At 38.4% G+C, this 57671-nt stretch carries 59 protein-coding genes and 1 pseudogene (1 of these 60 running past the window's edge); 16 read left to right on the top strand and 44 right to left on the bottom strand.

The features are described 5' to 3' along the window. From LC455_RS24985 to LC455_RS24945, 9 genes are all read right to left on the bottom strand, one after another. A protein-coding gene (locus LC455_RS24985) for an alpha/beta fold hydrolase (RefSeq protein ID WP_223595066.1) crosses the window boundary here: on the bottom strand, positions 1-907 show its 5' portion. Its footprint begins 173 nt before the window's first position; only the first 907 of its 1080 coding nucleotides appear in the window; its start codon is at positions 905-907; its stop codon lies off the left edge, out of view. A gap of 23 nt (positions 908-930) precedes the next feature. After that, positions 931-1509 carry a polyhydroxyalkanoate biosynthesis repressor PhaR gene (locus tag LC455_RS24980; protein WP_223595065.1) on the bottom strand — a complete coding sequence of 193 codons (579 nt, stop codon included), beginning with the start codon at positions 1507-1509 and terminating at the stop codon, positions 931-933. Between the two features lie 18 nt (positions 1510-1527). Continuing rightward, complete coding sequence (locus LC455_RS24975) at positions 1528-2211, bottom strand: hypothetical protein (RefSeq protein WP_223595064.1); 684 nt, start codon at positions 2209-2211, stop codon at positions 1528-1530. Between the two features lie 245 nt (positions 2212-2456). Continuing rightward, positions 2457-4088: a long-chain-fatty-acid--CoA ligase gene (locus tag LC455_RS24970; RefSeq protein WP_223595063.1), complete on the bottom strand. Its 1632-nt coding sequence runs from the start codon at positions 4086-4088 to the stop codon at positions 2457-2459. Positions 4089-4255: 167 nt separating this feature from the next. Continuing rightward, entirely contained in the window at positions 4256-6859 is a 2604-nt protein-coding gene (gene adhE / locus LC455_RS24965; RefSeq protein ID WP_223595062.1) for a bifunctional acetaldehyde-CoA/alcohol dehydrogenase, read from the bottom strand. Positions 6860-7068: 209 nt separating this feature from the next. Then, positions 7069-9831, bottom strand: a complete 2763-nt coding sequence (gene ppc, locus LC455_RS24960; protein WP_223595061.1) for a phosphoenolpyruvate carboxylase — start codon at positions 9829-9831, stop codon at positions 7069-7071. A gap of 169 nt (positions 9832-10000) precedes the next feature. Further along, complete coding sequence (locus tag LC455_RS24955; protein ID WP_223595060.1) at positions 10001-11074, bottom strand: cadherin-like beta sandwich domain-containing protein; 1074 nt, start codon at positions 11072-11074, stop codon at positions 10001-10003. A gap of 131 nt (positions 11075-11205) precedes the next feature. Then, positions 11206-11655 carry a CoxG family protein gene (locus LC455_RS24950; protein WP_223595059.1) on the bottom strand — a complete coding sequence of 150 codons (450 nt, stop codon included), beginning with the start codon at positions 11653-11655 and terminating at the stop codon, positions 11206-11208. 72 nt (positions 11656-11727) lie between these two features. Next, positions 11728-12906, bottom strand: a complete 1179-nt coding sequence (locus LC455_RS24945) for an LL-diaminopimelate aminotransferase (RefSeq protein ID WP_223595057.1) — start codon at positions 12904-12906, stop codon at positions 11728-11730. Positions 12907-13111: 205 nt separating this feature from the next. Here LC455_RS24945 and LC455_RS24940 point away from each other — a divergent pair, with 205 nt between their 5' ends. Continuing rightward, the gene (locus LC455_RS24940; RefSeq protein WP_223595055.1) at positions 13112-13750 is read left to right on the top strand and encodes a YczE/YyaS/YitT family protein; all 639 of its coding nucleotides are present in this window, start codon (positions 13112-13114) and stop codon (positions 13748-13750) included. A gap of 46 nt (positions 13751-13796) precedes the next feature. Here the strand turns inward: LC455_RS24940 and LC455_RS24935 are convergent, their stop codons facing one another. The 4 genes from LC455_RS24935 to pabB are packed head-to-tail and all read right to left on the bottom strand — an operon-like array spanning position 13797 to position 17437. Beyond that, complete coding sequence (locus tag LC455_RS24935) at positions 13797-14582, bottom strand: nucleotidyltransferase domain-containing protein (RefSeq protein ID WP_223595053.1); 786 nt, start codon at positions 14580-14582, stop codon at positions 13797-13799. A 1-nt stretch (position 14583) separates the two neighbouring features. Next, positions 14584-15450 carry an aminodeoxychorismate lyase gene (gene pabC / locus LC455_RS24930; protein WP_223595052.1) on the bottom strand — a complete coding sequence of 289 codons (867 nt, stop codon included), beginning with the start codon at positions 15448-15450 and terminating at the stop codon, positions 14584-14586. 1 nt (position 15451) lies between these two features. Then, positions 15452-16039 (bottom strand): aminodeoxychorismate/anthranilate synthase component II, encoded by a 588-nt coding sequence (gene pabA / locus LC455_RS24925; protein ID WP_223595051.1) that lies wholly within the window; start codon positions 16037-16039, stop codon positions 15452-15454. A gap of 6 nt (positions 16040-16045) precedes the next feature. After that, complete coding sequence (gene pabB / locus LC455_RS24920) at positions 16046-17437, bottom strand: aminodeoxychorismate synthase, component I (protein ID WP_223595050.1); 1392 nt, start codon at positions 17435-17437, stop codon at positions 16046-16048. Between the two features lie 200 nt (positions 17438-17637). On the opposite strand from pabB, the gene LC455_RS24915 reads away from it, so the two are divergent. The 5 genes from LC455_RS24915 to LC455_RS24895 all read left to right on the top strand — a co-directional run bounded on the left by LC455_RS24915 (position 17638) and on the right by LC455_RS24895 (position 22244). Next, positions 17638-18342 (top strand): response regulator transcription factor, encoded by a 705-nt coding sequence (locus tag LC455_RS24915; protein WP_223595049.1) that lies wholly within the window; start codon positions 17638-17640, stop codon positions 18340-18342. Continuing rightward, on the top strand, positions 18339-19697 hold the full coding sequence (locus LC455_RS24910) for a sensor histidine kinase (protein ID WP_223595048.1): 1359 nt from the start codon (positions 18339-18341) through the stop codon (positions 19695-19697). Before LC455_RS24915 ends, LC455_RS24910 begins: the two co-directional genes overlap by 4 nt. A gap of 77 nt (positions 19698-19774) precedes the next feature. Beyond that, positions 19775-20578, top strand: coding sequence for a PepSY domain-containing protein (locus tag LC455_RS24905; protein WP_223595047.1), 804 nt, complete (start codon positions 19775-19777; stop codon positions 20576-20578). 117 nt (positions 20579-20695) lie between these two features. Further along, positions 20696-21208, top strand: a complete 513-nt coding sequence (locus LC455_RS24900) for a hypothetical protein (RefSeq protein ID WP_223595045.1) — start codon at positions 20696-20698, stop codon at positions 21206-21208. A gap of 151 nt (positions 21209-21359) precedes the next feature. Next, positions 21360-22244 carry a selenium metabolism-associated LysR family transcriptional regulator gene (locus LC455_RS24895; protein WP_223595042.1) on the top strand — a complete coding sequence of 295 codons (885 nt, stop codon included), beginning with the start codon at positions 21360-21362 and terminating at the stop codon, positions 22242-22244. An 83-nt stretch (positions 22245-22327) separates the two neighbouring features. On the opposite strand, the gene LC455_RS24890 is transcribed toward LC455_RS24895, so the two are convergent. After that, positions 22328-22522 (bottom strand): IDEAL domain-containing protein, encoded by a 195-nt coding sequence (locus LC455_RS24890; RefSeq protein WP_223595040.1) that lies wholly within the window; start codon positions 22520-22522, stop codon positions 22328-22330. A gap of 187 nt (positions 22523-22709) precedes the next feature. Here LC455_RS24890 and LC455_RS24885 point away from each other — a divergent pair, with 187 nt between their 5' ends. Next, positions 22710-23549 carry an alpha/beta fold hydrolase gene (locus tag LC455_RS24885; protein WP_223595038.1) on the top strand — a complete coding sequence of 280 codons (840 nt, stop codon included), beginning with the start codon at positions 22710-22712 and terminating at the stop codon, positions 23547-23549. Positions 23550-23609: 60 nt separating this feature from the next. Here LC455_RS24885 and LC455_RS24880 read toward each other — a convergent pair whose 3' ends face one another. The 3 genes from LC455_RS24880 to LC455_RS24870 form a co-directional block, all read right to left on the bottom strand. Continuing rightward, the gene (locus LC455_RS24880; RefSeq protein ID WP_223595037.1) at positions 23610-24209 is read right to left on the bottom strand and encodes a response regulator transcription factor; all 600 of its coding nucleotides are present in this window, start codon (positions 24207-24209) and stop codon (positions 23610-23612) included. Further along, entirely contained in the window at positions 24206-25345 is a 1140-nt protein-coding gene (locus LC455_RS24875; protein ID WP_223595036.1) for a sensor histidine kinase, read from the bottom strand. The genes LC455_RS24880 and LC455_RS24875 overlap by 4 nt, the downstream gene beginning before the upstream one ends. A 119-nt stretch (positions 25346-25464) precedes the next feature. Next, a complete protein-coding gene (locus LC455_RS24870) occupies positions 25465-26010 on the bottom strand; it encodes a hypothetical protein (protein WP_223595035.1) in 546 nt (181 codons plus the stop codon). Positions 26011-26219: 209 nt separating this feature from the next. Between LC455_RS24870 and LC455_RS24865 the strand changes: the two genes are divergently transcribed. Further along, positions 26220-26999: an alpha/beta fold hydrolase gene (locus LC455_RS24865; RefSeq protein WP_223595034.1), complete on the top strand. Its 780-nt coding sequence runs from the start codon at positions 26220-26222 to the stop codon at positions 26997-26999. 85 nt (positions 27000-27084) lie between these two features. Here LC455_RS24865 and LC455_RS24860 read toward each other — a convergent pair whose 3' ends face one another. The 6 genes from LC455_RS24860 to LC455_RS24835 all read right to left on the bottom strand — a co-directional run bounded on the left by LC455_RS24860 (position 27085) and on the right by LC455_RS24835 (position 32406). Then, positions 27085-28152 (bottom strand): alpha/beta fold hydrolase, encoded by a 1068-nt coding sequence (locus LC455_RS24860; RefSeq protein WP_223595033.1) that lies wholly within the window; start codon positions 28150-28152, stop codon positions 27085-27087. Between the two features lie 21 nt (positions 28153-28173). Beyond that, a complete protein-coding gene (locus LC455_RS24855; protein WP_223595032.1) occupies positions 28174-28743 on the bottom strand; it encodes a polyhydroxyalkanoate biosynthesis repressor PhaR in 570 nt (189 codons plus the stop codon). A 19-nt stretch (positions 28744-28762) separates the two neighbouring features. After that, on the bottom strand, positions 28763-29389 hold the full coding sequence (locus LC455_RS24850; protein ID WP_223595031.1) for a hypothetical protein: 627 nt from the start codon (positions 29387-29389) through the stop codon (positions 28763-28765). Further along, a complete protein-coding gene (locus LC455_RS24845; protein ID WP_223595029.1) occupies positions 29373-29852 on the bottom strand; it encodes a hypothetical protein in 480 nt (159 codons plus the stop codon). Before LC455_RS24845 ends, LC455_RS24850 begins: the two co-directional genes overlap by 17 nt. 119 nt (positions 29853-29971) lie before the next feature. Further along, positions 29972-30751 carry an SDR family oxidoreductase gene (locus LC455_RS24840; protein ID WP_223595027.1) on the bottom strand — a complete coding sequence of 260 codons (780 nt, stop codon included), beginning with the start codon at positions 30749-30751 and terminating at the stop codon, positions 29972-29974. A 20-nt stretch (positions 30752-30771) separates the two neighbouring features. After that, positions 30772-32406 carry a long-chain-fatty-acid--CoA ligase gene (locus tag LC455_RS24835; RefSeq protein ID WP_223595025.1) on the bottom strand — a complete coding sequence of 545 codons (1635 nt, stop codon included), beginning with the start codon at positions 32404-32406 and terminating at the stop codon, positions 30772-30774. A 504-nt stretch (positions 32407-32910) separates the two neighbouring features. Between LC455_RS24835 and LC455_RS24830 the strand changes: the two genes are divergently transcribed. Then, positions 32911-33717, top strand: a complete 807-nt coding sequence (locus LC455_RS24830; RefSeq protein WP_223595023.1) for an alpha/beta fold hydrolase — start codon at positions 32911-32913, stop codon at positions 33715-33717. Positions 33718-33788: 71 nt separating this feature from the next. Here LC455_RS24830 and trpB read toward each other — a convergent pair whose 3' ends face one another. From trpB to LC455_RS24800, 6 genes are all read right to left on the bottom strand, one after another. Next, complete coding sequence (trpB, locus tag LC455_RS24825) at positions 33789-34955, bottom strand: tryptophan synthase subunit beta (protein ID WP_223595021.1); 1167 nt, start codon at positions 34953-34955, stop codon at positions 33789-33791. 134 nt (positions 34956-35089) lie between these two features. After that, positions 35090-35452 carry a cytochrome c551 gene (gene cccB, locus LC455_RS24820; RefSeq protein WP_223595020.1) on the bottom strand — a complete coding sequence of 121 codons (363 nt, stop codon included), beginning with the start codon at positions 35450-35452 and terminating at the stop codon, positions 35090-35092. Positions 35453-36017: 565 nt separating this feature from the next. Then, positions 36018-40142 (bottom strand): NACHT domain-containing protein, encoded by a 4125-nt coding sequence (locus LC455_RS24815; RefSeq protein ID WP_223595019.1) that lies wholly within the window; start codon positions 40140-40142, stop codon positions 36018-36020. Positions 40143-40861: 719 nt separating this feature from the next. Further along, positions 40862-41422, bottom strand: a complete 561-nt coding sequence (locus LC455_RS24810; RefSeq protein ID WP_223595018.1) for a hypothetical protein — start codon at positions 41420-41422, stop codon at positions 40862-40864. A 2-nt stretch (positions 41423-41424) separates the two neighbouring features. Next, positions 41425-41826 carry a hypothetical protein gene (locus tag LC455_RS24805; RefSeq protein ID WP_223595017.1) on the bottom strand — a complete coding sequence of 134 codons (402 nt, stop codon included), beginning with the start codon at positions 41824-41826 and terminating at the stop codon, positions 41425-41427. A gap of 89 nt (positions 41827-41915) precedes the next feature. After that, positions 41916-42152, bottom strand: coding sequence for a hypothetical protein (locus LC455_RS24800; RefSeq protein WP_223595016.1), 237 nt, complete (start codon positions 42150-42152; stop codon positions 41916-41918). Between the two features lie 143 nt (positions 42153-42295). Between LC455_RS24800 and LC455_RS24795 the strand changes: the two genes are divergently transcribed. After that, positions 42296-42496 carry a helix-turn-helix transcriptional regulator gene (locus LC455_RS24795; RefSeq protein WP_223595015.1) on the top strand — a complete coding sequence of 67 codons (201 nt, stop codon included), beginning with the start codon at positions 42296-42298 and terminating at the stop codon, positions 42494-42496. Positions 42497-42940: 444 nt separating this feature from the next. On the opposite strand, the gene LC455_RS24790 is transcribed toward LC455_RS24795, so the two are convergent. Both LC455_RS24790 and LC455_RS24785 read right to left on the bottom strand, forming a co-directional pair. After that, on the bottom strand, positions 42941-43279 hold the full coding sequence (locus tag LC455_RS24790; protein ID WP_223595014.1) for a YolD-like family protein: 339 nt from the start codon (positions 43277-43279) through the stop codon (positions 42941-42943). A 468-nt stretch (positions 43280-43747) separates the two neighbouring features. Further along, positions 43748-44050 carry a hypothetical protein gene (locus tag LC455_RS24785; protein WP_223595012.1) on the bottom strand — a complete coding sequence of 101 codons (303 nt, stop codon included), beginning with the start codon at positions 44048-44050 and terminating at the stop codon, positions 43748-43750. Between the two features lie 184 nt (positions 44051-44234). Between LC455_RS24785 and LC455_RS24780 the strand changes: the two genes are divergently transcribed. Next, positions 44235-44819 carry an ATP-dependent DNA ligase gene (locus LC455_RS24780; protein ID WP_223595010.1) on the top strand — a complete coding sequence of 195 codons (585 nt, stop codon included), beginning with the start codon at positions 44235-44237 and terminating at the stop codon, positions 44817-44819. Beyond that, the gene (locus LC455_RS24775) at positions 44792-45061 is read left to right on the top strand and encodes a hypothetical protein (protein ID WP_223595217.1); all 270 of its coding nucleotides are present in this window, start codon (positions 44792-44794) and stop codon (positions 45059-45061) included. The genes LC455_RS24780 and LC455_RS24775 overlap by 28 nt, the downstream gene beginning before the upstream one ends. Before the next feature lie 72 nt (positions 45062-45133). Here LC455_RS24775 and LC455_RS24770 read toward each other — a convergent pair whose 3' ends face one another. After that, positions 45134-45235: a YjcZ family sporulation protein gene (locus LC455_RS24770; protein ID WP_223595008.1), complete on the bottom strand. Its 102-nt coding sequence runs from the start codon at positions 45233-45235 to the stop codon at positions 45134-45136. 110 nt (positions 45236-45345) lie between these two features. On the opposite strand from LC455_RS24770, the pseudogene LC455_RS24765 reads away from it, so the two are divergent. After that, positions 45346-45502 (top strand): annotated as a pseudogene (locus LC455_RS24765) (DUF1657 domain-containing protein). A gap of 5 nt (positions 45503-45507) precedes the next feature. On the opposite strand, the gene LC455_RS31975 reads toward LC455_RS24765, so the two are convergent. The 4 genes from LC455_RS31975 to LC455_RS24750 form a co-directional block, all read right to left on the bottom strand. Further along, positions 45508-45672 carry a hypothetical protein gene (locus LC455_RS31975; RefSeq protein WP_369075769.1) on the bottom strand — a complete coding sequence of 55 codons (165 nt, stop codon included), beginning with the start codon at positions 45670-45672 and terminating at the stop codon, positions 45508-45510. 14 nt (positions 45673-45686) lie between these two features. Next, positions 45687-45938: a hypothetical protein gene (locus LC455_RS24760; RefSeq protein WP_223595006.1), complete on the bottom strand. Its 252-nt coding sequence runs from the start codon at positions 45936-45938 to the stop codon at positions 45687-45689. An 807-nt stretch (positions 45939-46745) separates the two neighbouring features. Further along, entirely contained in the window at positions 46746-47672 is a 927-nt protein-coding gene (locus LC455_RS24755) for an LGFP repeat-containing protein (protein WP_223595004.1), read from the bottom strand. Between the two features lie 240 nt (positions 47673-47912). Beyond that, positions 47913-49208: an LGFP repeat-containing protein gene (locus LC455_RS24750; RefSeq protein ID WP_223595003.1), complete on the bottom strand. Its 1296-nt coding sequence runs from the start codon at positions 49206-49208 to the stop codon at positions 47913-47915. Between the two features lie 292 nt (positions 49209-49500). Here LC455_RS24750 and LC455_RS24745 point away from each other — a divergent pair, with 292 nt between their 5' ends. Next, positions 49501-49818, top strand: coding sequence for a hypothetical protein (locus LC455_RS24745; protein ID WP_223595001.1), 318 nt, complete (start codon positions 49501-49503; stop codon positions 49816-49818). 414 nt (positions 49819-50232) lie between these two features. Then, a complete protein-coding gene (locus LC455_RS31970; RefSeq protein ID WP_369075768.1) occupies positions 50233-50472 on the top strand; it encodes a PASTA domain-containing protein in 240 nt (79 codons plus the stop codon). A 91-nt stretch (positions 50473-50563) separates the two neighbouring features. On the opposite strand, the gene LC455_RS24735 is transcribed toward LC455_RS31970, so the two are convergent. The 8 genes from LC455_RS24735 to LC455_RS24700 form a co-directional block, all read right to left on the bottom strand. Beyond that, on the bottom strand, positions 50564-51121 hold the full coding sequence (locus tag LC455_RS24735; RefSeq protein WP_223594999.1) for a recombinase family protein: 558 nt from the start codon (positions 51119-51121) through the stop codon (positions 50564-50566). 272 nt (positions 51122-51393) lie between these two features. Then, positions 51394-51624: a hypothetical protein gene (locus LC455_RS24730; RefSeq protein ID WP_223594997.1), complete on the bottom strand. Its 231-nt coding sequence runs from the start codon at positions 51622-51624 to the stop codon at positions 51394-51396. Between the two features lie 244 nt (positions 51625-51868). Then, on the bottom strand, positions 51869-52507 hold the full coding sequence (locus LC455_RS24725) for a hypothetical protein (RefSeq protein WP_223594995.1): 639 nt from the start codon (positions 52505-52507) through the stop codon (positions 51869-51871). 129 nt (positions 52508-52636) lie between these two features. After that, positions 52637-53524, bottom strand: coding sequence for a bacteriophage abortive infection AbiH family protein (locus LC455_RS24720; protein ID WP_223594994.1), 888 nt, complete (start codon positions 53522-53524; stop codon positions 52637-52639). 229 nt (positions 53525-53753) lie between these two features. Continuing rightward, the gene (locus tag LC455_RS24715) at positions 53754-54233 is read right to left on the bottom strand and encodes a hypothetical protein (protein ID WP_223594993.1); all 480 of its coding nucleotides are present in this window, start codon (positions 54231-54233) and stop codon (positions 53754-53756) included. Positions 54234-54586: 353 nt separating this feature from the next. Continuing rightward, positions 54587-54787 (bottom strand): cold-shock protein, encoded by a 201-nt coding sequence (locus LC455_RS24710; RefSeq protein WP_028401851.1) that lies wholly within the window; start codon positions 54785-54787, stop codon positions 54587-54589. Between the two features lie 504 nt (positions 54788-55291). After that, on the bottom strand, positions 55292-55591 hold the full coding sequence (locus LC455_RS24705) for a putative quinol monooxygenase (RefSeq protein ID WP_223594992.1): 300 nt from the start codon (positions 55589-55591) through the stop codon (positions 55292-55294). Between the two features lie 131 nt (positions 55592-55722). Next, positions 55723-56733 carry an NADP-dependent oxidoreductase gene (locus LC455_RS24700; RefSeq protein ID WP_223594991.1) on the bottom strand — a complete coding sequence of 337 codons (1011 nt, stop codon included), beginning with the start codon at positions 56731-56733 and terminating at the stop codon, positions 55723-55725. Positions 56734-56851: 118 nt separating this feature from the next. Here LC455_RS24700 and LC455_RS24695 point away from each other — a divergent pair, with 118 nt between their 5' ends. Then, positions 56852-57415, top strand: coding sequence for a TetR/AcrR family transcriptional regulator (locus tag LC455_RS24695; RefSeq protein ID WP_223594990.1), 564 nt, complete (start codon positions 56852-56854; stop codon positions 57413-57415). Positions 57416-57671 lie beyond the last annotated feature (256 nt).

Genomic DNA, 57671 nt, shown 5'->3' with positions numbered 1-57671 from the left:
GTGTATCGCGTGAACAAGAAAAGATGAAAAGCGGGCACCTAATATTCTTTAAATCTACTTTCCTGCTGCCAATCACCAATTCTCCCTTTAAGAGTTTATTATCCTTATAGAGGTCATTGAACAACTGCTTGAATGCTGCACCTGCAAACGAAGCAGTATCCTTTGTCCATTTATCCATTCTGCGCCATTTTTCAACATATTTGTCATCATGTGCCCGGCTGATCAGGTTCATTTTAGGACTTCCATAACTTGGTGATAACATCCTAAACATTAAATACAGAAATTCAGATGGAATTGTCTCATGGGCGTCAGCAAAGCGGTCAAAACTTAGCTCTCCTTTTTGCAGCCCCTCGAGCCATTTATCAGGAACGATACCAACACTGAAATCAATTGGAACGGCAGCAAGTGATAAATTCTTAATTGGCAATTTTGTTATTGAAGCCAGGATGGCTGCTATTGTTCCGCCTAGGCAGTATCCGGCCAGTGATATTTCCTTTGCACCTGAGTGTCTTAAAGCTCTTTTAAGCGAGTTTTCCAAATAATCAATGATATAATTGTCGAGAGTAATGTCGAAATCTTCAAGGCCGGGAGCACCCCAATCCAACAGGTAGACATCATAGCCGCGAGCTGTAAGACCGCCGACAACGCTGCTACCTTCACCAACGTCTAAAATGTACACCTTATTCAACAGAGAGTAAATTAAAAATACTGGAACTGCATGCTTTTTTTCCTTTGCGGGATGATACCATAAAGTTGTTTTATTTTTTTTCCAAACACATTGACGTGGTGTGGGTATTATCTCTGGTTTGGGTTTGGTCATAATTTTATAAAGTTGGTTCCAACGTTTCGTTTCTTTTTCCAAGTTTAAGAGTGGAATAAAGTTGGTTCCCAGTGCTTTTGTGCTCATTATTTTCATTGCTCCTTTCAATATTATTTAGTTATTTTAGCACCCGTAAGTACTAGATCTTTCTCCTGCTTTTTTTCCGATTCTTTTTTCACCTTTTCCCTATCTTTTTCAATAATACCTAAATCCATTTTGATTCTCTTTAACAGCTCTATTTCCTTCCGCAATTCTTGGAGGTCATCTTTAATTTTTTGATTTTCTGCCAGCTCGTGAGCCATCTTTTGGAATTCAGTCTTCATTTGCATGACGATATTTACTACTTCTTCAAACATTCCTAAATTTTGTTTAGTTTTGGAGCTAACACTGTCTTGTAAATTCCAAATTTGTTCTTCTAATATATCAATTTTTTCTTCCGTTTGAATCGAAAGCTTTGCGGCATTAGCGATATCTTTCTTTGTCGGGATATTCATTAAAGCCGCAATAAGCTCTTGGTTTTTTCTAATTAGTTCTAGGTAAAAGGAATAGGTGTTGAGGCCGAAACTTGCTGTGCGAACAAATTCTTTATTGTCTGTCAGCTTATATAATAGGTCATTTACTTGTTTGTCCCACATTTCACTCAACTTCTTGAATCCAAATAATGGATCAAAGATTTTTTCACTTGACATGCCGCAGCACTCCTTGAATTATGATTTTGTAAGTTCCTCTGGTTTTTCCATGTATTTATTCAGCGGGAACATCAGAGCTTTAATTTGTCTAGCAAAAAAATTGACAAACCCTTTTTGATTTTCATAGAGCAGATTTCCAGCTTGTTTCACAGTTTTGATATATTGCATTCTTCCTTTTTTCCTTAAAACCATATATTGTTCAATCATTTCTAGATATTTCTCAATCGCCTGGAAATTCCCGATAGTTTGACACGGCGTGCTTAAAAGCGAAACTGCTTTTTTTTGAATTTCATCAATTTGTGCATTAATATCCTCATATGACTGAATCGGAAAGAAATGCTGCAGGGCGGTAGTTGACATCAAAAATTCACCCCGTGCAGTCTTTTCCCATTCAGCAAATTCCCTTGTAAATTGTTCGGCTACTGCTTTTAAATTCCCTTGATTCCGTTTGAAACTTTCATATAATTGAATAATCTCTTTTAAGAAGGCTTCATCACGATTTTCAACACGCTTTACCCATTCATCTAATTCACGGAATGCATGTCTCCAAATCAAGTCCAAACTAGAAAGTGATATTGCATTATCAATATCTGCCGTTTCAAAGGCTGGTTCTTTTACCGTTTCTATTGTCTCGTTAACTTTTTTCTTTCTCGTTTTAGTCTCTTTTAATGATTCTTTTTCGTTATCCTTTTTAGAAGCCATCTTTCTCACACCCTTTTAAGATTTTCTTGATTTTGGCTCTGTTTAAATTTGTTGTTGATTTGCGCTCCAGGCGCTTCGCCTTCCGCTCCAATCAACGGTGATAAAAATGCTTTTAACACAACCTAGATTTTAAATTTGTTTGAAATCTTGGTGAATTTCTATGGGGTCTATTATATTGAAGTCTGTTTAAATGGGAACTGCACCCATTCATCTTGAGGTATATTGGATTTATGTACCTAATTAAACTATACTTGAGCTTTTTCTTCCTCTTTGCGGAGCATTCTTCTTAACAACTTACCTACAGAGGATTTAGGCAGATCATCGAGTATTTCAATTTCTTTAGGTACCTTATAAGGAGCAAGGTTTAATTTCGCATATTCAATTATTTTATCCGGTGTTATAGAAGCATCTGGTTTTAATTTTATAAACGCCTTGACGGTTTCTCCTCTGTAAGTATCCGAAATGCCCACAACAATGGCCTCCTCGACCGCTTCATGCTGATATAGCACTTCCTCAATTTCACGTGGATATACGTTATAACCGCTAGCAATAATAATATCTTTTTTACGGTCTAGGATATAGAAATATCCATCTTCATCCATTTTGGCAATATCACCTGTAAATAGCCATCCATCTTTCAAGACCATTTCGGTATCACTTGGACGTTTCCAATATCCTTTCATTACTTGCGGACCGCGGAGAATAAGTTCACCAACTTCTCCAATAGGGACATTAACAAAACCAGATTCCGTTTCCTTTACAATTCTCGCTTCTGTGCCTGGCAACGGTATCCCGACACTCCCTAATTTTCTCGGAAGGAACGGAGGCGTGGAAATGGCCGATGGCGAGGTTTCAGAAAGTCCGTAGCCATCTACTAATCTTGCACCTACTCTTTTTTCAAACATTTTTACTTGCTCGATCGGCAGAGGGGCACCGCCGCTTCCTAAATAATAAATATCGCCAATATTACTTTCCTCTAAATTGGGATGACTATTTAGTGCAAATATCATCGTTGGTACCGCTGTCAGCTGGAATGGCTTTTCTCGTTTAATGAGCTCTAATAACTCGTTTACGTCAAATCGAGGTAAAATCAATTGGTTGCAGCCAATTCTTATGGCAGAGAGAGCATTGCAAGATAAACCATATACATGAAACATTGGAAGGACACTGATGATTTTAAAGTTTTCTGGTTTTTCATCAACAGCATTATACGTAAAATCACATACCTGAATAATATTAGCTAATAAATTATGGTGAGTAAGCATAACCCCCTTAGATACACCGGTTGTACCACCAGTGTATTGTAAAATGGCCACATCCTCTTTTATGTCGATTGGAATCTCGGGAATGACATTATCATGGGTTAAAAAGTCTTCAAAATAACAATCACCGTCAGCTAACTGAATTCTATTACCGCCAAACCCTACAACAATTATTTTTTTCAATGAGGTTTTTGGCTGAACCTGCTTAACCCTAGGATAAAGTGCCTCAAACACAACCATATATTCAGCTTCAGAATCTTTTAAAACATATTCGATTTCTCTTTCTACATACATCGGATTAACTTGAACAGAGATGCCTCCTAATCGGAAACTCGCAAAAAGGGTAAATATGTAGTGAGGACAGTTCGGGAGCATAATCGAAATTCGATCTCCCTTTTTAAATCCTACCCGATAAAACGAGGCAGCCAACCACTCAGAAATCATTCTTGATTCTTTATAGCTCCAGGACCTTCCCAAGAAAGTTAATGCAGGTTTTTCGTTATAAATGTTTGATGCCTGCTTCAGTAGGTCAAATAACGAATCATACTCAATTGAAACAAGTTCATTGATTCTAGGATCATAAAATTTTAACCAAGGTTTTTTCTGATAATCCACACTTTTTCCCTCCCAATTCTTCTTCGATATAAATATGGAAGAAGCTGTAATCAACTAAATTATAAGAGAATTTGAATAGATTTTGATAATTGATACTGTGATGTTCACAAAATATTCGGTTATTAATCAGTCCCAGAGAACTGGGACTGATTAATTATTTCTGAATTTTATAATCCTTTAAAAGCTAAACGATAAATTCTCACAAGTTCACTAACAAGCGGTAATTTAGGATTTGGAATTGTATCTTGGTCATGGAAGGCATGTTCAGCAAGTTCATTTACTTTGCTTTCAAACTCTGTTTTATCAACGCCTGCCGCTTTGATGCTAGGTGGCATATCTAATTCTTCGGCCAGCTTAATAATGGCTGCTATTAAACTTTCCACCCCTTCTTCTGTAGTGCTGGCAGGAAGGCCAAGCATTTTAGCCAATTCCGCATAGCGTTTGTCTGCAATGAAATGCTCATATTTCGGGAATGTCATAAATTTTTTTGGCTTCATGGCGTTAAAACGAATGACATGCGGCAGCATTATAGCGTTGGCACGACCGTGCGGAATATTAAATTCAGCACCAAGCACATGGGCGAGACTATGATTAATTCCAAGGAAGGAATTAGCAAAGGCCATTCCCGCAATCGTTGAGGCATTATGTATCTTTTCACGGGCAAGCTCATCACTGCCATCCCTGTATGCCCTTGGTAAATATTCAAAAACCAATTGAATCGCTTTTAAAGCCAATCCATCAGTATAATCATTCGCTAACACCGAAACATATGCTTCAATTGCATGTGTCAAAACATCCATTCCGGTATCTGCTGTTACATGGCTTGGGACTGTCATGACAAATTGTGGATCTACAATCGCAACATCTGGTGTCATCTGCATATCAGCGAGCGGGTATTTCCTATTTTTTTTCTTATCTGTGATGACTGAGAAGGCAGTAACTTCTGATCCTGTTCCAGAAGTGGTCGGTATCGCAATAAATTTTGCCTTTTCACGGAGTAGGGGGAATTTAACCACACGCTTGCTTGGATCAAAAAATTTTTGGGTTAAGCTGTGAAAGTCAGTTTCTGGGTGTTCGTAAAACAGCCACATTGCTTTTGCTGCATCCATTACGGAACCGCCCCCAAGGGCAATGATACAATCCGGCCCAAACTTTCTCATCCGGTCTGCCCCGCTCATGACCGTTTCAACACTTGGCTCCGGTTCAATGTCATAAAAGGTTTCGAATTGGATTTTATTAGGATTCTTTTTTAAATAATACAGAACTTTATCTACATAGCCATTTTTTAGAGGGCTGCCGCTCGTCACAATAAATGCCTTTGAAATGGCTGGAATGGATGCAAGAGTTTGAATGGAGTTTTTTTCAAAGAAAATCTGTGATGGCACTTTAAACCACTGCGTCATGGTTCTTCTTTTTGCTACTTTTTTAATGTTAATTAAATTAGCTGCTCCTACGTTTTGTGACACAGAGTTCCCTCCATAAGTCCCGCATCCAATTGTTAAGGACGGTAAAGATGTATTATAGATATCACCAATCGCCCCATGGGTTGAAGGTGTATTAACAATAATTCGTCCTGCTTTCATTCGAAGGGCAAAAGCATCGATAGCATCCTGATCCGATGTATGAATTGCCGCTGAATGACCAAGGCCCCCATATTCGAGTGTTTCTTCGGCAATTCGTAATCCTTCTGCAAAGCTATTAACCTTGTAACAGGCCAAAATTGGGCTTAATTTTTCACAGGATAATGGATAGTTCGGCCCTACTCCTTCAATTTCAGCCATTAATATTTTAGTATTTACTGGAATATTTACACCTGCCATTTTTGCAATCATGGCTGCGGGCAACCCGACAATCATTGGATTAAGCGATGCTGTCTTTGGATCAATCGCAATCCGCTCAACCATTAAACGTTCTTCTTCATTTAAGAAATAACACTGGTTTTCAATTAACTCCTGCCTAACTTCATCATAAATCTCTTGGTCGATAATAAGTGCTTGCTCAGAGGCACAAATCATGCCATTATCAAATGTTTTGGATAAAATAAGGTCGTTGACCGCCCGCTTAATATTGGCTGTTTTTTCTATGTAACAAGGCACATTCCCAGCGCCGACGCCAAGAGCCGGTTTTCCTGAACTATAGGCTGCCGTTACTAAGTTAGGTCCTCCCGTTGCAAGGATGAGAGATATCTTTGGATGCTTCATTAAGGCTTGAAAGGCTTCATGAGATGGAACTTCAATCCACTGGATGCTATTTTCAGGAGCACCTGCATGTATCGCTGCTTCCTTTAGCAATTCTGCAGTTCTGACACAGCATTTCTGAGCATATTTAGGAAAAGCAAAGATGATTGGATTCCTTGTTTTAAGTGAAATTAACGATTTAAAAATAACGGTCGAAGTTGGATTTGTAATCGGGATGACACCTGCGATTACACCGACTGGCTCGGCCATCTCAACCATTCCTTCATTCTCATTTTCACTTATCACACCTACGGTTTTCATGTCCCTAATGTTGTTATAGATGCATTCCGTCGCAAACATATTTTTAAAGACTTTATCTTCATAAACACCTCTTTTTGTTTCTTCTACTGCAAGCTTCGCTAGCTCCTTATGGTGCTCAAGTGCGGTCAATGACATTTCTTTTACGATTTTATCCACCATTTCTTGATTGTAACAGCGGAATTCACTCAGAGATTTTGCTCCATTATTTCCTAAGACGTCAATCATAAGAGCGACATCATGATTTTCTTGTACAACTCTTTCCTTCACTGACATTTAGCATCCCTCCAGATTATCTATTATTCTGGCTAAAATATATCATGGTCTCTGCTGCAAATTTTGTTGAATTTTGCGCAAAAATGAATGAATAACCATTCATTTTTTCATAATTCATAAATTGTTCACAATCATCATCGAACGATACTATCTATAAAAGGTAAAATAAAAAAACACAAACCCATGTTCTTGAGTTTGTGTTTACTTTATCAACCTGTATTACGCAATCCAGCAGATATTCCACTTATGGTAAGTAATACTTCAGTTAAAAGTTCATCATTCGGCTCTTCCTGTTTACGTAATTCCTTGATTAACTCTACCTGTAAAAAATTCAAGGGATCAACATATGGGTTTCTTCTAAATACTGAATCTTTAATGTTAGGTGTGTGATCCAACAATTCTTTATCGCCCGTAATTTTCAATAAAATTTCCTTAGTTTTTACATATTCTTCTAATATATTTGTGAAAATCCTATCAGCAATCTCTTTATCTTCAACAAGTGTTAAATACTCCTTGGCAGTCGTTATATCTGCCTTCATTAATGCCATTTGCAGATTATCCACGGTAGATTGAAAGAATGGCCACTTTAAATACATTTGCTTTAGAAGCTCCATATTTTGCTTACTTCTAGAAGCAAAGCTTTCTAAACCTGTTCCTGCAGCATACCATGCCGGCAGGAGCTGGCGGCTTTGAGTCCAGGCAAAAACCCATGGTATTGCCCGTAAATCTTCAAATCGTCCGCGATTTTTTCGACTCATCGGTCTTGAGCCAATATTTAAATCACCTAATTCTCTTAATGGCGTAGCCTCGTTAAAGTAAGTCAGGAAGTCAGAGTCACCAAAAACGAGTTCTTGGTATTTGCCCAAAGCAGTGCTTGAAATTTCTTCTATTGCTTCTTCCCATATTAGTTCCCTCAGGTTCCCTTGTTCCGCTTCATTCGAAACATGTGTTGCTGCCCGCAGCAAAGTTGAAGTTGCCTGCTCTAAACTACGGTAAGCGATATCCTCAAGTAAATAACGGGCAGATAACACCTCTCCTTGCTCCGTAATTTTAACCCCATCCCCGATGGTTTCAGCTGGCTGTGATAAAATGCTTTTATTTAAGGGACCACCGCCACGTCCTAAAGAACCTCCGCGTCCATGGAAAAATTTAAGACCAATTTGATACCTTTTTGCCATTTCATGAATTTCGATTTGCGCTTTATATAGCTTCCAATTCGCAGTTAAGGTACCTCCATCTTTGCTGCCATCTGAATAGCCCAGCATAATTTCCTGTTGGTTCCCTAGGATTTGCAAATGATTACGGTAAACAGGCATTTCAAAGAGTGTCTCCATTATTTTAGGCCCGGAGGTTAAATCATCAATGGTTTCTAAAAGTGGAGCAACATTTAAGTGACTTTCCAATGCCCCATCTGAATGAAGCCTGTAGATGCCTGCTTCTTTTGCCAATACCAGAACCTCTAACAAATCGCTAGGTGATTTTGTCATACTGACAAGGTATACAGATATAGATCGTTTACCGAATTCTTCATGTGCATTCTTAATCATTTGGAATACTTTAATCATTTCTTGCGTTTCTTTAGAATAATCCTCATTTAATAAAAGAAGTGGACGTGGGTCGATCAGAATACTTTGAAGAATTTTCAACTTTTCTTCTTCTGCAAGTTCAGCGTAATTTTCACTGATCCGGACTTTTTTCAAAATCTCTGTAATCGCTGCTTCGTGTTCACCGCTGTGATTTCGGATATCAAGTGTAGCTAAATGGAATCCAAACAACTGGACTTGACGAATCAGCTTCTGAATTGTTTTTAATTCATGAGCAGCTGGATGATGATGTTTAAGACTATTTTGAATCAAGTATAAATCTGTTAATAATTCATCGGCAGTTTTATAACCGATACCTGATTTACCAACTTGCTTTATACGCTCAATAATGATCGCAAAAGCACGACGGTATACTTCCGTTTTTACAGGCCACTTTTTATCATCGGATAAATAATAGTCCTCTTTTTCCTCGAGATAGTTTATGAGTTCGCTGCTTACTTCCACTCTTGTAGTAGAATGGCTGTATCGCTTCATTAAATCCACTAAAACAGCTTTATATTTTTTTAGGACAAGCCTTCTTTGCCTTAGCAATGTTTCCCATGTTATATCATGGGTCACATTCGGATTTCCATCACGGTCGCCGCCAATCCATGAGCCGAAGCGAAGGAAATTTGGAACTTGCCAGTCGGTTTGTGGAAAATTTGTTTCTAAGCTTGCTTCCAATTCACGATGAATTTCAGGGAGCACATCAAAAAGAGTTTGATCAAAATAATACAATCCATTTCGAACTTCATCCATAACTGTCGGTTTATAATGCCGTAATTCATCTGTCTGCCATAGAATTGTCACTTCATTAAATAAACTCTCTTCGAGCTTATTTTTTTCTTTTTTTGTAAGCAGTGGATGGTCAAGATTTTTTAAGATATCCGCGATCCTTTGTTGAATTTCAAGAATCGACCGCTTTGTTGCCTCTGTCGGATGGGCGGTGATAACAAGTTCAAGGGACAATGTATGTAAAACATTTTGAATTGTCTCTTCTTCAATATCGTTTTCTTTAAGTGCCAAAATTGCACTTTCAATTGAATCAGGTTGAACATTATTATCATCTTGAAGTTGGTATTGTCTTCTTCTCCGAATTCGATGATTTTGTTCAGCAGCATTGATTAAATGGAAATACATTGAAAATGCACGGATGATTTGTTTCCGCATTGGAGTGCTAAGAGAAGATATTTCTTGTTTTAAGGCCGCATATTCGTCTTGGCTAAAGTCCGTACGAAGATTTTTGCACATTAGCCGTATTTTTTCGACTTTGTCAAATAAATCAGTTCCACCATGGCTAATAAGAATTTCACCAAGTATTTTCCCTAATAACTTAACATCGCGACGTAATGGAAGACTGCTGTCATTTAGTTTCAATTCAGTTGCCATACCTTTTCACCTTCCCTTTCTGTAATTCGGTAAAATTTTTATTTATTAATATAACATAACTTTAGTAGAATTGTTAAAAAAATGTTTTCTTTTTTTTCAAAAAATAGAGAAAAAATTTTTAATATAAAAAAAAACCGTAAAATACAGGTTTTTTTGCATTCGCGTTAGCTTATTTTTCTTTATCAAATACAAGGACATACGTTTTCCGATCATCATTGTCATAGGATACTACCACGGAAATAATTGTTTGATTATCATCCTCGAGCTGGATTGTTTTGTTTGTACCTCCTTCAATTTTAATGGAAGAACTACTGTAGGCAGCTGTTGAGTCAATTGTTATTGTTTTTACATCACTTGCAACCGTAATATGGTAGGTAAATTCATTGGACGAGAAAGTACTGTCCCAAGTACCTGTGGAAACAGATAAGGCTGACAGCTTGGCCTTTGTTGTTTTTTGAACGGATCCTGAACCGCTGCTGACTTGTTGCAAGGAAGGTAGAATAGAACTGCTTCTGTTATTTTGTGGTGAAGCGTTCATTTGTGAATTCGTCGCTGAGGCTTTCGATACATGAATGGTATAGGTTCTTTGATCCCCGTTTTCCGCAGTTACAACAATAGGAATATCCGTCTTCCCAACCGGAAGTTCTATTTGAATCCCCGCTTCATTCATTGCAGCTCCATTCACGCTAATGACAGATGTACTTTCGATCGCAGAAGCTGTGACAGTAATTGCTGAAACCACGTTTGTTACATCGATGTTATAATCGGCTATCATGGACGAAAAAGCTGGTGATAATTTTCCTGTTGAGAGTTTAATATCTTTTAGCAGATTGTTATCATTTTGTTCTCTTGTTACCGTTAGCGTATACGTTTTCGTTGTATGGACTCCGTCATTAACCGTAAATGTGAACGTATTTTCACCGGTTTGAAGGTTAAAAGCGACTTCATTGCCCTCTGCAAGTGCTTTACCATTGATGGAAATGGAGGAGGCTGGATCGGCACTTTCGGCATGGAGTGTAATCGTATTAACATCATTTGCAACAGTAGCAGTATATTCAAAGATCTCTGCAGAAAAATCTTTGTCCAGAGCTATCCCTTTTATCTCTAACATCGAAAGTGAATTTGCTTCGACTTGTGCAATACTTTCGGCTGATGCGGTTGGTATATACGAAACCGTCCCCAAACTAACCAATGAGACCGCCAACATGGCGTGAATACCTTTCTTTTGTATCATTTTAAGCATAGTTAATCCTCCTATCTGCTTTCCTATTGGAAATGAAATTTGGACTAACTGTAACACTTGATGCTTAAGTTTATCTTAATTTTTGAAAAAAAAATGCCGCAAACTGTTTTAGTCAGTTTGCAGCATATCGGTTATCTTTGTTTGAATTCCTCTAATTTTGAAGAAATGACTACAGCTGCTTCTTCATCTGAAATTTGGATTGCTTTTTTAAAAAGAGAATTTGCTAATGAACCCATTGGACCAGTGGCATTTATATCTAGAAAGCCTGTTAAACGAGTCTTATTCTTATTTAATGCCGTTGCTTCAAAATACCCTTCCCCAATGTACTTTTCGTTCTTACGCCTTAATTCAAAGCTTACTTTTCTTGGTTCATTCCACTCTTTTATGTCAATTAGCAAAGTCACCTTTTTTTTCACTATACCGAGGTCACTCTTAAACTCCCAGCTGATAAGCCGTTCATTTATATTTTCATGCAAGATATAACCTGGTACAAGTGGGGCCCAATTATTCGCATCTCTTATGAAATCCCAGATGACTTCGATAGGGATATCTATTTCTAAATGTTGGAGTTCGCTTGGCATTTGTATCCCTCTTTCGTTTTCAAAGTAAAAGACCTTCAATTGGTTGAAGGTCATTTTCTTAATATATATGTTTTATTTTACTGAGTATGTCAAAAGGAACTGGTTGATTCTTTCAGCGGCTTCAGATAGCCGTTCGTGCGGCTGGACCATGGCAATTCTGACATAACCCTCGCCTTGTGCTCCAAAAGCATCACCTGGAATGACCGCCACGCCTGCTTGGTCAATCAATTCAAATGCAAATTCCCGTGACTTCCATCCTGCTGGGATTTTTGCCCATACGAACATCGTGGCCGGAGACTTAGCCACCTGCCAACCGCTTTTTTCAAGACCCTCTACCAGAGCATCACGACGAATCTCATACTGTCCTGCTTGTTCTTTAAGAAATGAAAAATCAGAAGTTAGGGCCTTGACCGCGGCTTTTTGAATCGGATAAAAAATCCCATAATCAATATGTGATTTAAATGAAGCCAAAATATCAATTACTTGTTTATTTCCAACCACATAACCAATTCGACAGCCAGCCATGTTAAAGGTTTTAGATAATGAGTTAAATTCAATACCGACTTCTTTTGCCCCTGGAACTGCCATGAAACTAATTTTCGGGTTTTCATCAAAAATCAATTCTGAGTAAGCAAAGTCATGTACAATTAAAATATTATGAAGCTTGGCAAAGCGAACGATCTCTTCAAAGAAGCTTTTATCTGCAAGAGCGGTTACCGGATTCCCGGGATAACTAATAATCATCATTTTTGTTTTCTTCAATACTTCTAAAGGAATATCTTCAAGTTTGGGTAAAAAGCGATTCTCAGCCAATAATGGCATGGGATATATAACCCCTCCAGCGATGTTGACGCTTGCTTCATAGATTGGATAGCCAGGATCCGGTACCAATACATAATCACCAGGGTCTATAATTGCTGATGCTAAATGGGCCAGCCCATCCTGAGACCCCATTAATTGCAGCACTTCGCTTTCAGAATCAAGGTTAACTGAATAGCGTTCTTTGTAAAAATAAGTGACCGCTTCGTGAAATTCAGGAATGCCCTTTAAAGTATATCCATAGGTTCTCGGGTCTTGGGTGAATTCAACCAGCGTATCCATAACAAACTTTGGCGGTGCAAAATCTGGACTGCCAACACTTAAATCAATGACATCCTTCCCATTCTTAATCGCTTCCTGCTTTCGGTCCGCAATTTCTTGAAAAATACTTGATGACATTTTTTGCAGTTTTTCCGATGCAACAAATTTCATAGCACATTCCCCACAATCATTTCCTATTTGAATTTTTCGTAGAATAATAATTTTATTTATTTTAACATATTTCAGATTATAGCAATCTACTATTATGCAATCCACCATGCAAAATACCCATTGATTATTATTGGCTCCTATTTTAAGATATTAGGATAGGTTTGAATTTTCGGAAAAGTCAACTAGATCATGGGGGGAGCTTGAGTTGAAATTCATTCAATATGTTTTATTTTTCCTAGGATTAATTTTTTTTGGCTTAGGAAATGCAATTGCCGTAAAAGTAAAATATGTGGGACTGCACCCATGGGAAGTTCTTAATGTAGCACTTTATCAGCATTTCGGATTAACGATTGGCACTTGGGGAGTCATTTGTGGACTCTTTTTGATCATCGTTTCTTTGTTTGTTGATCGAAGATATATTAGTATAGGAACAATCTTAAATGCCTTATGCATTGGTCCAATCATGGACTTTTTCCTTTGGCTGGATATACTCCCAAAAGCAACAAATACTTGGGTTGATTATTTCATCCTCCTTTCCGGAATTGTCATTACCGGAATTGGCGGCGGAATGTATGTAGCGGCTGGGATTGGTGCCGGCCCGCGGGATGGCTTTATGCTCTCTATTTCTGATAAATCAAAGTTGTCGGTCAGCCAGGCACGAATCATTGTTGAAAGCCTTGTTTTAGTTTTCGGATTCCTTTTAGGAGGTCCGATATTTATCGCCACTTTTATTTATACCTTTATCCAGAGTCCTGTTTTTCAACGTTCATTAAAGTTTTTTAAAGGATTTGTAGCATCTATCCAAAAAAAGAGAAATCCCACTCAAAAAGGGATTGCCATATAACACAAACCCAATTCAAGCCCTCACCATAATAAGTGAGGGCTTTTGGTTAAAGCTTATAGGATGATGACCAAACCTCTTCGAGTATTTCTCTAAATAATTCATCGAGCAGTGGTGTGATGTCTTCCTTCGATACAGATAATGTTTTCGTATAAACCTCTATGCGTTTGATTTCTTTTTCAATAAATTCATTAATAGCCGTAACTTTTGGTTCAAGATTTAGCTCGTCACCTTTTATTTTTCGCACTAATAATGTATTGATTTCGTCTTTCAGCTGACCTTCTTCAAGAAGGTCTTTAACCAGTTCCTGAAATTTATTTGGGGGCACTGTATTATATTTTTCAATCCATTTACACGCTAAAATGGGCCTTAATACGTAAAAGTATTTTTTGATTTTGATGTGTTCACCTTGAAGATAATCCCGGTAATTTCCCTTTGCCATATTTAAATAATGATGAAGAGCGGATTGCGGTAAAAATACTTGGTTTTGAATAGCCCTCATTTTTTCCACTAATGAAAAAGCTTGATAGTAAACAATTCCAGAATGGAGCCATTCCATAAGCGGCGGGTTGGACTTTTTAAAAAGTCTTAAAGCTTTTCGAATTTCCCAGCCATTAATATCAAGAAGTTCATTAATTGGAAGCTCAATCACATCTCGCTTTTGGTCAATCGACAAATACCATTCTTTTTTATGGACATAAATAAACCTGACATCGTAGTCACTGTCCTTAGAAGGAAATCCCCATGCCCGACTCCCTGATTCAACCGCATAACAAATTTTCACATCATACTGATTTTCGATTCTATTAATTTCTTCAAGAATCTTCTCTCTCAAATTAATCTCTCCTTAAACCATTCCTTGTCCATAGACTTTGACAAAACTTGCGATAGTCCTGATGGAATCGTTGTACCCAATGGCCCTTCTTCCCAGGTAATTGGCGAGCTTCAAAAGAGGAAATTGGGACTATCTCTTGAATGGAATTGGTTACAAACATCTCGTCGGCATCAAGTGCTTGTTCTAAAGTATAAAGGCCTTCTTTTACACACAGGCCAATCCTCCCCGCTAGTTCTATTACAAATTGACGTGTTATGCCATTTAAAATACCAGTGCATAAGGCCGGGGTGTAGAGTTCCTTGTCTTTAATCCAAAAAATATTGGAGACAATCCCCTCAGCTAAATGTCCATCCGCAGTTAAAAAGATTCCTTCTTGCTCGAGGGATGGCCCAATTTCTCTTTTTGCCAGCAAATTATTCATAAAATGATGGGATTTAAGACGCGCTTCCCCCTCGGGTGTGTTACGTTTCAGCTTTAAAAGGGTGGCCTTTTTTTCGAATAATTCGCCAGCGAGTGGCAGCTCTTTTGGAAAAATAATAAGGTTCGGCTCCAAGAAAGGTTCTGTCTGCAGCCCAATATCCCCGGAACCTGCTGAAACATTTAAGCGGATATAAGCGTTTGTAAAATTATTTTTTTCTAGTAAGGCCTGCAGGATATTATTTGTTTCCTCTCGATAAAAGCGATAGTTAATATTAAGTATACTTAATCCATGATTAATCCGCTCTAAATGATCGTCTAAAAGAAATGGATGCCCCTCATAGACACGAAATGTTTCAAAGAGGCCCAGCCCATATAAGAAACCATGATCGAAGGGTGATATCATTGCAGCTTCTTTTTCAACCATTTGACCGTTTAAATAAATAAACATATTAATTAACCAATGAAACTTTTCGATAATGTTGAACGAAATTGCGCAATAACTCTTTTCCACAGGTAGTCATGATTGATTCCGGGTGAAACTGTACCCCTTCTATCGGAAGCTCTTTATGTCGAATAGCCATAATTTCCCCTTCCTTTGTCCATGCTGAGATCTCAAAGCATTCAGGCAATGTTTCTCTTTTAACGATTAAGGAGTGATATCTCGTAGCGGGGAAAGGATTGGGCAGCCCTTGAAAAATGGTTTTTCCGTCATGATACATTTCGGAGGTTTTACCATGCATGAGCCGTTCTGCTTGAACAACTTCCCCATTAAAGGCTTGAGCAATGGCTTGATGCCCAAGACAAACACCGAAAATAGGAGTACGTCCTGCAAATGTGTGAATTGCCTCCAAACTAATCCCGGCTTCATTTGGACTGCATGGCCCAGGTGAAACCATTAAAAATCCTGGCTTTAATTCAGCAATTTCATTAATCGTGGTTTGATCGTTTCGTTTCACGACTAATTCTTCTCCAAGCTCTCCCAGGTATTGAACTAAATTAAAGGTAAAAGAATCATAATTATCAATCATAAAAATCATTGCTGCTCACCCTTCTGCCATTTCTTTTGCTTTCCATAGCGCTGCTGCCTTCTTCAGTGATTCTTTATATTCATGCTTTGGATTGGAATCAATCACGATGCCTGCGCCAGCTTGAACATGTGCCATACCATCCTTTACAAGCATCGTTCGAATAATAATGTTTAATTCTAAATCGCCGCTAAAATCTATCCAGCCAAGAGAACCGGTATAAATACCCCTTCGAACAGGCTCAAGCTCTTCTATTATTTCCATTGTCCGCACTTTAGGTGCACCTGTTATCGTTCCGCCTGGAAATACAGCGTCAATGATATCAAAGCTTGTTTTATCATCCGCTAATTCTCCTCTTACATTTGACACGATGTGCATTACATGGGAGTATTTTTCAATCACCATAAATTCATTTACCTCGACAGTTCCGTATTTACATACTCTCCCAAGGTCATTGCGCTCAAGGTCGACAAGCATTACATGTTCTGCTCGTTCCTTGTCATTCTCGATTAATTCATTGGCAAGTTTGATATCCTCTTCATGGTCCTTCCCTCTCGAACGGGTACCGGCAATCGGCCGAGTGCTAACTTCAGTTCCACTCTTTTTCACTAAAAGTTCTGGCGATCCACTAACGAGCTGAAAGTCTGGTGTATGAAAATACCCCATATATGGTGATGGGTTTAAAGACCTTAATTGTTGGTAAACATCAATCGCATCTACTTGCAGCCGTTTGGATTGACGGACCGCGAGATTGACCTGGAAAACATCCCCTTGTGCGATATATTGCTGAATCTGTTTGACGGCTCCTTTAAATTCATCCTCCGTCATTGAAACCTCTAAATTATTGTTGTAAATCTCCCTGTCACCTGAACGCGGGGCCGCAGAAGGTTCCTGAAGCCAGTGCCTTTCCCAAACAGAAAGCTTCTCCTCGATATTCTGATCATTCTCAGCCAAAAACAATAACCATAAAGTATCATTCTCGTGATCAAATACAAACCATTCTTTTACGATAAAAAAGAAAATATCAGGTGTATCTAAATCATCCTTCGCTAATTCTGGAAGCTTTTCGATATAACGAGCGTAATCATAGCTTAAATATCCGATCGCCCCGCCTAAAAAACTTGGCAGACCCTCTATTTTATCGACGTGATACTTGTCCATCCATTCCTTTAATAAATAAAGGGGATTTCCTGCAATTGTTTCTGTACCATTTTCATTTATTATTTCTAGCTGATTATTTTTCCCTTTCATTATTGATTCAGGTTCAAAGGCTGCAATACTATAACGCCCTCCACGTCCGCTTTCTAATAAAACGTGATATTTACTGTTTTGAGCGAGCGTACGAAATTGGTGAAAAAACCTTGAATATGAATAAGGAATTTTTTTACTATAAACATGAAGCTGCGGCAAATCATTCACTCCTATCAAATTCTCTTTATTCATCATACTTTAACAAAATATAAACTTAAACATCCACTTAAGAATTATTTGGTGAATGTTTTTTTATTGTCCGAAATAAGAAGGATAAATTAGTGCTTCTGTGGAAAAAAAGGTTATAAAATGAATCATTAGAATTATACGAATTTTAGGACTTAGGGGGGAGCCTTTTCATGACCAAAGAATCAATATTGGTTGTTGAGGATGAAGAAAAGATCGCCAGGCTGCTTGAGCTTGAACTTGAGTATGAAGGATATAGCGTTACGAAAGTGACGGATGGTCTGGAGGCATTTGATACATATAGGACTGAAAAATGGGATTTAGTTCTATTAGATGTCATGCTACCCGGTTTAAGTGGAATTGAACTACTCCGCCGGATTCGAATTAATGATAAACAAACTCCTGTTTTGTTATTAACGGCAAAAGGGTCTGTAGAGGATAAAGTCTCAGGTCTTGATTACGGTGCAAATGACTATATAACTAAGCCTTTTCAAATTGAAGAAGTTCTTGCGCGAATTCGTGCTGCCCTAAGAGTCAAAATAGTTAAGGAAGTTGAACAAAATACAATAGACACCGATGTCTTAACTTTCGCTGATTTAAAAGTTAATCAAAAAACGCGTGAAGTATTACGTGGACAGGATACTATTGATTTAACACCTAGGGAGTTTGATTTGCTCGTTTATTTACTTATTAATAAACGTCAGGTATTAAACAGGGACCAAATTTTAGAAGCTGTATGGGGTTATGACTTTATGGGAGATACAAATGTTGTCGATGTGTATATTCGTTACGTAAGGAAGAAAATAGACCTTCCAAATATGCCAGCTTTAATTCATACTGTCCGCGGGGTTGGTTATGTATTGAAGGAAGTCAAATGAAGCTGAGTAGTAAAATCAATTTGTCAACGGCTGTCTTGTTTGCCTTCCTCTTAATTGTCATGAATTTTTCGGTGTATATTTCTTTTAGTAAATTACTTCTCGATAGTGAGATAGATACTGCTAATAGGGAATTAAAAAAAACAGCAGATGCCATCGGGCAGTCACTCGGCACTGTTCCCGATTTGGATTTGCTCCGCTCTTATGTTCCTATCGACGGAATGATCAGATTTGTACCCAAAGGTAACCAACGAATCATTTCAGTGACAAGTTCAACAGAAAATAAACTTAAAGAAAGAAATACGAAATTTTCCAAAACGGAAATCAGTCAATTCATTGAATTTCAAAATCAATCCTATATATTTGAATCGATGCCAATCATAATGTCTGACGGTAATGAAGGGAACCTTCAAATTATAAAAAGTATAAAAACAACCACAAATAATTTAAAAATACTTCGACTTGTTCTCATTTTGGTTACCTTCCTTGCATTGGTTCCAGTGATTGTCTCCAGCAGGATTTTAAGCAAGCTGATCACCAGGCCAGTGACCACGATGATTAAGACGATGACCGAAATTAGGCAGAGCGGCCGCTTTAAACGCCTAATACTCGAGGAAAAATCAAAGGATGAACTTTATCAAATGGGCAAGACCTTTAACCACATGATTGACTTGCTTGAAACCAATTATGAAAAACAAAAGATGTTTGTCTCAAATGCTTCCCATGAATTTAAAACCCCTTTAACAATTATTGAGAGCTATTCCAGCCTATTAAAGAGAAGAGGTTTGGCTGATCCCCAAATTTTTAACGAATCAATTGAAGCTATTCATTCAGAAGCTATTCGGATGAAAGACATGACCGATCAGCTATTATTACTCGCAAAACATCACGAACAATGGAACATTCAAAAGACAGAGATAAATCTAACAAGTTTTTTAAAACAATCATTAATTACATTCCGGAATGCTTACAACCTTGACATTCACTATGCCGATGAAAATGACAGCGAGCCTCCATTAACAGTACTTACTGATGAAAAAAAATTAAAGCAGCTTTTATTTATCTTTCTTGATAATGCTCGAAAATATAGTGATGACACGATAAAAGTTGCTTTAGGAATTATGGATGGTGAGGTATATATCAAGATAATGGATCGCGGTATAGGGATGAGTACTGAAGATCTGACAAAGGTTTTTGATCGCTTCTACCGAGTCGATAAGGCCAGAAATAGAAAAAAAGGGGGAGCTGGCCTTGGACTCTCTTTAGCAAAGGAAATCGCAGACGCCATTGATGTTAGGCTTCAGCTTGAAAGCAAAGAAGGAGTCGGAACCACTGCTGCTCTTTTTCTAAAGAAGTAATAAAATACTTATTTTCTCAGCATTTTCTAATTTTCATATAAGAAAATAAGAGTACGCATATGTGGTGAGGTGGAAAAATGAAGAAAAAAGGATGGAAATGGCTGATTGTTTGCGTTATTTTGGCAGGAATTATTTTTATAGGCTGGAATAAGCTTGGACCTTCAAAGGCAAACGCTGAAATTCTTTCAGAAAAGGAAGCACAATTACTCGTTGAAAACCGATACCAGGGAACGGTCACACAAATTAAACTGGCAGGCAAACAATATCATATGAAATTAGAAAAACAAGAACTTCTTTATCAGATCAAGATAGATGCGACAAGCGGTAAAATATTATCTTTACAGAAATTAGATAACAAAACAATACTCCCTGATGAACCCACTTCGACAGGTTTATCGGAAGAAAAAATAAAAGCCATTATTTTATCAGAGGCAAATGGAAAAATTACGTCTTTAGAAAAGTTACAAGGCAATGGAAGTCCTATTTACAAGGCTGTTGTCACTACAGAAAACAAACAGACAACGATTACCGTAAATGCTGTAACAGGCTCAATCCTTTCAACCAAATCAATCAATATTCATGAACCGCCAAAGAGTTTAACTGAGGCAGAGGCCGGGCAGATTGCCACTAAACAAGTGAAGGGAATTGTGGACCATATTTGGCTTGAAACAAAAGAAAGTGTTACCTATTACCTGATAAAAATAAAATCACCATCCGGTCAGGAGGCTATTGTGCAGGTACATGCCATAACCGGCAAGGTGCTTTCAGTAACATGGGATGACCGTAAAAAAGAGGATGATGACAAAAAGGTAGATAGAGAAGCTGATGATGATCAAAAAATAGACGATAAGAAAAAAGATGATAAAAATGATGATCACTGATACGCCCACTAGCGAAACAATAACTTTCTCATTACTTTCTAATGTTTCTCTTTCCTATTCTCTAATCTTCGCTGGATATTCTATAAATGTAAAAACAAATATGAAGGAGGAATTTCAATGAAAAAGAAGATTATTGTTGGGGCGATATCTGGGTTATTAATTTTGGGCGGCGCGGCATTTGCAAATGCATCAAAAAACGACACTCGAGCTGATGATTCAAATCATCTGGATGACAGTAAGAGTAATGTCAATACAAGGGTGAATGGGCAAAAGGTAGAAATCGAAACAGAGCATGGAAAGTCATATATTAAGGTAAAGTCCGATGATCGTAATGGCTCACAGTCTACCAATAATAGCGTAAATGATGACAATAAAACAAATGATGGAGCACATCAAAACAGACATAGCGGCGAAGACGATAACAAAACCGTTGACGGCGCACATCAAAATCGACACAGCGGCGATGATGACCTAAAAACTGACGATGGGACGCACCAAAACAGACACAGCGGCGATGACGATAACAAAAATGACGATGGCACACATCAAAATCGACACAGCGGCAATGATGACCAAAAATCCGATGATGGTGAACATCAGAACAGACATAGCGAGGATGATGATAACTAATTTCATGTAAAGATAAAGAAGTCCCATCCAAACGGATAGGGCTTCTTTTTTAGCTTTATGATTTTTTAAGTAATGATATAATAGTATATATTCAACTTATCTATTAAATCTATAGAAACCAATCGACTTTTTATATAGGTGGCGTATAGGCATGGATTTGCATCAGTTATATGTTTTTACTAAGGTTGTGGAGCATAAAAGCTTCTCAAAAGCAGCTGAGGATATTTTTTTAAGCCAATCAACCGTAAGCTCTCATATTCATTCATTAGAAAAAACGCTGAATGTTAATCTTTTTGACCGCGTCGGAAGGGAGATTGTCCTTACTCCCCATGGCGAACGTTTGTACCAGTGGGCATTAAAAATTTTATTCTTAAAAGAGCAAGCTTTGCTGGACTTAAATCAAGGAATGACAGAGTTACGAGGAATGATCCGCATGTCAGCCAGTTCTGTCCCAGGGCAATATCTTGTACCTAAGATGGTGAAGCGATTTAGAGAGAAATTTCCTAATGCAACATTTCATATTAATCAATCCTCATCCAAATTTGTTGCTGAACAGGTGCTAAATGGTTCTGTCGATATTGGGATATTAGGTGAAAAATATGAAAATGATAAGCTCCATTTTATTCCCTTATTAAAAGAAAAATTAGTCCTTGTAACTTCAAATCAAGTGCCAATGATGGAAAAGATGACCATAAAGACCATCACTAAGTATCCCTTTATTATGAGGAATTCTGCTTCAGGGACCAATGCAGCGATAGAAAGAGTTTTAAAGAGGAATAAAATTCAAAAGGAAGACATGAATATAATAGCTTATACGGACAGTGTCCAGAGTATTATCCAATTTGTGGTGCAGGACATAGGGATATCGATTATTTCAGAAGTCGCAGCCAGGGAATATGCAAAGCATAATTCCATTAAAATTTATGAACTTGATGATTTCACGGAAGAAAGGTATTTCTATCTTGTCTATAATCAAAATAGAACCCTTTCAATGATTTCAAAATTATTCATTGATGAAGCAGCGAAATTAATTTAATAATACTTGCAAACAGAATGAAGCCCATATCCACATAATGGATAGGGCTTCATTTTTTGTATTAAATATCGTTAGTCAATGAATTAGGAAATTTTCTTTAGCTCTTCCGTCAACTTTAGGAATAAATCTTTGTTTCCGTCTTGTAATGTTTGGTCGATTTCCTTGCGGAGTTTTTCTCTCTTAAATTCTTTAATGGCATTGTTTAAAAACATCTCTGCAACTACAGCATCAGTATTTTCATCCGAATGTTGTGGTGAATTTAGTAATTTCTTTTCCATGGAAATCAACTCCTTGAGCTTTTTTTTATTATACTAGTAGTTTTCTAAAAATTCAAACATTTTATTTCAAAAAAACCAAAAAAGTTGAAAATCTTAATTAAGGTTGCCAAAAATTTTATTAGTGTAAGGTTGAAAGATTGGGGAAAATTAATTTCAACTATTTATTTAGAATGGGAGGAAGAAATTGATGAAGCAGGATGTCTTAACCGGTTATCATCCAGTAAATAACATTAATATTTATTATGAATTTTATCCTAATCAGTCATCGGACAAAACGTTCGTTTTACTACATGGTTTTCTTTCCTCCACCTTTACTTTTCGCCATTTAATTTCCTTACTCAAACAGGAGTATCAAGTGTTATCAGTAGACCTTCCCCCTTTTGGGAAAAGCGCAAAATGTAATCGATATGTCTATTCTTACAAGAATTTAGCTCAAACGGTCATTAAACTTACAGAGTCTTTTGGATTAAAAAACATAACCTTTATTGGGCATTCAATGGGCGGGCAAATTGTCTTGAATATTCTTCACATGGTACCCGAGCTTGCAGATAAAGCCATTTTGCTGTGCAGTTCGGCCTATCTCAAGCGATCAAAATTGCCTCTGGTCTTAACCAGCTACATTCCTTACTTTCACCTATTTGTGAAGTATTGGTTCGCGAGAACAGGAGTAAAGAAGAATCTCCAAGAAGCACTTTATAATCACTCAATCATTAATGAAGAAATGATTAACGGCTACTTACAGCCCTTTTTACAGGATGAAATCTTTGTTGCTTTGACAAGAATGATAAGGGACCGTGAAGGGGATCTTCCACCGAAAATCCTAAAGGAAATCAAAACTCCCTGCCTACTGATCTGGGGTGACCATGATAAGTCTATGCCGCTTAAAGTTGGTGAAAAACTAAACAAAGATTTAGCAAATTCTGAACTGATAGTATTAAAAGAAACTGGTCATGCAATCCCGGAAGAACGTCCAAACGAGATTTTTGACTATATCCAAAGCTTTCTTGGGAAATTTCAAGCCATCTAAAAAACCACCAAGCTCCTTAACGCTTGGTGGTTTTGATTTTTACCACGTTATAAATACGATTTATTTAAACCAGCCTTTTTCCTTTGATTGGGTAATTGCCTCGATACGGTTTTTTACTTCAAGTTTATCTAAGATGATGGAAATATAATTGCGAACGGTTCCTGTTTTTATGCTAAGTTCTTCTGCAATTTCTTTTGTGTTTTTGCCATCAGCAACAAGTTCTAACACTTCTTTTTCACGATCAGTTAAAGGATTTTCCTCCCCGTATACATCGTCCATTAATTCCGGTGCATAAATTCTTCTTCCTGCCATCACGCTCCGGATCGAGCCCGCTAGTTCATCACTGGGGCTGTCCTTTAATAAATACCCACTGACACCAGCCTTTAATGCCCGCTGAAAATACCCCGTCCGAGCAAAAGTAGTAAGGATGATTACTTTGCAGCCAAGCCCTTTAAGATCCTCAGCTGCCTCAAGTCCACTTTTTCCCGGCATCTCAATATCCATGATACATACATCTGGTTTGAATTTTTTCACAAGTGAGACAGCTTCTTCCCCATTTGAGGCCTTTCCCACTACTTCCATATCTTCTTCCAAATTAAGCAGTGATCCAAAGGCCCCTAGAAGCATTTGCTGGTCCTCAGCGATAACGATTCTTATCATTTTCGCTCCTCCTTATCCAAATGCGGCTTTACATCATTCGGTACTTTTAGGATTAAGGTTGTTCCATTGTTAGTCACAAGTTCAAGACTGCCGTTAATGAATTCAAGCCGTTCTTTCATTCCAATTAGTCCATGCCCTTCCGCTAAAAAACCTTCTGTACCTTTAAATTTACCATCATCACGAATGGTTAATACAATTTCCTTCCACGATTGCTCAATTGAAACATAACAAGTTGTCGCCCCGCTATGTTTGACCACATTATTAACGGCCTCTTTCAAGCACATACTTAATATATTCTCAGTCAATAACGAAACATTCGTCAGAGTGAACTCTTCTTCAGAAACTAATTGAATCTGGGCTGCCCTCAGAATTTCCTTAACCCGTAACATTTCATCTTTTATACGAATACCCCTCATCGAAGAAACCATTTTTCTTACTTCGCTTAGTGCAGTCCTTGCCGTTTGCTGAACATCCTTCAATTCATTCCTGGCTTGCTCAGGGTCTTTCGTGATCAATTTTCTTGCCAAATCCGTCTTCAATCCTATCAAGGAAAGCTTTTGTCCTAAAGTATCATGAAGATCCCTGGCTATCCGCTGCCGTTCCTCCAATTTTACAAGCTCAGAAATTTTTTTATTGGCATATTCCAATTTTTCTTCAAGCTGCCCTCTTTCTTTCCGGTTATAAATACTGAATGGGAGAAGGATCACACTAATCCAAATGATAATAACAAAGGGCAATTGCTGTAAAAAGAGCTTTTCATGCATAACGATGCTGTAATTAATCGATGCCGATGTACTGAGCAGATGGATAAAATACAAGGTTAAAAAAGCTGCGCGGTCTTTTATATTTCCAATAAAATAGGCAAGAAAAAAGGCAAAATAAACATAGCTGAATAGACTGGTCGCTGTTATGGAGATACCAATAAGGATTAATGTCCAAAGATAGACAGGCCATCCTTTCGAAATAAACGCGATCCTATAAAGGATAAAAAATAGCAGGGTTAGTAAAATTCCTACTACGATTTGAAGGGTGGTAGGCGCTTGAAAAATGAAGTAAAACGGTAAAATGCAGAGAACAGTCCAAATATATGGAGCAATCCCATTATTTTTTTGGAATGTCATATACTTTTTAATCATGAGCTGTACCTCTTTTTTAAGTAATTACCTTATCCTCTATCTTAACGCAAAGTACCTTCATTTGGAAAGAAAACGAAAAAACTCCACTATTTTAGGTCAGTGGAGTTTAAATCTTTACCTTATTTAGAGCTTACCAAAACTTTTCGACTTTCCTCAAGGCGACGAGCTACCTTTTTGTGGTTTTCCCTTGCAGCCTTTAAATATTCATCGGAAACTTTTTGCCAGCCATTACGGCGCTCTCTTGCATATTTAACATAGTTTTCACTGCCTTCAACAAAATTTTCTTCAAATCGTTGAAGCAGATCTATGCCGGCTGCAAGTGGAGCCATAGTTAACTGCTCGATTCGTTCGGATACCTCACCAAACTGGTCCTTCAATTCAGGGCGTATTGCCTGTTTTTCATCAACTCTTTTAGCCAGATTACTTGAAACTCCTTTAACAAATTCTGTACTTGTTTGCCTGGAAGTTTGAAAAAGATTGGCAAGTGAGCCTCTAAATTCTTGATTAAACTTTACCGCTTCTTTTACAGCATTAAGATACGCATCTTCTCTTCTTTCGCGCAGCTTTCTTGCTTGATTTAATGATTGCTCATATTGATTCCAGAATGTATCTACAAAACGATTGGAATCAAATGCTGCTTCTTGATCAACTTTCTTAGTAGTCATAGTTTATCCCTCTCCTTTTTGTTTGTTCCTCAATTAGAACATAAGCTTCGTATGTATTTTCTTAGCTAGTCTATATATGTAATTTACACCTATGTGTCATAATCTGTCAACACTGATTATATAATAAAATAATCAGAATCTTAAAAATGTTTATACCTTAGGAATGTTGGAAACATAGATTATTATAAAAACTTGAGGAGGAATGCATTTTGAGCGAAGTTTTCAAGAACTGTTCAGGAATTCCCTATTTAAGACTCGGTACGGGTGAGCCATTAGTTTTTATTCATGGTCTAGGAGAAGTTAAGGAGGGCTGGTCTAATCAATTTGAATTTGCCGATCAATATGACTTAATCATTCCCGATTTACGGGGGCATGGTGAATATCAATCCCCTGGAGAAATATCAATTAAAAATTTTGCTTACGACGTCATCACCCTTTTAAAAGGCCTTGAAATTGAAAGCGCACACATATGCGGCTTGTCTATGGGGGGGATGGTGGCACAGGAAATTTATCGACAGGCTCCTGAAATGTGCCGATCCTTAATGCTTGTAAGCACCTTCCATTATGCACCGAAGCAGCTTGGAAAGTTATTCTTGAAATTCAGGGAAGCACGTGCAGAAAATAAGTCTCCTGACGACCTAAGAGAAACAGCTGCAAAGATTTGCCTTTACTCATGGTCAAAGGAAAATTTTGATCACTTTTATCAATATTACAAACCAAATAGTGAATATTATTTTAAATCAATGGAAGCATGTCTAAAAGTGAATAATTTAAGTCTGCTACCTAAAATTAAAGTTCCAACCTTAATTATTGGCGGACAATATGATTCAGTCATCCCCGTTTGGGTTCAATTACTGATGCACAAACAAATTCGCCATTCCGAGTTTGTTATTTTCAGAAATACCGGTCATGTTGCCAAGCTTGAAGCGAAGGAAGCCTTCAATGAAGTCCTGCGCAACTTTTTAAATAAACACACAAGAGCAAGTTAGCGGGGAAGGAACTAGTTCCTTCCTCCTCCGAATTGCTCATACTAATTATATATTTACTTGTACTTAAATTTATTACAGAATAATTTTAAATTGGATTAGAACGGCTGGAAGCCCATTTATCGACAATGCCGGCAAACATTCCAGACAGCGCCATACCAACATGGCCAGATTCTACCACGATATAGGTTTTATCATCACTTGAGACTAAATCCATTATCGGCTTGCTCTGATCTTCCAAAATTAAATGATCTCTGGAGCCTGAAACGACGAAAAGATTTGCCTTAATATTCTTTAGATCCGCTTTTTTGTTGCCGATCATAAATTCTCCTTTTACCAGCTTATTCTCTTTGAAAAAGTCATTCGCCAATTGGCGGTATGCTTCCCCTGCAAATGGAACCTGGTCAATTGTCCACTTATTCATTCTGCGCCACTTATCCACATAACGCTTATCGTGTGCCCTGCTTAAAAGCAAGGTATAGTTTGTAAAATAAATTGGTGCTCCAATGGCTCTAAACATGCCTTCAACTAATTGAGGTGGCATATTTCCATAAACATCAATAAAATGGTCAATATTCATATCACCATTTCTCATACCTTCAGCCCATTTATCCGGTCCCACGAATGGGCCGAAATCGATTGGCACCGTTGCTACAATCAAGTTTTTAATTGGTTCATCTGCAACTGCAGCATAGAGTGAAGCTATAGTTCCGCCTAAACAGTAACCGACAAGGGTAATTTCTTCCGCATCGGAATGACGAATGGCCCTTTTTACTGCCGTTCTTAAATATTTATCAATGTAGGTGTCTAAACCAATTTTCTTATCTTCATAGCCTGGTGTACCCCAGTCTAATAAATACACTTCATAGCCCATGTTGGTAAGACCCTCGATCACGCTGGCCTTTGGGGCAATATCTAAAATGTACGGTTTATTAAAAAGTGAATACACCAAAAATAATGGAACCTCATACTTTTTCTCTTTGGCAGGATAATGCCATAATACCGACTTATTCTTTCTCCAAACTTCATTTCTTGGAGTAAGCCCTATTTTTGGCTCTGGTTCACTTAAAATCTTAAAAACCTGAGACCATCGCTCCATTTCCTTCTCGTAATTCAAATCTGGGATTGCGTTCTTTAAAGGTGATTCTGTTGCCACTATCTTCCCTCCATTCCGCTATTATTTGGTCGCCCCAGCACCAGCAAGCTCACGCTCAGCGCTTTTGTCTTTTTCAATCAAACCTTTTAGTGTTTCAAATTCTTCTTTAAAATCATTTAACTTTAAGAGCTCAAATTTCATTTCCTGCAGCTCGGCATGTAAATCCTTAGAATCTGAAAGCTCTTTTTTTGTTTTCACTAGCTCTGTTTTAAGCTGTTTTGTTAGTTTAATAATTTCCTTAGATACTTCTACAACACTCTCAATATCCTTGCTTTGAGACTTTACAGAATCCTGCAGATCCCATATTTGTTCCTCAAGAGCTTCAATTTTTTCCTCTGTCTGAATCGTCAAGGCTGCCACGTTCGTCACATCATTTTTTGTGGGCAAATTTAAAACACTAGCAAGTGCTTCTTGATTTTTTTTAAATTGATCAAGATAACGGGAATGAATCTCTGTTCCTACATTGGACATTTTGACAAATTCTTTATTATTCGTCCAAAGATAGATGAAATCATTGATCTGCTTTTCCCATAATTGGCTAAACTTATGAAGAGATTCATATGGATCAAATGTTTTTTTGCCTGTCATCATTTCCACCCCTGCATTATTATCATTTTTTTGTAAGTTCAGTAACGCCTTTCATATATTGTTGAAATGGGAACATCGCCGATTTAACTTGTTTTGCAAAAAGATTTGCAAATATTCTTTGATTTTCATAGACAACATTCGTTGTTTTCTTTATGCTGTCAACATATTTTTCTCGGCCTTTTTTTCTAAAAGAAATATATTGTTCCAGCGTTTCTAAGTACTTTTCAATTGCTTGGCCATTCGTTAACGAACGGAATGGAGTTAAAAGCAGGGAAGTGGTTTTGGTTTGAATATCATCCACCACTTGATTGATTTCTTCATACGATTTAATTGGAAAAAATTGCTGGATGGACGTTGTCGTTACAAGTAACTCCTCCCGTGCTCCTTTTTCCCATTCCTTAAGCTCTTTGTTAAATTGCTCTGTAATTGCTTTAATATTTTCCTGATTGCTTCTAATTCTTTCAACAAAGCTTTTAGCTGCTTCCAGGAATAGATCATCCCGCTTGTTAAATCTTTCAGCCCAAGAATCTAATTCATCAAATCCAAGCCTCCACAACATGTCTAAGCTTGATAGTTGTTCTTCAGGACGAAATTCTGTTTCTTGACTTTCAACAACTGCTTCCAGCTCTTTTTCATTTTTCTTTGCCATCAATATTCTCCTCCATCTCAAAATCTGCAGTAAAAAGCTGTTTTAATTCCAACAGCTCTTCCTCTAGTTTTTTTATTTTATAATCTTGGATTGCCTTTACTTCTTTTTCTAAAATAGCCAATAATTCTTCAAGTGATTTCTGGACTTTTTTAACTTTAAAACGGTTCTCCTTCAGACTTTTTGCTGTCATATAGACTGTCTCATCCAGAAAATCCAGCTTTCCCTCACAATCTACCATTCTTACAGAAAGTTCAGCTATTTCATCTTTATTCGCCAGATCTAAGCGGTTCAACCACTTAGTTGTTAACCTTCTGTGAATCTTTAATCGGGAAAGATGCGCATCCATTCCGCTGCCAAAGGCATGGGTAAAGGAACGGCAATTGGTACGGGCATGGATGCTTTTATTGAGCTCTTCTTCAAATTTTTTATAAAAAGTCATTCTATCTTGGTGTTCGGAATTCATTAAATTCCCTCTTAACTAACCGGTCGGTATGTTTATCTTATCATAGTAAATTCAGGCCTTTAAGTCAATTTACAATTTGTTAAAAATTCAAAAATATTTTTTACTTTATTTAACATTGCTTAGAGAATTCCTGCTGACGATCCGCCATCAACAGCTAGAACATGGCCCATTACATAATCTGAAGCACTGGAAGCTAGGAAAAGTGCTGGCCCTTTCATATCTTCATCGGAGCCAAAACGTCCAGCTGGTGTACGCTCAAGAATTTTCTCTCCTGAATAGCCCAAAATAGCTTTTGTCATTTTGGTAGGGAAAAAACCAGGTGCAATCGCATTTACATGTACATTATAAGGCGCTAATTTAACGGCAAGTTCTTGCGTTAATGTGATAACAGCACCCTTACTGACGGAATAACCAATCGCATCCATTACTAATGGATTCTGACCGCCCATTCCGGCAATGGAGGCTATATTAATAATCTTACCGGAGCGCTGTTCTTTCATCACTTTACCTGCTGCCTGGGAAAATAAGAAGACTGCTTTAAGGTTAATGTCCATTACTTTATCCCATTTATCGGCCGGCATTTCTAAGGCTGGTGCTCCCCAGCTTGTCCCGCTATTATTGACTAAAATATCAATTCGGCCAAATTCCCTTAATGTTTCGTCAACAACATGCTGGATGTCGTCTGGATTGGAAACATCACACTTAAATGCAAGTGAACGAACTCCTTTTTCTTTCAAAGCATCGCTTAATTCCTGACATGCGTTGATATCTCTAGAGCAAATTACAACATTAGCTCCAGCCTCGGCATATATTTCTGCGATTTGTTGACCTAATCCCCTGCCGCCGCCAGTAACAATTGCCGTTTTTCCTTTTAGACTAAATAAATCTATCAAACTCATCTTTACCCCTCCATTTTTTATTAGGCCTTTATTTTTATTTCTTCTTGATCTCTTAAAACCCTTCTTAATAATTTTCCGACTGATGATTTTGGCAGTTCAGGAAGAATTTCTACTTCCTTCGGCGCCTTATATGGTGCAAGGTTTTCCTTGCCAAACTGTTTTATTTCCTCTTCAGAAATCGAATACCCCGCTTTTACCTTGACAAATGCTTTCACTGTTTCACCGCGGTATGGGTCCGGAACCCCAATTACCAGTGCTTCTTCAATTGCTTCTAACTGATAAAGCACTTCTTCAATTTCACAAGGATAGACATTGTAGCCGCTTGCAATAATCATGTCTTTCTTACGGTCTACAATATAAAAGTATCCATCCTCATCCATTTTGGCGATATCGCCTGTAAACAGCCATCCATCTCTTAATGTTGCTGCTGTCTCCTCTGGACGGTTCCAGTACCCTTTCATTACTTGTGGACCTTGAATAATTAGCTCCCCTGCTTCGCCAACAGGTACATCAACAAACCCATCATTTGTTTCAGTGACAATTCTTGCGATTGTGCTTTGGACAGGAATACCAATGCTGCCAAATTTCCTTGGTACGAACGGAGGGTTAAAAATGACAGTTGGAGCTGCCTCTGAAAGACCATATCCATCAAGTAACCTAATACCAGTCCTCTTTTCAAACAATTTCGCTTGTTCAACGGGAAGTGGACCGCCGCCGCTTCCAATGTAATAAAGTTGATCAAACCCGCAATCTTCAAGTCCCTCTTGACTATTTAAAGCAAAAAACATAGTAGGAACACCAGACATTTGGAATGGTTTTTCCCGGTTAACAATCTCCATTACTTCTTTGGGATCAAATCTTGGTAATATAATCTGATTGGCGCCTTCCCTAATTCCGCAAAGGGCAACACTTGAGAGACCATATACATGGAACATAGGCAAAACAGTTATCATCTTAAAATCTTCTGGTTTGTTTTCACAAGTTTTATAAGCAAAATCACAAACTTGATTGAAGTTTGCTAAAAGATTATTATGGGTAAGCATAACACCTTTGGAAAGTCCTGTAGTTCCACCTGTATATTGCAAAACAGCTACATCTTCAAGGCGGTCAATTTCCACATCAGGTAAATTCAATTCTCCATTAAGGAATTCATCAAAATAATGATCCCCATCAGCAAGGTCAAAACGTTCTCCTCCAAAGCTTACAACGAGAATCTTTTTCAATGATGTCGCCGATTGTACCTTTTTTACTTTTTGATAGAGAGCATCCAGAACAACCATATATTCAGAGTCTGAATCCTGTAAAACATGCTCAATTTCTCTTTCAACGTACATTGGGTTAACTTGGACAGCAATTCCACCTAAACGAAAGGCCGCAAATAAGGTGAAAATGTAATGAGGGGAATTAGGAAGCATTATGGCCAAACGGTCACCTTTTGTAAATCCCGCTCTATGTAATGATGAAGCCAATTGATCTGTAATTACTTTTGTCGTGTTAAATGACCAAACATTCCCAAAAAATGTGAAAGCAGGTTTGTCTTTATAACGGTCTACTGCACCTTGTAAAAAATCATAAAGGGAATTGTGCTCAATCTGAACATGTTCATCAATTCTCGAATCATAAACTTTCAACCACGGCTTTTGCTGATAAACCATAAAACATGATGCCTCCTCATGATATTGTCATATCAACATTCTTATTTAAAATTGCTGTCCTTCTTTGATGTTATGAATTTACCATATAAATATTTAGAATATTAATATAATTATAATTATTGTAGAAAAATATAGATTTGTAAACCTATCATTCTCGACATTTTTCAGCAATTATTCTGAGGCTCCATGAGATTCGGATAGAAAACACTTGATAATACTCCTTAAAATAAGTACTTTATAGGTTTGCATTTAAAAAAATGTAGCGCAAATTGTCGAAAAATTTTTCTTTCGGCAGTTAGAAACCCTAATGATTAATGGGTATTTTATCCAAATATTATCTCATCCTCCTCCCTGAATAGCCCGCACCTGCCAAAAACAATATTCTCATATAATTTTCTCCATACTTTAATAAGCGTAATAGGTCTTTTTGAAGGCTTTAGGTTCTTGCAATCTAATCGAAATCATATAATCTATTATTATCTAGAAGAAAGGGAGTTGCCCTATATGCCTATAACAAATGCAAATGGAATTGATCTTTATTATGAAGTGCATGGTGAAGGTGAACCATTACTATTAATTATGGGATTGTCTCTTAACTCAAAGTCCTGGTTCAGAACCTTACCGGCTTTAAGTGAGCATTACAAGGTTATTATTTTCGACAATCGTGGTGTCGGTCACAGCGGAAAACCGAATACCCCTTATTCCATCGAGCTCATGGCAGAGGATACAAAAGCCGTTTTAGATGCTGCGGGGGTTGAATCCGCCCATGTTTATGGTATTTCGATGGGCGGAATGATTGCTCAACGATTTGCCATTAAATATCCACAAAAAGTCCGCTCTCTTATCCTTGGCTGTACAACCTCTGGAGGTATCAATCATGTACAACCTAGTGCGGATGTCTCGATGCTAATGTTATCAAGAGCTTCTTCAACAGCCACTCCTGAGGAAATGGCCTGGGCAACGACTCCGATTCTCTATAGTCAATCCTTTATCGATAATCAGCGGGAACTCATTGCCGAGGACATCCAACGAAGAATCGAACTTCCTATTCTTCCATATGCATACATGCTTCAGCTGCAAGCCTGCCTAGCTCATGATACCTACAATGAAATTGATCGAATTAAAGCACCTGCGCTCGTCATCCACGGGGATGAGGATAGGTTAGTTCCTTATGAAAATGGTGTAACCTTAGCAGAGAAAATTCCAAATGCAGAATTTCTAACCATCAACGGTGCGGGACACATTTATGTCACGGAAGCAAATGATTTAGTAAATAAAAGAGTTTTAGAATTTCTTAATAAACAAAGGTAATAACAAAACGCCCGGTCAGAAATTGATCGGGCATTTTTTATCATTAATGTTATCACTCTTGTCATCAGGATTTATTTTTGCAGCATATGAAAAACTTGTTCTACGTCCTTATCACCGCGGCCTGATAGGTTCACGATGATTACATCATCGTTTGATAATTCTTTTGCTAACTTAATAGCATAGGCAACCGCATGAGAACTCTCCAGGGCTGGGATTATTCCTTCCGTTTTACTTAATAGTTGAAAAGCTTCCAACGCTTCCTCACCAGTTACCGTTACATACTCCGCTCTGCCACTTGTTTTCAAAAAGCTGTGCTCCGGACCAACACCTGGATAATCCAAGCCTGCCGCGATTGAGTACGTTGGTTTTGGTTCCCCATTTTCATCTAACAGCGTCAAACACTTGAATCCATGGATAACAGCCGGAACTCCTTCTGTTAAAGTTGGCGCCTCGGCAGGTTCTACGCCAATTAGGCGGACATTCTTTTCCTCTATATAATGGGCAAAAGCTCCAATCGCATTGCTTCCGCCACCTGCACAGGCAATAACCGCAGTCGGGAGGTTTCCTTCCTTTTCAAGCACCTGTCGCTTAGATTCCTCACTAATAATCGCTTGAAAGTGTTTGACCATTGTTGGATACGGATGTGGTCCAACTGCCGAACCTAGTAAATAAAAAGTATTTTGATAGTTTTGCACCAAATCGCCCAGCGCCTCATCTACAGCGTCCTTTAAACGCCCTTGTCCCTTAGCCACAGGTACCACTTTCGCGCCTAACAACTCCATCCGAAAGACATTTAACGCTTGGCGTTCTGTATCTAGCTTGCCCATGTAAATCACACATTCCATACCAAACATTGCACATGCTGTGGCTGTTGCTACACCATGCTGTCCTGCTCCTGTTTCAGCAATGATTCGCTTTGCTCCCATTCGCTTCGCTAATAATATTTGACCAATGGCATTATTAATTTTATGTGCGCCGGTATGATTTAAATCTTCCCTTTTTAAATAAATTCTAGCTCCGCCCAGCTGATTCGTTAAATTTTCAGCTAGAGTTAACGGATTTTCCCTCCCAATATATTCTTTTAAATAGTATTTGAACTCTTCTTGGAACTCAGGATCGTCCTTGTACTTTAAAAATTGTTCTTCTAATACATTCATTACCTGCTGAAGATCCTCAGGTATAAAACTTCCGCCAAATTCTCCAAAATAACCTTTACTATCGACACTTACTTTCTCCATACTCCACTCGTCTCCTTCAAAAACTATTATTTTGGTTCATTTAAATTATAAAATCTCTTGACTGAATATTCAAACACTTGTAATAAAAATAAAACCAGATTGGTTCTCAAAACCATTCTGGTTTTCCTATACATTTATTTTTTCTCTGAAAGCCAAGTAGCAACTGCATCAGCGTCATCACCTTTAAGGAGTCCCGCTGGCATACCGCCTTCTTTACCGTGTTCGATAATATCTAGTATTTCAGCCTTTGAATATTTCGAGCCAATCTTATCTAGATCTGGTGCACTGCCACTTTTTAAATCCGCTCCATGACAGGCAGCACAGGATTGCTGAAAGGTAGCATCAGCATTAGCAGTATTAGTGGCTGGCGCTTTTTCCTCGGTTTTTTCAGTGGTAGTTTTATCATTATCCGCAGTATCCTTATCATTGCCGCCGCCACAGGCTGCAAGAAAACCAAGAAAAACAATACAAATCACACCATTTATGAGTTTCTTCATAATCTCACCTCCATCATTTATAGATTTTGTTATCTTATTCTGTAATATTCATACCATTAGTTGTTATACTTTTAATTCGCAAAAAAAATCCTAACATCATTTTGATGTTAGGATTTATGATGACCTGTGAGGGGTTCGAACCCCCGACCTCAACCCTGTCAAGGTTGTAATGATAATCCGATTAAAACAGATTTAGTTTGAAATCGTTGATATAAAAGGCTTTTATTTTTCAATAATATGATTTAAACAGATGTAATTGGTGGCACAATGATTGGTTTTGCCACCAATATGCCACCAGTTACCACAAGTTTTCAACTATTACGCAGTCCGTTAGATTACCTCTACGTCATGAGCGTCGCCGTGCACCTCCCCTCATTTTAGGTAATCCATAAGCGGTGCTAGAAAGCTAATGCCATCAACCAATTTTGCCATTATTCTTAAGTTTTTCACCCCTGTAAAGGTCTGTATTCATGGTAATCAGCCAATCTTATCAAATTTTCGAGGAATGGGCAGTGCTCACGGTAGATTAGGGTCCGTTTGTTTTAATTAATCTGATGCTTAACATCTACAGATGGTTATCCATAATAAATAATTTAATGGTTGTATCTTGAGAAGAAAGAGAGTCAGCTTGTGCTTCGAGCTGTTGAGATACATTCGCTTTGTTTAACCTTGCTACCTTTGCTTTTTTTCCATCACTGTCCTTCCATCGAGTGCTTGAAAACCAACCAACTAAAAAAATTCCGTGATGAAAACCAGTTCCTGTTAAATATCGTTGAAATAACTGCGTCTCCATTGCCTGCATAAGTTCGTCATTCCAATTACCTTTTACTTCAATTACGACAGTAATCTCTTTATATTCACCAAGAAAATCCCCATCACTTATTGCTTGTACATGAATATCAGTACGTTCGCCTGGGGCATCTCCTACACGGTCACGAATGACAACTTCCCGATTTGCAATGATTCCCCTCCCCCTAAAACGTTCTCTAAGACGCCGTATTACCCAATCAGAAAATGGATTCTCCAATATCGGCATAAATTGATTACGAGAGACTTCGTCCCATAATTCAACAACTGCAGGAGTTTCCCCATGTAGCTCCTTCTGCAAGTCGTTTAATACTTCCAAGATAACCTCAATTAAGTGGTCTCCATTTTGTACGAGTCGTGAAGCAGGAACATAAACGGTTCGCAATAATATTCCTGGAGATATCGGCTGCCATTGAACCTCAAGTGTATGCAGTTCTGCTTCAGCTAGTTGTCGCTTAATCCATCGGTACTCTGGTAACTGATAAGTTATACGTTTAACCTCAGTATAACCTTGGGTTGTACCCGATAACACTAGGCCTCTTATAAGGGTATCTCTAAAAGATGCTACTTGGTCACGAGCGGTCAGTGTGTATACACCATCGTGGTCCATATCTTCTTCATATGGGAATTGATTTTGGAGCCAAAGATACAAATCAGCTCGTTCATTCTCCTCCAAACTGGGGATTTCGAAGTCTGGATAATAAGACGCCGCAAATTGTAGAAATACTTGTTGTCCAATGTTCGTATCGTTAAGGCATTCATTAAAAACAAAATTCCACCCTTCTTTATTGAAAACCATAAGCTCACTGGCCGTTGAAATAGCATTTAATATAGAATCCGGGTCTTCTGGAATTCTTTTGGAAATAATTAACTTAGCAATTGGGATCGATAAGTCTGGAGACTGTTTTAACAAGTATCTCAACAATTGTCCAACACACGGCGGTTTAAGTTCTCGCTGCTTTAGCATGTGTAATAGTGCCGATGTGATATCGTCATTCCATATTCCATCGAATTTCTCCAAACAGAACAAATGCCCACTTCTACTATTTTCCATATTTATCAGACGTTTTATAAAAGTAATTACAATGCTAGGCGAATACCGATACATAACTTTTAACATACATTCTAAATCTTCCACTTTCTCAGCAAAACTTGTCCAAGCAACAACGACAGGGACCCACTTTTCCAAAACTTGTGGCTCTTGTACTTCAAACCATTGTGGGTGGAACTTTAATACAATTTGCAAGGTTATATATCCAGTGAGTGCTTTGTAAGGAAAGCTGCCTGTGTCGAACCATACTTCCGTATCAGGATCAGCGTGAATTAAATAATGTTGCGAAGTTTTCACGATACGATTACGTGTGTCTATATCCACAACAGCCCATCCCGTCATTTGAGTCAAATCCGTTTCATATCTTTGAATGTAGATTCGGTCCTCGTCTGCGGTAGTCGCTATATAATTGTGTAGTCGACACAACGCATCAAGGTCACCAGAGTAGTAATCGTTTAGGAAGATATGCATATCTTCCAGCGTATGGTTGAAAACAGGTATCCCAGTCTTTTTTGTTGGTTCCATGGCTTCACTCAAAGAACGCATTTCTACTTCTCTTTCGGAGCCCAATACAACAGCCTCAAAATAATCTTTAAATTTTTCGGTAACCTCTGGATAGCGACATGTTGCATAATATAGCATGTCAATTTGAACACGAGTCCACCGGAATTCGTACTGGATAAGAGTCGCCCACTTAGCTTTCTCCTCTGGCTTCATTGCTGAGGCAAGTGCCTCTATGAGCCAACTAAAATCTTGTTCCAAAAGTAAACCAGTACGTTGGATATAAAATATTTCTCTTTCCAATTCATCCGATTGTATTATCATTTCAGTAATTAGAAGATGCATCTTTAACCCATCTGGGTCTTCACTTCGTAAGAAATCAACTGAGTTATGATTGAGAACCTGCTGCCATACTAAAGTTACGAAGGCTTCTCGGATTTCAGGTTCTTCGAAATGTTCCCATGCTCGTAATATAATGCTATGTACCAACTCTTGGTATCGTTGTATTCCTTCTGCTATCGTAAGATGTGTACACCACTGAAGTGCAACTAAAAGATCTGAGACAGGGATTCTGTCTGCGAGAATATAATCTATAAAATATCTATACGCCCCCAATAATGATTGTTGTCGAGGCGGCGTTAGTCGTGAGAAGACTTCCTCAATAGAAATAATGGATGGATATAATGCTTGAAACCCTACACCCTTTAACTCATCCATTGGGTCTTTATCAGCATGAAGTTCTGTTAAACCCAAAAGCCGGGCTTTACACTCCGTATCAGCACAGTCTTTAACTGCATACGCTGCTGTAACCCGGACTAACTCGTTCTCTCTATCGTCAAGTGCGATATCTGCAAATTCAGACTGAAGATTAGTGAGTCTGCAGGCTCGCGCAATCCGCAATGCCGCGAGGCGAGCTTCCGTATCACGCGTTATATCAATGATATAAGGTCTAAGTTGCTCAGCGAGACATGGATGCACTAATTTTGAAAAATAAGCATTAAATTCAGAGTTTGGGTTAACAACCCTATCTTCCTCATATTCCCGTATGAGAGCATCAACAAGTTGCTTAGTTTCTTCATCTGTAAAATTCACCGTGTCAGAACGAACTAGGATTTGTGGATCCCTAGCAAGTATCTCTTTACGGACATCGCCACGCATCATTGCCAACAAGGATACTACCTGTCGTAATTGCGGCGTTATACGTGCTCTTCTGCTTTTAGGATGAACAATAAGCGAAAGGATTTTGGAAAGTGGAAGAGCCTTAATAAATCGAGCTGCAAGAAATTCTAGATAGGTTTGGTGTGTGAAACCAATCCGGTCAATTCCTCTTGATGAAAAGAGCCCCGTCGTTAAAACTTCCCGAATATCCAACTCATCAATGATAAAATCACCGGGTACATTTTCGTCATTCCCATATGAGATTTCTTGTACAGATAAATCCCGATTATCTTTATCACTAGCATGTTTACCTATCCAAATCGCGTCTCTACCACTAAAAGCCATTAGTGCTGCAATTCGACTCGCGATTTCTATCCGATCTCGCACATTCAAACGTGAAGCCTGACCAACTGTAGAACGAGTCACTACTTCACACAATCTCTCGCAAGCAGTCGAATAGAGTTCCATTTGCGAACCAGAAATGACTTGATGGATCCGAAACATGTCTAGTAGCATTTCGAGTGTAATAGGTTTAATTGCAAGCGATTGAACCCCTCTATTGGAGATTGCCTCTATGAAACTATCAACATTAAGTCCAAACTTAGTTGCAGCCAGTTTCACATCCTGTTTGCGTAGAGGAGCCAGTTCAAGGACTTTTAGGTTTTCACCCCATAACTGACGAAATTCATTCTCATACCCATTTGTCCATTCAGCGGTCCTACAGGCAATTCGAACTTTTAAACGGTCCAAAGGAAGGTCACGAAATTCCGATACTAATAAGCTGACGAGACCTCCAATTCGGTGCAAACATTCATCCAAACTGTCAATGAACAGATGGAGAGTTGCATTACTATTCTTCCAAGCAATAAACTCTGGAGCTTCGAATAACTTTCGATACAGTATTGCATCACTACTACAGATATTTAAGTTAAACTGCATAACCGACTCCCGATGTTCATTTGCAAATTGATTAAATGCAATTGACTTCCCTGAACCAGGTTCCCCGAGCACAATCACGCACGGTTGAGACGAAACTTGAGAATAAGTCACGACATTCGGATTAAAATGAGGACCCCACTCCGACTCGGGATCATACAAGTATCCATGGTCACTTAAATTTATTAGACCGTCTCTTGGGGATAAAAATCGTTTCCATTCAAACGTTTCGGTCATATCATAGCCCCCTTTATAAATAATATTATTGTGTGTACGTCAAAGACATAGCTGGCCACCCTTAGCAACAATTAAGCCCTAGGTTATACCATTTCTTCTACATACACTATCCCTACAACATTATCAAGATTTCCTTTTGGAATTGACGGTACTCCTAAATACTACCTATTATAATGCATGGATTTCAGTATAAAAACCCTTACTACTTCTTAGCTTCAGTCTTTTTTCATCAACACCCCAATTCCATGGGCAGCTATTCCGGCACATCGAATACCTCTTCTACTTTACTAGAGGCGGCGTGAAGACGGGCAACCACTCTAATTGCGTAGAAGGGTATTGATGAAGAAAACAGGATTTACTGGTCTCACAAAATGCGTGAAGAAAGGCCGAGAACCCACAATATCATATAACTCCTTGGTAATAAGGCATTTTTTTGCTCACTTTACCAGTAAATAAGCGTCTTCCGTTTGGAAAGACGCTACCTTTTTCACATAATATTCATTAATATTTTAACGGAAATCTACATGCCGCTTACATTTTGTACACTGGTAAAGATTAGGTTCCACTTCACGATGCTTCTTTAATTTTCGGCATGTTTGACAGGAGAGGGTGACATAGCGGACAGAAACTTGATGAAAGCAGTTTGAACTAATAAATACGTCCATGGTAATAGTGATAGACTTTATTTTAAGAGCCATTCATAACGTATTTGTATCAGCTTAATCAATATATTCCAAAATTTCTTTGATAACGTTCTTACGGCGCCCCTTTGTGTATTCAAGCAGAAAATCGAGGTAGACTATTTCAATGAGTTTTTCTACCGTAAGCTCGTGATTAGGAACAAAATTGGCCAGGTCTTGCAAAAGTACTTCTGCTCTAAACACGTCATCCCTGTATACTTTTGTAATCACTGTCGTTTTACTTTTAGAAGGCAATAATGGCTGATCATTGACGAGCGGCAATTGTTGCTTTCGGACATTTAGACGAGTATAAATTGATCCAACAATACTGTCGTTTTTACGCACTTCATCAAGGAAATCAAAAAAAACGTGTTCTACTAACTCTCCTTGTGTATACTCTTTATCCTTTTCCCTTAATTGAAGGACATCATCGCATAACGTTTCTGCTCGAAGATAGAGTTCATTAGGAACTGAAATCCTAAAGGTTAGCCGCTTATCTATTATTAAGTGATTGAAAATACGATTCATGAATCCTTTTTCTTCTAAGTTACGCAAGGCACTATTCAATAGACCATACTGGCTATATTTGACCTCGTTCATAATCAACCTCCGATTAATAATTCATTGTGTAAAATACGGTGAGCCGCCTGTCTAATGCTACGTAAGCCCCAACCCACTTTTAATTCTATAATTTTTTCATATACTTCTTTCCTCACCTTAGTGGATACGTATATTCCATCATCTCGGTACGACACAGCTTTTGAATAATTGATATATGATCGCTCTGCCGCTTGCTTAAATATCGCTTCCAAGTAAGAATGGATTTCTCCACGGTGTCCACTATTTAAGCTCATACGTGCGATATGGAGTTTTTCATCGCTGGTAACAGGCACCTTTATCTGTATTTTTTTATCGCTCCGTTGTTTACGCTCTGCCTTTTTATTGTGATCGTCAATGGTAATTAGTTTAGTCTTGTCAAACATCGGTGTGAGTGTACTCAACATCCTCTCCCCTTCTTTTAAAACGATAGAGATATTTCAAAAGCTTAATGACAAAATTCCAAAGTTCCATAATTCCGTTAAAGCGTGATGTACTACTCTGAGATAAGGGATAAGCTCGTACCTCTTGTAATAACTAGCTCTGGCATGTTATTACCGTCCTGTGTAGATTTGGCTTCCGCCTTTATAACCTTCCGCTGCCGCATATCCTTTTCGATAAGCCGCTTTACGTAGCCGCTAAAATTAACATTCTCGATTCGTTCTAAATACCGCCTATCCACCTCGTTGGTAACGTTAAACGATACCGATTTAATAACTTTGTTTTTGCTCAAGTTAACATCCTCCCTTCTGATTGATTAATACATGGTATGAGCGGTAATTCTATAATATGAACTTAAATTCACCAAAAACATGAACTTAAATTTCCTATATGAAACCAACAGGAAAAATAGAATAATTAAATAAGGTGATGCACATGTTACGGAGCCGTATTGAGGAACTGATAAAAGAGAGTGGATATAAAAAAGCCTTTATCGCTGATAAATTAGGAATTACATATAAGCAGTTACGTAATTACGAAACTGGGCGCAGCTTAATACCGTTCGATAAGGCGTATGAACTGGCGGACTTGCTCAGTGTTGGAATCGATGAACTGTATGAACGGAAAGAGGAATAAATTATACGGTATTGCCATCCAGGACACGTATAATTTGGAAATGCTGTCGCAAAAGCTGGCTTAAGAGTAAGTGAATCGTCTTTTTATTGGAGTATTACCTTCAAAGTTACAAGCGGTATGACCGGTATGACCCTAAAAAATCAGGATTAATTTTTCACAGTGAGCTATGATACTAAAAAACGTTAATATTGATTAGAAGACCAACAAAAAAATCGCTAGTGCTGGGAACACTAACGGTTCGATACTGTGATTGGAGCCGGCAACCGAATCCTTTTTTCTAATCATATTAAATTTCTGTCGACCGCGTAACAATACATTCAAATCCAATTTTGACATAATCTTTACGATTTCTTAATGCCTAGTTCATCTGAATTGGGTAAATTAAAGAAGTAGACCAAACCCCTTATTGTATCCGGTACTGAGCCGGATATTTTTTTGTCGGTATTAATTAACGACCTTCACTCCAACTACACTATCGAATGCCACCCGCTCAAACTCTCCGTCTTTAACTTCAATTCGCAGCTCATGCGTTACCGGATCAACGAAGTGTATTCGCCCTGTCACTTTCTTCGTAAAGCCATCGGCCCATATCATCAGCTTTATCGAATGGTTATATTCCATTGCGTAAATAATGCGTAAGTCGAACTCTTCTGCTTCATGCTCGTCAATGATTGGCTTCCTTTCCCGCTTAGTATCAAGCCAAAAATCCTTCTGAGTCTTCGATAATTCTGGCAATTGAAATGCTGCCTGCCATTTAACCATACCGCGATCACGTATCGCCATATAATCGCCTCCTTTCTTAATATTATATACGAACTTATGTTCTATATGTATACATAAAGGCATATAAGAAACAATATTAGGAATCCTCCATATGTAACCATCCTTTTAATTCAAGGGTGGTTTTTTTATATAAGCTCCCTGTTTGTCCATGTCTTTATAAGACAACCCTCATAATATATTAATATCCCTTGATTAAAGTAAGCATTTACAAGAGCGTCTTATGGCGCTTTTTCTTTTTTCGTACATAAAAACGCCACCCGTTAAGGTGACGTAATAGTTTATCGCTTTATCTTGCGCGGTTTCTTAACCTTCCAGGAAAATCGGCGCTGCAGTATGACGGAATAAATGCGGATGCAAATTCTTGTTATTCCTGCCTGCACAACGTAGCCATTTAATCTTTTCGGAAATGCTCGCAGTTGACGAAATGACTGCCCTTTATTATGTACATTTTGTTTAATTAATCACTTTTTATCGGTAGATTCCATTCGGATGAAAGTAATGCATCCAATTTTTCACTTTCTTAAACTGCTTATCATCCATAACAAATGATTTTACTTCAGTTCCAAAAAGATGCTTATGATAAGCTTTAAATTGTTCACATCCTCTTAAAAGCTCAATTGCGGCTTCTTGCCACATTCTTGATGTAGTTCCAGCCACAATAAAAGGAATTTCTTCTTCATAATGTAGGAGCACCTTACCTCCAAAATAAATGTCATACAGTTCAGGTAATTCCTCTTTCATTGCCACTTCCATTAACACAAGCCGACTCAATTGTATCACTCCTTTTCCCTTTTATTATGAGGCTTTTAAAAAACATAGCGATGGAACAATTATGAATTTAATTTGAACTTTCTACGGCTGCTGTTGTAATATTCTTGGGAATTGGAGGTGATTCCAACAACCTCCTAATTTCTGTAATCTAATTCCATTGTATTATAGTATAGAGGTGAAAAATATGTTTATAAGTCCAATGCTCCTCCATAAAACGGATCAACCGTTCAACGATGACGATTATGTTTCAGAACCTAAAATGGATAGGTTTCGGCTCATCTATTCCTATATAGAAGATAAAAAACTTTATACACGCCATAAAACTGATGTTACCAACCGTTTTCCTGAACTAATAAACTTAAATATTCCAAAAGGAACTGTTCTTGACGTGGAAATGGTCATCACAGATACATCAGGTAAACCTGATTTTGAAGCGGTCATGAGTCGGTTTTCGATGTTCAATTCTGAAAAGGTGAAACTGTTGACAAAGCAGAATCCAGTATCTTTCGTGGCATTCGACGTATTGTATTATAAGGGTGAGAAGGTAACCCAGCTTCCTTTATATAAGCGAAAAGAAATCCTTGATGCGATCATACCAGTTAATACTCCCCTTTTAACAAAAGTAATGAGCATAGCCGGCAACGGTATTACCCTTTTTAATCTCATCAAAGAACAAAATCTTGAAGGAATTGTTCTGAAGAAAAAGGAAAGCACTTATGAAATTGGGAAGCGGTCATACTCATGGCTTATTACCAATATGCAAATGTAATAGTGAACGGGTATCGAAAAGACGAATTTGGCTGGATTTTATCCTACGAAGACGGTCGATATGCGGGGATTATGGAGCTTGGCGTTCCACAGCAAGAAAAAAAGAGAATTTATGAGATGTCAAAAAAAGGTGAGAATGATAAGTTTGTTTTTATTGAACAAATATCGTGTTATGTAAAATACAGAAATATAACTAAGGGTGGCCTTCTACGGCTCCCATCATTCGTTTCAAACAATGCATAAAGCCCTTCATTTTAATAGAAGGGCTTCTCAACAATTCAAGCATAACGATTTTCCCCCTAGAATTTTTACTAATTAATAAGCAAATGAAGCTCCTATAATAATTAAAAGGATGAACAATACTACGATTAAAACGAAAGCACTGCCCCAGTAAAAGCCACCACTATAGCCGAACATAACATATCCCTCCTTTTTGCTTATTACTTTCAACATATGTAAAGATATTTATGGGGGGAAGGCCTAATGTCCCAGGCCTATGACTGTTGTGGACTGTTCAGTAATAATGAGTGGTCAAAGCAAACTTCGAAACATTTACTTTAGCAACTGACAACCAAAACGCAAAGCAGCTTTATCAACAAGCAGCACAAAAAACACAATAAGTTCTTGACAGCCCCTCGTCTTCCGGAAATTCAATCTGAAGAACCAGAGTACAAACAACAATAATTGTTCTACGATTTAGTTTCTGTCATACATTGTACATGGGAATTATCTCCCCGACTGCTACTATTTCCTAATCTTGCAGCAGCAGCGCATATAATACCCCAAAAATAGTTGTCTCTTTCGTTTTCTTTTAGTATTTTCTTACCCTTTAAAGTAACAAAGCATCTCAACATCAATAGGCTGCCCGTCAACTGTTTAAACATCTCGGCATAATCGGCATTGCCCGTATTCCTTTCGTTTGAGCGATTCCTGTTCCATTATTCAAAATTTCAGCTGCCAGTAATGGATTCTTTGAAGTACTGTTTGGAGTGACAAGAATTATCGTCTGTGGCACTTCAAATTGACCCTTGATATGAGGTCCCATTAAACCTGGTGTTTGTGCCGCCTCGTCATGTATCGGAATTCCGTACATACGCGGTAGTCTTTTCTCCTTCCGCATGAAAATTTTCTCCACTGCCGAGGGACTTTGCTGTTGGTACAACATATAAAGAAAAGGAGAAGGGGATAAATTGAGGAAAATCAACGTGGTGGAATATACATACTTCATATGGAATGATATAGTTGAATGATTCAGTATCGTCGTGTTCCCCTCCTGCAGGGCAAATCCCTTTCTCATAGTTGTAAAAGCCGTTAAAAAACAATCCCAATCATTTACGACAAGCCCTCCAATTACGCAACCCTAAATACTGAAATGAATCATACGAAAGATTATAGTTAAATGATATAGGAACCGTCGTGGCCCCCGCCTGCAGGGCACATTCCCTTATGTGCAAAGCCGTCATAAAATAAACCCAAACACTTGCAACAAGACTTCCAATTTCTTTGGGGCATACTGCTGTTCGGGAAAATCATAAGTTAGATAGTAGTTATATGAAGCTTCACCATAACTAGGTAGTGAGGCAGCAATATGGCCCCCGCCTGCTAGACATAAGCCCTTGAATGCAAACTCGTCATAATACAATCCAAAACATTTACGAAATCTTCTCCATCTATGATGAACACCTGACATTTTGTTATTGCACCTCCGATTTTTAACAATCATTATCCATTCTTTATCTATTAGAGGAGTTAAATAAAGTGTTACAGCCTAATATACAATAAGGAATGGGAGATGTCGGAATACCATAACTGTTTGTTAAGTCGGGGAAAACACTCTTACTCTTGCCAACAAACTAATGCCGGTTAATGAAACATAGAAAACATTAATTTATCAATATTCAATAAATTCTGCAGGACTTATACCAGGCTAGCGGTAATATACCGAAACCCCTTTTACTGGATCATATATGATGTCCCCATTTTCAAAATTACTGATTTTACCTCCTGCGACTCCGGGCAAATCTTTTTCATCTGAAACAGGGAATCCAAGTTTACTAGTTGTAGCACCTAGTTTTAAATATTCTTTAAGGATTAAACCATGTACCTCAAAAGCACTAAGAGCTAGAGTTTTGTAATAAATATAACCATATTGGAACTGTTGATAACTACCTTTTCCATCCGGGGTTGCAATATCTCCTGAAACTGGGTATCTAAGAATGCTTTTTTCTTCTCCTAATTGTGAATATTTTGTCCAAATTGGCCCTCGCAATTCCCATGCTCCAGTTTCTTGCGACCATAAAATTTTCCCAAAAACAAAATTATTAAACCTGCCTTTACCATCTGCTGTTTTAGTTTCATCTGAAATAGGTAAACCTAATACCCCTTTGGTTCCTCCTAACTGTTTATATCTCTCAAGAATAAGCCCATGAACTTCATTAGCAGTGCCGGTAAGATCAGAAGAATAAATATTACCGTATTGAAATTCAGCTTGCTGACCTAAAGCAGTGAATCCCTGATCAGAAAGTGCATAACCAGGACTTCCTTTCATTTCCTGCCACTTTTTTGCTATACGACCCAAAATCCTATGAGCCCCAGTCTCTTGTGACCATGTAATAATCCCATGCTGATATCTGCGAAATTTTCCGTTTGGATATGGTCCTGGTTCTTCAGGTCCAATAGGTTGCCCTAACCCTTTCGAATCAAGTTCAGCATACTTTTTATCTATTGGTGAAACCCTATATAGATCTGCTGTCATTTGGATAGGGTATAACTGTATCAAAGGATATGACGGTATGAAAGGATATGTTGGTCCTCTCGACATATCATTAACAAAAGGGTAATAACTTCTAAACATTGGCTGTTGTCTCCTTTTATAAAATTGATTGAAAGATACCATCTAACGCCATTTTAAATCGAATGAATATACATTTTTACCCAAATTCTATTACTCAGATATTATACGGGAGTCAACTTTTTTAAGTAAATTGTCCAAGTTGATCTCCTTTTTATTTGAAAATCCCAAAAACGGTTCTGTCTCAATTATGCATCATATATATGTGTCCTTAATTTAAAAGACTTTATATTTTTGTTCATATTAAGCACGAACTAAATTAAAATATCCTTTGTACGAACCACCATCACCCGTTAGTAAATGCGTTTCTAACTTCTTGCGAATTTGATTATGGATCAATTCGTCTGGACGAACGGAAAGTTGGACCATGTCCTTCATTGAAAGAGTAACAGTAAACTCTCCTAGAAAGTCATCCGCCGTGCCTAGTAAATTGTTTATTTCTTTTGATACTGTTGGTATGAGCGATACCAAAATAGGTCCAACAGCAGCTGCTGCAGCTGGGCTGGCTATCGCACCTACCCCTGCTGTAATGGCTCCGGCCGCAGCTTTAACAGATTTTTCGACAGTTGCTTTATACACATTTGGATCCCCTTGATCTCGTTCAAATAAGACAAAATTTAAGGTTAAGCCATACGGTTTTCCTCGATAAAGTTCAATATTATCTGGAATACTTTCACCTTTGTCAACATCTTTGTAAAGTCTAGTCATTGCTGTTGCCGGCTCTGAACCAGGTGCAATTGCACTGATAATAGCATAAATCTCATCAGATCCAGGCCCAGAGGTAGTCCCAAAGCAGTGAATACCACTATATGTTAATGAGACTTCCTTTATATCAATTGGGTCCGTACCAGGCCACCAATATATTTCCCCTTTCTCAAATGTGCTTACACTTCCCTCGTATTCTAATGGTATTTCATCCGAAGTAGGAAATCCGAGCCAGCTCCCGGCCCCCCCTAGTGCATCATACTTCTGACCGATAAAACCACGAACCCAATACGCCGGTCCGCCCGGATTTTTTGTATAAATGGCACCATTATCATAACGGATACGGTAACCACCACTTACCTTTTCTACATCAGATCCAGCAACACCAACACCAGTAAAAGAAGAGAGTTGTTTTCCTGGTGCACCACGTAACGACTCCCATTTTTTTTGAATCGTATTTTTTGCTAATCGTAGTTCAGTTTGTTCATGAAAATGACCCGGTAAATTTAAATGACCCGGTAAATGAATTCGGTGATACTGTTGGGGAACACTAAGATAACCAAGCTGGTTTGCTTGCCCTCCTAATGGTGTCCATTTTGTCGGTATTCCTCCATATGCCCAGTAAGCAGTCGTTTGCGGTGTCCAGTAGATGGGTGATTCGGAAACTCCTCCGCTGAACCTATTGTTATAACCTTGCCACAAATTATCAAATGAACGAGGGAAAAGGGATGAATTAGGATAGAAATATGGATTTTTTAAAGACATAGTTTCTGTATAAGAATTGAGATTGTAGAATGGTAATGGACTTACAGTTAAAGATGGATGATAATACAAAGACTGTCACTCCTTAATCAAATCTTAAACTTTTCCGATATTATATACGGATATATACTTTATGGGTGGTTGTCCGTATATAAATGGGTGACTGTCTTACTTGCATAGCAAAGGTTTCCGGTTCTATGTATTAAAGCGTAGCTGGTTGGATTACAAATCCGCATTCAGGTTTGTCAATTATATGGTCGAAATGATTGAAAGTGTTTGGGTATTTAATTCAATGAATCATCAAGTTCCCAACCTCCAATTTTAAAAAAGGTATAAGCAGTTTTTTTGCCCGATTGCAAAAAAAATGACAAATCAATTTCCATCCCCTTATCCGACACTACTTGGTGATGATCCGTTTTTGCAGTCGTGTCTGGATAAAGCTGTTGAGCAAGCGCTCGAAGAGTTTAAAAGCCTTAAACCCTTTCGAACAGCAATCTCGTTCGTAGCAATCAACGAGACCCAACATATGGAATTCAAGCATGCAGGAAAAGATTTCGGCAAAAGCTTCTTTACAGCAAGTCTTAAGGTGGGAGTTTTATACGCTGTCTTTGAGGAAGGGGAAGACCGGAATCTGGGTTGGAGGAACCTTTACCGGTTCCTTGCCACCGGTCCGTATACATAGTGAGAATGATTGTGAAGTAGCCCAGGCATCCACATGTTATGATATGGCCAATCTTTACGCGCACCTATTCCAGCAGACGTTAGTGGATTCTAGCAGCTCAAATGAAATGTTAACTTGGCTCTTTACCACTGCAGCTGTCGGAGAATACATGTCTTTTTTGGATTATACTCGCCGACGTCTCCCTCCAAGAAATTACTCAGTAACACACTCGAAAATTGGGTTTGAACCATTGAAGACAGGGAATGGGTTGCTTCCGAAGGAGCAATCGTAGAACAGAAACAGAGGAAATTCATAGTAGTCTTTCAGAATAGTTTTGATGTTGACGACTCCTTGAAAGGGGCTCGGCTTAATCGTAGAGCAATAGATCTTTTCCTCCGCGGTCGATTTCAACCGCAGAAAAGAGTTAACCCGCCCGTGCAGGTGGAAAAAGTAAGGGTACCTAACCTTGTTGGAATGCAAGGGCGCCAAGCCCGTGATTTGCTACTGTCTATGGGACTAAATCCGAAGAACGACCTCGTGAGAGCCAATGCAAATGTAAAAAAAGATATCGTCATCAGACAGTCCCCTGATCCAAATAAGGAGGTCCTAAAAGGATCGAATGTCGAAATACATTACAATTATGATTTTAATGGTATCTTATGGAAGCCCCATTAAAACTGAATCACCCGTCTATTCCAGAGAGAATTATCTGAGTAAAAAGAGAGCTATCTTAACGCTCTCTTTCTATTTCCCTTCAATCCGACAATTACTTTGCCGACTCTTTTCGCTTAGCCCTTATTAACGTACTCTTACTAATACCAGTAATTTCTTCGACCTGTTTGTAAGAATGGGTTTGCAGCAATTTCATAGCGTGTTCAATCTGTGCCTTTTTAAATTTCTTCGGGCGGCCTTCTCTATAATCATCTCGCTGCTTTGCAATGGCTTTACCTTCTTGTGTCCGCTGTATAATCATATCCCTTTCAAATTCTGCGAATCCACTCATGATTGTTAAAATTAGTCTTCCTGTTGGTGTATTCTCAATCAATCCCATATTCAACACATGTACTTTGACACCTTGCTTAAACAGATTTTTAATGATTCTAATAGCATCCTCGGCTGAACGGGCAAAGCGATCCAGCTTTGTTACCACAAGCGTATCACCCTCTTTTAAAAGAGATAGCACTTCTTGAAACTGAGGACGCTCCCTTTTAGTTCCTGTAAACTTTTCAGAAAAGATTTGATCGCACCGTTCATTTTCTAATGCTTGGATTTGCACTTCTAATTCTTGCCCAATAGTTGAAACCCTTGCATACCCATATTTCATAAAATCACCTTCTCTCATGGTTTGACTTTTGAACATAAATTTTGACACCGTTGTATACACTGATTTTATCACTTCCATTTTTTGGTGTCAATATTGTTAAGTTATGAACTTTAATCATAAAAAAAGACCGTCTAATTGACAGTCACTTTCTTAAACTATAGTACCCTTTAGTTCAATAAGAAAAAGCTTTGCCGTATTCAAGCATCGCCCCCATTTGTTCAAGAAGAAAAGAAGCTGCCGCCAAGCAACCCTTGTTCCACTAAAGCTTTTCCTTATATATTAGTATGATTTTTGATAGGTAAATAGGGAATTTTTGTATGATCTATCAAGAGGAATTGACATCCTTCGCATAACCCAGGATATATACTCATATTTTCTAAAGTTCCACAATTAAGGCATCTTTTGTTTAGCATATCTACTTTTGAAGTTATTGAAGTTTTACCGCACTTTACATGACCAAGTATGCCAATATTCCTAATTGCATCACTAGAATAATTTTTCATAAATAATAACCTCCTAACGCAATAAATACTCTTGCACCCAATAGTTTAAGTGCATTTCTTCACAAATTTTGCCATAAAGAAAACTCCCTTTCACTAATGAAGGGAGTCTTTTTTACTAATCCTCTAGGGCGAGGCTGTTCCTTTCCACGGTCACTTTTCTGTGAATTCACGCTAAAATCTAATTGTGATTACCCTTTTTCACCACGGATCGGATTCGTTTACCAATTAGGAAATACATTCAACTTCAGTCTTCACCATTAAAATTAATAACCTCTGTAATATTATAATTAGAATTAACCAAATCATTGATAAAATTCAATACATCTTTTTCTGATTCAAATTCTAAATTATCAAAATCTCCAATTTCAGTCATGAGATCATCGTGATAATATAATTTGAATACCCATGTGTTTTTGAATTGTTTGTATGTGCTCGTGTTGTGTTTGCTCATATCTAGATGTAAAATCATAGCTGTCATTTTTTTATTTCTATCAATTGGAGTACTTCTATACTTTTCCCTTCGCTGCTCATACTCAATATCAGCTTGATTGTCAGCATAAAATGCATCATGCCTCTTATATTCTTCTTCAAGTCTATCAAAATAGTATTCTTCATATTCACTTATTATTTCTTCGGTGCATTTTTCGACAGAGATTTCACCTCTAATGGCAGCGAAAATCCTTGACTTTACAAAATCCTCACTCTTGGAATAATTTAATTTCAAAGCATGCATTAACGAAAAAAGAGGATTTATTTTAAATATCTTTAATAGTTCTTCTTTATTCTCTTTATTTTCAATAAGTATAGTTCTATAATAATTCACACTAATTTCAACTAATTCTTCAATTAACTTAATACTTACTCTGTCTAACTTATTCTCCATGTTTTATATTTCTCCTTATAGCCTTTTTTTACCATTTCAAAATAACTTTCAAATTCTATTTTTATAGCTTACTCTTCTTACTAACGCTGCAAAACACGCATGTGCATTCTAGAAATTCATTTTATGTATTTACAAATCACAGATGCTAAAGAAAGAAACTTTGTTATCAGAAATTGAGCATCTTTCTAGACTCCTTCTATGACTTGTTATCTCACTTTCTCTATGGAAACTTACATACCAGCGTGTATTTTCATGACACAGATTTGTGGCTATCTGTTGAATATATGGTAAATCAACATCCGACAAGCTATGTCCCATAATAATAATCTCATTATATTTATCTGGTGAGTTAAAAAAAGACTCATTCTTTGCAATCACAGAAGCTGTTGACTTGTGTGTAGTTGCATAATACTGCCTAATCGAATCATACGCTTCATCAGTCCTAACATCACCATAAACCAAAGCCAAATTACTCTGTGGCTTTCCTACGGCATGACCAAGAATGATTTCAGAACGTTCATCTACAACTCTATTATGTATATGAAAAACCTTCTCATCATCAATTCCATACAAGCTTTGTAAAGTTGGTGTATAGTTAAAATTCAAATAATGAGAATCCTTCACCTCGGCACAATATTTAGCAATTCCATCACACATTTTTGTTGGCAAATCAATACTGCATATCCATTTTACAAATTGCGATATTAAGCCATAGCTCATATGCCAAGTATCTTGATCGATAAAGTACTGAAATTCATGATGATACCTGTCACTCCAATTGTCATCTGCATACGAGACTAGACTATCAGAGTAATAATCAAACATTAGTTGAACATCGATATTTGCCAGATTCGCTTCAAAGTCTGACCATAAATCCTCTTGGAACATATTGAACATCTCCATGGTTCTTACTATTTCTTTCCCAGTTTCCAAGAGGTAATTCCTAAAATCCCAGTAACGTGTTTTCATTCCATGATGAAGATCAAAACCGTTTCCAATAATAAAAAGTCTTTTCATAATCTACCCACTTTTCACATGTTAGTCCTCAAAACAATAGCTATCACAGTTTAACTACACATAATCCCCCAGATTTAAATTTTATGATTTGTTTTTAATGTTTTCAAATTGATTTAGTGTTTATTCTACCCTTCACCAAATAAATCCTTCTTTAACTATCCTGCTTCGTTAGCTGAACAAGAAAAAGACCGCCGCAGCGATCTCATCTTTAACTATTGCCCCCATTAGTTCAAGAAGAACTGCTATTAAGTGGTAATGTTGCACCAATCAACTCGTCTTCCTTATTTAAAAAATCCAAAACACTCTCTATATCCTCAACATTATAACTTTTAAAGACAATCATATGCTTTATATGGAGTCCTGTAGGATATATATTTGGTTGCTGTAATAAGTTTTTTAATCGTTCTGGAGTGTAGAGAATACACCATCTTTCACTTCCGTCACTCATTTTCATACTTATTTCTATCCAATTTGTTTCGTTAGGGTCATTTAATACTTCATCATCAAACTTCCAACTTATTAAATCTATAATGTCCTGACCATTTACATTAAAGTGAGATAATGGAAACCATTTTAATGGTCCATTGTCGCATTTTATTCGAACCATATCTTCGTCAGTATTTATATCAATTACTTGGTATGATTTTCCCCTTGTTAAGCCCTCAGAATATACACCTGTAGTTCGACAAACGATATTCTTATTTATCATAAGACCTCCTTATTAAACCTGAATAACTTGTAATTTATCATATCACGTTATTAAGCTAAACTGCTCCGTTAGTACGAATAAGAAAAGGCTGCCACGATGACAGCTCTGATCTTAAACTCATGCAACGTTAGTTGTTACACCAAAAAAGAGTGCCAATTTTAGCCACTCTCTACAAAAGCTTTTAAATGTTTATTCAAAGTTAATTAGGATAATTCGTGATTATGTGATACACTTTGTTTACCATTTGATTTACTGTTTACATGTACCCCACTCATTCGTGAGTGGGGTTTCTTGCTTTTAAGATAAATAAAAAACAGACTCTATAAAGAGCCTGCTTAAGTTTAGGTTTATTATTAAGCTTTACGCACGTTAGCTGCTTGAGCTCCACGTTGACCTTGCTCAACATCGAAAGTCACAGCTTGACCTTCTTCTAAAGATTTGAAACCTTCGCCTTGAATAGCTGAGAAATGAACGAATACGTCTTCTCCACCTTCACGTTCGATGAATCCGAAGCCTTTTTCGCTGTTAAACCATTTTACTTTACCATTTTCCATTTTTGTTGCCTCCTAGTGTTTAAAAACACACATTGTGTTACTATCCTTGCTCTCAGTGATCATCAAGACGAAAAGTTTTACTGATACTATCCTTTACACCGAACAAAAATAATTCTTATATATATTAACATTTTTCACCAGTATTTGCAAGAAGACATACAAGCGACCATTTTTGCCACTCATGAATTTAACACATCTCGTTTTGCACTCTTTTGTTGTTCTTATTCAAGTAAAGCCCCCGTTACTTTAAGTGTACTTTTTCACAATCTCTACGCTAATAAAAAAATGCAATGCCTTTTAAAAGCATCGCACCCAGTTGCTGAATGAGTCGATTCTAATTATTTCACAAACTTTTGTTACTCTAAATTGAGCAAGTCCTTTTTCATAATTGGGGTACCGCCAACAAAACGCGGAAAACGTACGCTAAGGAATATTTGTTGATCATCCACCTGTTCGAAGAAAATAAAGTCTTAGACTGGAGTTGTTGATTTGACGCTTACTCTTTTACTCCATGAACGAGCGTTCGTTCGAGGCATCGTATTTTAGAATGTCCATTCTCATCCTGTTTCCCCACTTTTTTAAAAACGGCACCGACTCATGTCTTTCAACATGGGCCGTCAGCGATTCTTGATCTTGCCACCGCTGGACAGTCAGCACGCGTCCGGCGCGCGCATCTTCCAAAGTAAAGGCATAAAAGAGGCATCCATTTTCAGCTCTCGTGCTGGAAACGACGGCCTGAACGTCTGTAGTAAACTCATTCACATCAGACGGATTTACGTGAACGTAACCCATGAGTATAATCATTGTTGTTCATCCTTTTTTTCTGAATTTAATTAGCAAATTTTTTCAAAGTCATTCGCGGTCCTCGCTAGTGGAACACCGCAAAGTTTTGCGACGTTCCACTAGGAGTGCGATAATCATTCGAGCTGTCGTCCTTACATAACCATAAGCACGATCTTGCCTTGGATGTGCCCACGGGCGGCTCGTTCGTGCGCCCTGCGAGCATCGGCAAGTGGAAACGTGCTGTCGATGGCGACGCGAACCGTCCCGGCATCGAGCAAGCGCCCTAATTCCGCTAGCTGCGGGCCGTTTGAGCGTACTTGGGTCATCGATACCGTGACGCCCAGCTTTGCGGCCTCCTCGGCGTCGGAGAAGCCTATGAACACTGGGAACAAAGCGCCGCCACGCTTGAGCGTACGCAAGAAACGACCGGTTGTTGGACCGCCAAGGGTATCGAGGACGAGATCAACGTCATGGGCGATGTCTTCGGGAGGGCTCTTGGTGTAGTCGATGAATTCGTCGGCACCGAGCTCTCGCAGGAACGACTCATGCTTGCCCGATGCCACCGCGATGACATGCGCACCCTTCCATTTAGCCAGTTGCACCGCTAAGTGCCCCACGCCGCCCGCGGCACCATTGACGAGTACCGTCTTGCCGTTGAGCGGCAGCGGGCGATGCGACTCCGGTTGAAACGGATTCGCTTCATTGTGCCCCAACTCGATCAGGAACTGCCATCCGGTGAGACCTGCCATCGGTGCACCTGCGGCGTGCACGTGATCGATGCCAGCCGGTTTGAGTGCAAGATCCGACGCTGGCGCGGCGACGTACTCGGCATAAGCAGCGCTCTCCCCCATGCTAGGAAAGCGAACCATGCCGAAAACTTCATCGCCGATGGAGAAGCCTTGCACATCCGTGGCTACCGCCTCGACGACACCCGATATGTCCGACCCCAGAATGAAGGGAAAGGACACCGCCGGTTGCCATTCAGGAGGAAGATCCTTATACCCCTCGCGCAGGTACCAGTCGGGGGGGTTGATGCCAACCGCGTGAACGCGGACAAGCACCTCACCCGGTTTCAGTTCGGGAAGCGGGGCCTCCTCGTAACGCAGTACCTCAGGGCCGCCGAATTTGTGCAGCCGAATCGCCTTCATTGTGTTTGTAGACATCGCTTTCTCCTTTCACACAAATGTGTTATTCTTATTTAGAGCAGTGCTCCACTTAAAAGGAACACTGTTCCGCTTATTATTATACGGAGCACCGCTCCGATTGTCAAGGAGGAATCAGATGCGAGCCGATGCGAAGAAAAACTATGAGCACATACTCGCAGTCGCGAGCGTCGTTATAACCAAGCACGGCGTCGATGCATCGCTGCGCGATATCGCTCGCCGAGCTGGTGTCGGGCTCGGCACACTGTATCGTCATTTCCCGACGAGAGAGGCGCTGCTCGAAGCTTTGCTCCGCGCAAGCTTCGACGAGTTTACGACAAAGGCACGTGAGCTCGAAACTGCGAGTTCACCCGATGATGCACTCGTGTCGTGGCTACGCGACGTCGTTGCATTCACGGGCAACTATCAAGGTGTTGTGGACACGATGATGGCAGCCAAGGAGGATCCGGAGTCCGCACTCCACGCTTCATGCGTCACGATGCGCACGGCAGGCACGCGACTTCTCGCTCGCGCTCAGGCTGAGGGTCTGGCACGTACCGACATGGATGGTGATGACCTGTTCTCGCTAGCTGCTGCGCTTGCGTGGCTCAGTAACCAACCCTCGTCCGCGTCACGAGCTGAGTATCTCTTCAGTATTATCGCGAGCGCGATCTTGACGAATGAAGCGAGAAGAAGGATATAAGGTTCTTTCTATTTGGTGGGACTAAAAAAGGGATAGCATAGACTATCCCTTAATTCATTCTTAAATCAACATTAAACTTTAACATAGCTTTTATTAAATAAAGGATTAATCCTTTGTTAAACAATCGCTACCCGTTAGTTGAAGAAGACTAAATGACATTAGATAATACTTTCCCTTTTAATGTCAATCAAATCTGGGTCTAGTTCTTCAAGTTTATCTTCGAATTCTTCCCAACCATTTTGTCTAATAAATTCTG

The sequence above is a fragment of the Neobacillus bataviensis genome (assembly GCF_019969725.1).
Note: the sequence above shows the minus strand (reverse complement) of the source record. Positions and strands in the feature narration are given on the sequence as shown.

Excerpts from the sequence above, each read along its gene's own strand:
- LC455_RS24725 (WP_223594995.1), bottom strand. The coding sequence starts at position 52,507 with ATGGAGAATAAGTTAGACAGAGTAAGTATTAAGTTAATTGAAGAATTA.
- LC455_RS24745 (WP_223595001.1), top strand. The coding sequence starts at position 49,501 with ATGACAAATCAATTTCCATCCCCTTATCCGACACTACTTGGTGATGAT.
- LC455_RS24735 (WP_223594999.1), bottom strand. The coding sequence starts at position 51,121 with ATGAAATATGGGTATGCAAGGGTTTCAACTATTGGGCAAGAATTAGAA.
- LC455_RS24950 (WP_223595059.1), bottom strand. The coding sequence starts at position 11,655 with ATGCCAAGCGAACTCCAACATTTAGAAATAGATATCCCTATCGAAGTC.
- LC455_RS24870 (WP_223595035.1), bottom strand. The coding sequence starts at position 26,010 with ATGACTACTAAGAAAGTTGATCAAGAAGCAGCATTTGATTCCAATCGT.
- LC455_RS24795 (WP_223595015.1), top strand. The coding sequence starts at position 42,296 with ATGTTACGGAGCCGTATTGAGGAACTGATAAAAGAGAGTGGATATAAA.
- LC455_RS24715 (WP_223594993.1), bottom strand. The coding sequence starts at position 54,233 with ATGATAAATAAGAATATCGTTTGTCGAACTACAGGTGTATATTCTGAG.
- LC455_RS24845 (WP_223595029.1), bottom strand. The coding sequence starts at position 29,852 with ATGAATTCCGAACACCAAGATAGAATGACTTTTTATAAAAAATTTGAA.
- LC455_RS24815 (WP_223595019.1), bottom strand. The coding sequence starts at position 40,142 with ATGACCGAAACGTTTGAATGGAAACGATTTTTATCCCCAAGAGACGGT.
- LC455_RS24840 (WP_223595027.1), bottom strand. The coding sequence starts at position 30,751 with ATGAGTTTGATAGATTTATTTAGTCTAAAAGGAAAAACGGCAATTGTT.
- LC455_RS24880 (WP_223595037.1), bottom strand. The coding sequence starts at position 24,209 with ATGATAAGAATCGTTATCGCTGAGGACCAGCAAATGCTTCTAGGGGCC.
- LC455_RS24710 (WP_028401851.1), bottom strand. The coding sequence starts at position 54,787 with ATGGAAAATGGTAAAGTAAAATGGTTTAACAGCGAAAAAGGCTTCGGA.
- pabA (WP_223595051.1), bottom strand. The coding sequence starts at position 16,039 with ATGATTTTTATGATTGATAATTATGATTCTTTTACCTTTAATTTAGTT.
- LC455_RS24890 (WP_223595040.1), bottom strand. The coding sequence starts at position 22,522 with ATGGAAAAGAAATTACTAAATTCACCACAACATTCGGATGAAAATACT.
- LC455_RS24760 (WP_223595006.1), bottom strand. The coding sequence starts at position 45,938 with ATGCGGAAGGAGAAAAGACTACCGCGTATGTACGGAATTCCGATACAT.
- trpB (WP_223595021.1), bottom strand. The coding sequence starts at position 34,955 with ATGGAGAAAGTAAGTGTCGATAGTAAAGGTTATTTTGGAGAATTTGGC.
- LC455_RS24875 (WP_223595036.1), bottom strand. The coding sequence starts at position 25,345 with ATGATTAAAAAGTATATGACATTCCAAAAAAATAATGGGATTGCTCCA.
- LC455_RS24915 (WP_223595049.1), top strand. The coding sequence starts at position 17,638 with ATGACCAAAGAATCAATATTGGTTGTTGAGGATGAAGAAAAGATCGCC.
- LC455_RS24955 (WP_223595060.1), bottom strand. The coding sequence starts at position 11,074 with ATGCTTAAAATGATACAAAAGAAAGGTATTCACGCCATGTTGGCGGTC.
- LC455_RS24835 (WP_223595025.1), bottom strand. The coding sequence starts at position 32,406 with ATGGTTTATCAGCAAAAGCCGTGGTTGAAAGTTTATGATTCGAGAATT.
- adhE (WP_223595062.1), bottom strand. The coding sequence starts at position 6,859 with ATGTCAGTGAAGGAAAGAGTTGTACAAGAAAATCATGATGTCGCTCTT.
- LC455_RS24945 (WP_223595057.1), bottom strand. The coding sequence starts at position 12,906 with ATGAAATTTGTTGCATCGGAAAAACTGCAAAAAATGTCATCAAGTATT.
- LC455_RS24770 (WP_223595008.1), bottom strand. The coding sequence starts at position 45,235 with ATGTTCGGCTATAGTGGTGGCTTTTACTGGGGCAGTGCTTTCGTTTTA.
- LC455_RS24830 (WP_223595023.1), top strand. The coding sequence starts at position 32,911 with ATGCCTATAACAAATGCAAATGGAATTGATCTTTATTATGAAGTGCAT.
- LC455_RS24855 (WP_223595032.1), bottom strand. The coding sequence starts at position 28,743 with ATGATGACAGGCAAAAAAACATTTGATCCATATGAATCTCTTCATAAG.
- LC455_RS24910 (WP_223595048.1), top strand. The coding sequence starts at position 18,339 with ATGAAGCTGAGTAGTAAAATCAATTTGTCAACGGCTGTCTTGTTTGCC.
- LC455_RS24700 (WP_223594991.1), bottom strand. The coding sequence starts at position 56,733 with ATGTCTACAAACACAATGAAGGCGATTCGGCTGCACAAATTCGGCGGC.
- LC455_RS24810 (WP_223595018.1), bottom strand. The coding sequence starts at position 41,422 with ATGAACGAGGTCAAATATAGCCAGTATGGTCTATTGAATAGTGCCTTG.
- LC455_RS24780 (WP_223595010.1), top strand. The coding sequence starts at position 44,235 with ATGTTTATAAGTCCAATGCTCCTCCATAAAACGGATCAACCGTTCAAC.
- LC455_RS24705 (WP_223594992.1), bottom strand. The coding sequence starts at position 55,591 with ATGATTATACTCATGGGTTACGTTCACGTAAATCCGTCTGATGTGAAT.
- LC455_RS24755 (WP_223595004.1), bottom strand. The coding sequence starts at position 47,672 with ATGTTTAGAAGTTATTACCCTTTTGTTAATGATATGTCGAGAGGACCA.
- LC455_RS24805 (WP_223595017.1), bottom strand. The coding sequence starts at position 41,826 with ATGTTGAGTACACTCACACCGATGTTTGACAAGACTAAACTAATTACC.
- pabC (WP_223595052.1), bottom strand. The coding sequence starts at position 15,450 with ATGTTTATTTATTTAAACGGTCAAATGGTTGAAAAAGAAGCTGCAATG.
- cccB (WP_223595020.1), bottom strand. The coding sequence starts at position 35,452 with ATGAAGAAACTCATAAATGGTGTGATTTGTATTGTTTTTCTTGGTTTT.
- LC455_RS24975 (WP_223595064.1), bottom strand. The coding sequence starts at position 2,211 with ATGGCTTCTAAAAAGGATAACGAAAAAGAATCATTAAAAGAGACTAAA.
- LC455_RS24850 (WP_223595031.1), bottom strand. The coding sequence starts at position 29,389 with ATGGCAAAGAAAAATGAAAAAGAGCTGGAAGCAGTTGTTGAAAGTCAA.
- LC455_RS24730 (WP_223594997.1), bottom strand. The coding sequence starts at position 51,624 with ATGAAAAATTATTCTAGTGATGCAATTAGGAATATTGGCATACTTGGT.
- ppc (WP_223595061.1), bottom strand. The coding sequence starts at position 9,831 with ATGGCAACTGAATTGAAACTAAATGACAGCAGTCTTCCATTACGTCGC.
- LC455_RS24980 (WP_223595065.1), bottom strand. The coding sequence starts at position 1,509 with ATGTCAAGTGAAAAAATCTTTGATCCATTATTTGGATTCAAGAAGTTG.
- LC455_RS24790 (WP_223595014.1), bottom strand. The coding sequence starts at position 43,279 with ATGGCGATACGTGATCGCGGTATGGTTAAATGGCAGGCAGCATTTCAA.
- LC455_RS24885 (WP_223595038.1), top strand. The coding sequence starts at position 22,710 with ATGAAGCAGGATGTCTTAACCGGTTATCATCCAGTAAATAACATTAAT.
- LC455_RS24905 (WP_223595047.1), top strand. The coding sequence starts at position 19,775 with ATGAAGAAAAAAGGATGGAAATGGCTGATTGTTTGCGTTATTTTGGCA.
- LC455_RS24775 (WP_223595217.1), top strand. The coding sequence starts at position 44,792 with ATGGCTTATTACCAATATGCAAATGTAATAGTGAACGGGTATCGAAAA.
- LC455_RS31975 (WP_369075769.1), bottom strand. The coding sequence starts at position 45,672 with ATGTTGAGATGCTTTGTTACTTTAAAGGGTAAGAAAATACTAAAAGAA.
- LC455_RS24720 (WP_223594994.1), bottom strand. The coding sequence starts at position 53,524 with ATGAAAAGACTTTTTATTATTGGAAACGGTTTTGATCTTCATCATGGA.
- LC455_RS24695 (WP_223594990.1), top strand. The coding sequence starts at position 56,852 with ATGCGAGCCGATGCGAAGAAAAACTATGAGCACATACTCGCAGTCGCG.
- LC455_RS24895 (WP_223595042.1), top strand. The coding sequence starts at position 21,360 with ATGGATTTGCATCAGTTATATGTTTTTACTAAGGTTGTGGAGCATAAA.
- LC455_RS24900 (WP_223595045.1), top strand. The coding sequence starts at position 20,696 with ATGAAAAAGAAGATTATTGTTGGGGCGATATCTGGGTTATTAATTTTG.